The sequence below is a fragment of the Planifilum fulgidum genome, from assembly GCF_900113175.1.
Lineage (GTDB): Bacteria > Bacillota > Bacilli > Thermoactinomycetales > DSM-44946 > Planifilum > Planifilum fulgidum.
Genome location: NZ_FOOK01000029.1, coordinates 1 through 45,030, shown reverse-complemented (window position 1 = coordinate 45,030; position 45,030 = coordinate 1). Strand labels below are relative to the sequence as shown.

Annotated in this window: 37 protein-coding genes and 1 pseudogene; 11 read left to right on the top strand and 27 right to left on the bottom strand. The window is 60.1% G+C overall.

Annotated features, from left to right (window positions below; translation table 11 throughout):
* A pseudogene (locus tag BM063_RS17730) lies at positions 1–542 on the top strand (ISNCY family transposase); the annotation flags it as partial.
* 212 nt (positions 543–754) lie between these two features.
* Here the strand turns inward: BM063_RS17730 and BM063_RS13955 are convergent.
* A complete protein-coding gene (locus BM063_RS13955) occupies positions 755–1,345 on the bottom strand; it encodes a non-canonical purine NTP pyrophosphatase (protein WP_177199174.1) in 591 nt (196 codons plus the stop codon).
* Between the two features lie 470 nt (positions 1,346–1,815).
* Between BM063_RS13955 and BM063_RS13950 the strand changes: the two genes are divergently transcribed.
* Positions 1,816–2,898, top strand: coding sequence for a quinone-dependent dihydroorotate dehydrogenase (locus BM063_RS13950; RefSeq protein ID WP_092040270.1), 1,083 nt, complete (start codon positions 1,816–1,818; stop codon positions 2,896–2,898).
* Between the two features lie 88 nt (positions 2,899–2,986).
* Here the strand turns inward: BM063_RS13950 and BM063_RS13945 are convergent, their stop codons facing one another.
* Positions 2,987–6,535 carry an efflux RND transporter permease subunit gene (locus BM063_RS13945; protein WP_177199173.1) on the bottom strand — a complete coding sequence of 1,183 codons (3,549 nt, stop codon included), beginning with the start codon at positions 6,533–6,535 and terminating at the stop codon, positions 2,987–2,989.
* Between the two features lie 325 nt (positions 6,536–6,860).
* Entirely contained in the window at positions 6,861–7,343 is a 483-nt protein-coding gene (locus BM063_RS13935) for a GbsR/MarR family transcriptional regulator (RefSeq protein ID WP_092040259.1), read from the bottom strand.
* A 240-nt stretch (positions 7,344–7,583) separates the two neighbouring features.
* On the opposite strand from BM063_RS13935, the gene namA reads away from it, so the two are divergent.
* The 4 genes from namA to BM063_RS13915 all read left to right on the top strand — a co-directional run bounded on the left by namA (position 7,584) and on the right by BM063_RS13915 (position 11,186).
* Entirely contained in the window at positions 7,584–8,606 is a 1,023-nt protein-coding gene (gene namA / locus BM063_RS13930) for an NADPH dehydrogenase NamA (protein ID WP_092040255.1), read from the top strand.
* Positions 8,607–8,780: 174 nt separating this feature from the next.
* Complete coding sequence (locus tag BM063_RS13925) at positions 8,781–9,461, top strand: MBL fold metallo-hydrolase (RefSeq protein ID WP_245752284.1); 681 nt, start codon at positions 8,781–8,783, stop codon at positions 9,459–9,461.
* Positions 9,462–9,474: 13 nt separating this feature from the next.
* Positions 9,475–10,137, top strand: a complete 663-nt coding sequence (locus BM063_RS13920) for a TetR/AcrR family transcriptional regulator (protein ID WP_092040249.1) — start codon at positions 9,475–9,477, stop codon at positions 10,135–10,137.
* Positions 10,134–11,186 (top strand): DNA polymerase IV, encoded by a 1,053-nt coding sequence (locus BM063_RS13915; RefSeq protein ID WP_092040246.1) that lies wholly within the window; start codon positions 10,134–10,136, stop codon positions 11,184–11,186. Before BM063_RS13920 ends, BM063_RS13915 begins: the two co-directional genes overlap by 4 nt.
* 547 nt (positions 11,187–11,733) lie before the next feature.
* Here BM063_RS13915 and BM063_RS13905 read toward each other — a convergent pair.
* From BM063_RS13905 to BM063_RS13825, 15 genes are all read right to left on the bottom strand, one after another.
* On the bottom strand, positions 11,734–12,261 hold the full coding sequence (locus BM063_RS13905) for an acyltransferase (RefSeq protein ID WP_092040241.1): 528 nt from the start codon (positions 12,259–12,261) through the stop codon (positions 11,734–11,736).
* 2 nt (positions 12,262–12,263) lie between these two features.
* Positions 12,264–12,923, bottom strand: coding sequence for a pyrophosphatase PpaX (ppaX, locus tag BM063_RS17725; RefSeq protein ID WP_177199172.1), 660 nt, complete (start codon positions 12,921–12,923; stop codon positions 12,264–12,266).
* The gene (locus tag BM063_RS13895) at positions 12,920–13,867 is read right to left on the bottom strand and encodes a nucleoside recognition domain-containing protein (protein WP_092040238.1); all 948 of its coding nucleotides are present in this window, start codon (positions 13,865–13,867) and stop codon (positions 12,920–12,922) included. The genes ppaX and BM063_RS13895 overlap by 4 nt, the downstream gene beginning before the upstream one ends.
* Positions 13,864–14,769 (bottom strand): prolipoprotein diacylglyceryl transferase, encoded by a 906-nt coding sequence (lgt, locus tag BM063_RS13890; RefSeq protein ID WP_143085367.1) that lies wholly within the window; start codon positions 14,767–14,769, stop codon positions 13,864–13,866. The genes BM063_RS13895 and lgt overlap by 4 nt, the downstream gene beginning before the upstream one ends.
* 491 nt (positions 14,770–15,260) lie before the next feature.
* Positions 15,261–16,220, bottom strand: coding sequence for an HPr(Ser) kinase/phosphatase (gene hprK, locus BM063_RS13885; RefSeq protein WP_092040236.1), 960 nt, complete (start codon positions 16,218–16,220; stop codon positions 15,261–15,263).
* Between the two features lie 41 nt (positions 16,221–16,261).
* Positions 16,262–17,371 (bottom strand): ABC transporter ATP-binding protein, encoded by a 1,110-nt coding sequence (locus BM063_RS13880; RefSeq protein ID WP_092040233.1) that lies wholly within the window; start codon positions 17,369–17,371, stop codon positions 16,262–16,264.
* Positions 17,372–17,492: 121 nt separating this feature from the next.
* Complete coding sequence (locus BM063_RS13875) at positions 17,493–18,491, bottom strand: PucR family transcriptional regulator (RefSeq protein ID WP_092040229.1); 999 nt, start codon at positions 18,489–18,491, stop codon at positions 17,493–17,495.
* Between the two features lie 197 nt (positions 18,492–18,688).
* Positions 18,689–20,245: a gamma-glutamyltransferase family protein gene (locus BM063_RS13870; RefSeq protein WP_092040289.1), complete on the bottom strand. Its 1,557-nt coding sequence runs from the start codon at positions 20,243–20,245 to the stop codon at positions 18,689–18,691.
* A gap of 68 nt (positions 20,246–20,313) precedes the next feature.
* On the bottom strand, positions 20,314–20,661 hold the full coding sequence (locus BM063_RS13865) for a phage holin family protein (RefSeq protein WP_092040225.1): 348 nt from the start codon (positions 20,659–20,661) through the stop codon (positions 20,314–20,316).
* A gap of 20 nt (positions 20,662–20,681) precedes the next feature.
* A complete protein-coding gene (locus BM063_RS13860) occupies positions 20,682–21,077 on the bottom strand; it encodes a DUF302 domain-containing protein (protein WP_092040221.1) in 396 nt (131 codons plus the stop codon).
* A 723-nt stretch (positions 21,078–21,800) separates the two neighbouring features.
* Positions 21,801–24,680, bottom strand: coding sequence for an excinuclease ABC subunit UvrA (uvrA, locus tag BM063_RS13855; protein WP_092040217.1), 2,880 nt, complete (start codon positions 24,678–24,680; stop codon positions 21,801–21,803).
* A gap of 4 nt (positions 24,681–24,684) precedes the next feature.
* Complete coding sequence (gene uvrB, locus BM063_RS13850; protein WP_092040213.1) at positions 24,685–26,667, bottom strand: excinuclease ABC subunit UvrB; 1,983 nt, start codon at positions 26,665–26,667, stop codon at positions 24,685–24,687.
* 399 nt (positions 26,668–27,066) lie between these two features.
* Complete coding sequence (locus tag BM063_RS13840; RefSeq protein ID WP_245752283.1) at positions 27,067–27,483, bottom strand: VOC family protein; 417 nt, start codon at positions 27,481–27,483, stop codon at positions 27,067–27,069.
* 356 nt (positions 27,484–27,839) lie between these two features.
* Positions 27,840–28,763 (bottom strand): cation diffusion facilitator family transporter, encoded by a 924-nt coding sequence (locus BM063_RS13830; RefSeq protein WP_092040204.1) that lies wholly within the window; start codon positions 28,761–28,763, stop codon positions 27,840–27,842.
* Positions 28,764–28,857: 94 nt separating this feature from the next.
* Entirely contained in the window at positions 28,858–29,166 is a 309-nt protein-coding gene (locus tag BM063_RS13825; RefSeq protein ID WP_092040201.1) for an ArsR/SmtB family transcription factor, read from the bottom strand.
* A 362-nt stretch (positions 29,167–29,528) separates the two neighbouring features.
* On the opposite strand from BM063_RS13825, the gene BM063_RS13820 reads away from it, so the two are divergent.
* The 3 genes from BM063_RS13820 (at position 29,529) to BM063_RS13810 (ending at position 31,081) form a co-directional block, all read left to right on the top strand.
* The gene (locus tag BM063_RS13820) at positions 29,529–30,350 is read left to right on the top strand and encodes an undecaprenyl-diphosphate phosphatase (RefSeq protein ID WP_092040199.1); all 822 of its coding nucleotides are present in this window, start codon (positions 29,529–29,531) and stop codon (positions 30,348–30,350) included.
* A gap of 95 nt (positions 30,351–30,445) precedes the next feature.
* Complete coding sequence (locus tag BM063_RS13815) at positions 30,446–30,814, top strand: hypothetical protein (RefSeq protein ID WP_218154447.1); 369 nt, start codon at positions 30,446–30,448, stop codon at positions 30,812–30,814.
* Positions 30,815–30,826: 12 nt separating this feature from the next.
* On the top strand, positions 30,827–31,081 hold the full coding sequence (locus BM063_RS13810) for a hypothetical protein (protein ID WP_092040196.1): 255 nt from the start codon (positions 30,827–30,829) through the stop codon (positions 31,079–31,081).
* Between the two features lie 57 nt (positions 31,082–31,138).
* On the opposite strand, the gene BM063_RS13805 is transcribed toward BM063_RS13810, so the two are convergent.
* The 9 genes from BM063_RS13805 to BM063_RS13760 all read right to left on the bottom strand — a co-directional run bounded on the left by BM063_RS13805 (position 31,139) and on the right by BM063_RS13760 (position 41,673).
* Positions 31,139–32,596, bottom strand: a complete 1,458-nt coding sequence (locus BM063_RS13805) for a S41 family peptidase (RefSeq protein ID WP_177199171.1) — start codon at positions 32,594–32,596, stop codon at positions 31,139–31,141.
* 332 nt (positions 32,597–32,928) lie between these two features.
* Complete coding sequence (locus BM063_RS13800) at positions 32,929–34,014, bottom strand: murein hydrolase activator EnvC family protein (RefSeq protein ID WP_177199170.1); 1,086 nt, start codon at positions 34,012–34,014, stop codon at positions 32,929–32,931.
* An 82-nt stretch (positions 34,015–34,096) separates the two neighbouring features.
* Complete coding sequence (locus BM063_RS13795) at positions 34,097–35,152, bottom strand: murein hydrolase activator EnvC family protein (RefSeq protein ID WP_092040191.1); 1,056 nt, start codon at positions 35,150–35,152, stop codon at positions 34,097–34,099.
* A gap of 48 nt (positions 35,153–35,200) precedes the next feature.
* Positions 35,201–36,334: a murein hydrolase activator EnvC family protein gene (locus BM063_RS13790; RefSeq protein ID WP_092040189.1), complete on the bottom strand. Its 1,134-nt coding sequence runs from the start codon at positions 36,332–36,334 to the stop codon at positions 35,201–35,203.
* Between the two features lie 94 nt (positions 36,335–36,428).
* The gene (gene ftsX / locus BM063_RS13785) at positions 36,429–37,325 is read right to left on the bottom strand and encodes a permease-like cell division protein FtsX (RefSeq protein WP_092040186.1); all 897 of its coding nucleotides are present in this window, start codon (positions 37,323–37,325) and stop codon (positions 36,429–36,431) included.
* Positions 37,315–38,001: a cell division ATP-binding protein FtsE gene (gene ftsE, locus BM063_RS13780; protein WP_092040183.1), complete on the bottom strand. Its 687-nt coding sequence runs from the start codon at positions 37,999–38,001 to the stop codon at positions 37,315–37,317. The genes ftsX and ftsE overlap by 11 nt, the downstream gene beginning before the upstream one ends.
* Positions 38,002–38,275: 274 nt before the next feature.
* The gene (gene argH, locus BM063_RS13775; RefSeq protein WP_092040181.1) at positions 38,276–39,682 is read right to left on the bottom strand and encodes an argininosuccinate lyase; all 1,407 of its coding nucleotides are present in this window, start codon (positions 39,680–39,682) and stop codon (positions 38,276–38,278) included.
* Positions 39,642–40,889: an argininosuccinate synthase gene (locus BM063_RS13770; protein ID WP_092040178.1), complete on the bottom strand. Its 1,248-nt coding sequence runs from the start codon at positions 40,887–40,889 to the stop codon at positions 39,642–39,644. Before BM063_RS13770 ends, argH begins: the two co-directional genes overlap by 41 nt.
* Before the next feature lie 412 nt (positions 40,890–41,301).
* Positions 41,302–41,673, bottom strand: coding sequence for a hypothetical protein (locus BM063_RS13760; protein WP_092040172.1), 372 nt, complete (start codon positions 41,671–41,673; stop codon positions 41,302–41,304).
* Positions 41,674–41,974: 301 nt separating this feature from the next.
* Here BM063_RS13760 and BM063_RS13755 point away from each other — a divergent pair, with 301 nt between their 5' ends.
* Positions 41,975–42,931, top strand: coding sequence for an aldo/keto reductase family protein (locus BM063_RS13755; RefSeq protein ID WP_092040278.1), 957 nt, complete (start codon positions 41,975–41,977; stop codon positions 42,929–42,931).
* Between the two features lie 1,827 nt (positions 42,932–44,758).
* The coding region (locus BM063_RS13745) for a transposase (RefSeq protein ID WP_143085366.1) at positions 44,759–45,030 on the top strand (272 nt) is incomplete at its 3' end.

The following is a 45,030-nucleotide window of genomic DNA, read 5'->3' as shown; positions in this document are numbered from 1 at the left end:
AGCGATGCTTCCAGACGACACAGGACCGCTGGATCATTGAGCTCCGTTTACGAAAGGTCGGCTCCGTCGACGAAGGAAACGAGGTTCTGCCCGAGTTGATCGAAAAACACAATCGGCTGTTCGCCGTGGAACCGGCTGAAAAAGAATCTGCCTTCGTCCCTTACACCCACCCCCGCGCCCTGAAGCACATCCTTTGCTACCGGGGGGTATACCGGAAAGTGGGTTCGGGTCAAACGATCTCGTACCAAGGACACACGTACAAGATCGTATCCGACCGCATCCTTCCGCTCAAAACGGAGGTGGAGGTTCGCCAGACCCTGGACGGTTCGGTGTGCATCGAGCATAGCGGGGAGATCCTGTTCGTCAAGCGGGTGGAAAAACCGGTTCGAAAGCCTGCTTCGAAGCCGGAAAAAGAAAAGGCAGGCGTTACGAAACCTCGTAAGCCTGCTCCCAATCACCCATGGCGCAAAGCCTGGGTAACACCAAAATCCAACTCCATGATACCTCAAAATCAAGGTCATGGCCAGTCGTCATCGGGTTAGCAGGCTGAAGGCAGGAATCTTTGATCCCGGATTCATACCACCTCCTTCCCATCCTTGTCGGTCACTTTCACTCCCGCTCGGGATGGGAAGGGTTAAGGTGACAGAATCACGGACGTTTTATGGTGACATTTTCACTGACGCTTGACATCCCTTTTCCCGGCGAGGAGAAACCTGTCAGAAAATCGACGGAAATCCGAAGCGGCTCCGCCGTTCTAGTCCGCAGGCTCCCCGTCATTCCGACCCGTCCGTTCCTTCAGCCAGGCCGCCAGCTGCTCCAGCGCCTTTCTCCGGTAAGAGTGCTCAAGACGCTTTTCCGGCGACAGCTCCGACAAGACCCGCTCCTCCCCCTCGGGAACAAAGACCGGGTTGAAGGGGAAGCCCGGTTCCGGCCGGAGGCGTTCCGGGTCCGCCTCGATGATGCTGCCGTGGGTCCTGCCGGTGAAACAGCGAACCTTCCCGTCCCACAGGACGGCGACCGTTCCCTCCAGCCAGGCCTGGCGCGACTCGCCCGACAGCAGTTTCATAAAACCCCGGTATCCGATCTGATCGAAAATCCTTTTGGTCAACACGCCGGGAAAGCCCGGGTATGCCTTCAGAAAAAGCCCGGCATCGTCCACCATCACCCGGTTCAATCCCGTTCGCCTCACCTGGCGCAACTTTTCGAGACAAACGTCCTCAATCCCGCCCTCCACCGGTTCCACCAGTGCGAGGGAATGATGGACCACTTCGATGCCCAGGGGAGAGAGGACGGTCCTCGCTTCCTCCAACTTTCCGACATTTTCCGTGACAAAACGAAGTTTCACCGTTTTCCCTCCATTCTTCATCCATTATACTTAAAACTGAAGTATGGACCGCTTCCGGAGGAGAATGGATCATGGAAAACTGGAGCACATTCTTTTTTCTGGCGGGACTTTTTTTGGAATGTCTGGGAATCTGGTTGTTTCTGAGAAAAAAAGATGCGTTTTTTGAACCGATCATCCTGGGTTTCCTTTGCTTTCTGGTGGGATTTCTCGCATAAACCGGCCGGATGGCGGTCCACCGGCCGCCGATCCATTTCCCAATCACCATCGATGCCTTTTTTGACGGGTTTCCCGGATCCTCGTGAGAGCGTCAACCTTCCCGGGCGAACGCATCCCACGGCGGAGACGGGAAACATGTTATTATGGTAGAAGGTTGCCAAATCTCTTCTTGAAGTGATCCCGCATTTGCACCGGAATAAAACGGGAGGATTCTCATCATAAATAGAACGAATGAACAGAAGGGAAGAGACATCTTGTATTCCTTATGGCGACGTCTCCTGTTTCGATACGATCCCGAGCGGGCGCACGAATGGGCGGTCCGGGGGCTGGAGTCCCTTCAATCCTTCCCCGCGCTTCTGTCTCTGTCCCGCAAATTCTACGCGGTGGAAAACCCGGCCCTGGAAGTTTCTCTTTGGGGGCTGTCCTTTCCCAATCCGGTGGGACTGGCCGCCGGCTTCGACAAAAACGCCACGGTTTATCCGGCCCTTTCCGCCTTCGGCTTCGGACACATCGAGGTGGGGACGATCACCCCGCTGCCGCAGCCGGGCAACCGCAAGCCCCGCCTGTTCCGGCTGCCCCGGGAAGAAGCCCTCATCAACCGGATGGGTTTCAACAACCGCGGAGCCCGTCAGGCGATGGAGCATTTCACCCGTCTCCCCCGGCCCCGCCTGCCCATCGGCATCAACATCGGAAAAAACCGCAACACTCCCAACGAACAAGCTTTTCAGGACTATCGGTGCAGTCTCCGCGCCCTGTACCGCCACGGCGATTATTTCGTCATCAACATCAGTTCTCCCAACACGGAGGGGCTCCGGGACCTGCATCGGCCGGAGGCGCTGAAGCCGCTTCTGGAAGACATCCTCGGCGAGCGGGAAGTGCTGCGGGAGGAAACCGGGGAAATCCGCCCCCTCCTCCTCAAGATCTCGCCGGACCTGACCGATGAGGCCCTGGAGACGGCGGTGGATGTCTCCCTGGAGGCGGGGATCGACGGGTTTATCGCCACCAACACCACCCTTTCCCGGGAGGGGATCTCCTCCCCCCTCCGCGAAGAAGCGGGGGGACTCAGCGGCCGCCCCCTGGCGAAGCGATCCACCGAAGTGATTCGCCGCATCTTTCGGCACACCGACGGACGCGTCCCCATCATCGGAACGGGAGGCATCTTCACCGGAGAGGACGCCTACGAAAAAATCCGCGCGGGAGCCAGCCTCGTCCAGGTGTACACCGGGATGATCTACCGGGGACCTTCCATCGCCCGGAAAATCAACCGGGAACTGCTCCAGCTCCTGAAGCGGGACGGATTCAGTCACATCCGGCAGGCGGTGGGAAAGGACGCTTGAAACCTTTCGGGCCGGGCATGCCGCCGCCGGATACATCCTTCACACACAGGAAACGGCCGTTGACTTCGCGTCAACGGCCGTTTGTACGTCATGCCGACGAACCGGCGCGCTTTCCGATCACCCGCTCCTTCACTCCCGTAAGGATGCTGTACATGATCGGAACGATGAACAGGGTGAGGAACGTGGAGGACGTCAGCCCGCCGATCACCACCACCGCCAACCCCTGGGAGATCAGGCTTCCTTCACCGTAGCCCAGCCCCAGGGGAAGCAGGGCGAAAATGGTGGCGAAAGCGGTCATCAGGATCGGGCGCAGTCGGGTTCCTCCCGCCTCCAGCAGCGCGGAACGAACGTCCAGCCCCCGCGCCCGCTGCTGCTGCACCCGGTCAATCAACACGATGGCATTGGTGACCACGATCCCGATCAACATCAGCGCTCCGATCAGGGCGGAGACACTGATGGGCTGACCGGAGATCCACAATCCCACCAGTCCCCCGATCACCGCGTACGGCAGGGAGAACATGATGGTGAAGGGAGCGGTGGCTTCGCCGAAGGCGATGATCATCACCAGATAGACCGCCAGCACGGCCACCACCATGGCCACGCCCAGCTGGGCGAAGCTCTTGTCCATCTCCTCGGTCTCTCCGCTGAGGTTTACCGAGATGCCGGAGGGCAGGTCCATCTCGCCGATGATCTGCCGCACCTCCCGGGAGACGGCGCCGGAATCGGAGATGGTGATGTCCCCGGTGACGGTGGCGTAGGGCTGGCCGTTTTCCTTCTGGATCGTCACCGGCCCCTTCACCTTTTTCACCTCGGCCACGTCCCCGAGCCGGACCAGATCCCCGGTGGGGCCCATGATCCGGATATCCTTCAGCTTCTTCACGGAATCGAGATCCTTCCGCTCCAGCCCCAGCTTGATCTCCTGCACCTGGGAACCGTTTTCCAGCTCCGTCACGGTGTCCGCCTCAAACAGGCCCCGGATCGACATGGCCACCTGGGCGGCGGACAATCCTTCCTTGGCCGCCTTCTTCTGGTCGACTTCGATATTCACCAGTTCCTTCTGCTCGCTCAGGTTGTTGGTCACGTTGGCCAGGCTGTCCATCTTCTCCATCCGTTCCGTAAGCTCCTCGGCCACCTTGCGGATGTCCTTTATCCGGTCCCCCTTCACCACGGCGACAATTTCGCCGCTGGTGGGGATCATGCTGTTCACCTCATGCACGTTCAATTCCGCGTCTCCCCTGATCCGCTCCATGTCGTCGCGGACGCGCTTCACGAAGGCGTCCATCTTCGTATCGGGGTCCAGGCTGACAAACGTGTTGACGCGGTTGGTGCTGCCGATCGAACCGTCCCCCGCCAGCTGCCCGCGCAGGTTCCCCACGGTGGTGGACACGACGCGGACCTCGGGATAGGTCTTCAACTGGTCTTCAATCTCCTTCGCCTTCTCGTTGGTCACCTCCAGCGCCGTGCCGGAGGGCATCTTCACCTCGATCCGGATCGCCTTGTCCTTATCCGCCGGCAAAAAGCTGGTTCCCACCACCGGAATGAGGAGCAGGCTGGCCAACAGTATCACCGTGGAGAGCAACAGGACCGTTTTCCGGTGATCCAGCGCCCAGGACAAGGCCTGCCGGTAAACCCGGGCCAATCGGCTCTCCCGGTGTTCCGTCTTCAGCTTTTTTCCGTTCAAAAGGGTCAATTTGGCGAGCAGCGGCACCACCGTCACCGCCACCACCAGCGAGCTGAGCAGGGCGATCACGACGGTGACGGCGAAGGGAACGAAAACTTTTCCGACGATCCCGCTCACCATTCCCAGAGGAACGAACACGGCCACCGTCGTCATCGTCGAAGAGGCGATCGCCGAACCCACTTCCTTGGTGGCGTACTGGATCAGGGAGACCCCCCGCTCCCGGGTCTTGGAGAAGTGGCGGTAAATGTTCTCGATCACGACGATGCTGTCATCCACCACCCGGCCGATGGCCACGGCAAGGCCGCCCAGGGTCATGATGTTGAGGGTGATGTCCGCTTGATTTAGCAGCATCAACGTGGTGAGCACCGAAAGCGGAATGGACACGATGGCGATCAGGGTGGTGCGCAGATTGCGCAGGAACACCAGAATCACCAGGGAGGCGAACAGGGCGCCCAGCAACCCTTCCCGCACCATCGTCATGATGGAATCCTTCACGGCCCGGGACTGATCGTGCAGGAGGGTGGTCTCGATCTCCGGATGCTTCCTCTTCAGTTCGTCCAGTTTGGCTTTAACCCCGTCGACCGCTTCGACCACATTCCCGTCCGGCGCCTGGACTACCTCAATGTTGACCGAGGGCTTGCCGTTGGTCCGGGTGATCAGGGTGTTCCCTTCCGACGTCTCCTTGACCTCGGCAATATCGGACAGTTTGATCGTCCGGATCTTCTGCTCCCCGGCGGAGGACGGTTTCGTCATCTTCTGGCCGGTCGCCTTGGGCGGCTGAAGGCCGGAGGGGAGTTGGGCGTTCTTCCCGCCCGTTCCCTTCGGTTGGGGCATCTGCTTTTGAATCTGTCTGATCCGGTTGTCGATTTCCTTGAGCCCCTTTTCCTCCGCTTGAATCTTGGCCTTCAACATCGCCACTTCGCGGGCCGCTTCCCCGTCGGCGGGATTTTCCCGGAGCCGCTGTTCCGCATCGTTCAGGGCGATGCGATCCCCGAGAAGCTGGGCCTGCAACTGCTGTGCCGACTGCAGCAGCTGCACCTGGGCCTGCACCAGTCCCACTCCCTGGCCCACCTGGCCCAATCCCTGGCCGAGCTGACCCACCGCTTCACCGAGTCCGCCCACGGCCTGCCCCAAACCGCCGACGGCCTGCCCCAATCCTTCCATTCCCTGTCCGATCTGCTCAAAGGCTTGCTTCATCCCCGCCTGGGCGTCGGGGTAGACCGTCAGGCGCATGTTCCGCAGGTCCTCGACGGAGGTGATTTTCCGGTCGACGCGCACCGGCATATCCAGCCGGTCCACGCGCAAATCCCCCACCGGGATGGAAACGTTGTTCCCCTGGAGCGCCTGCTGCACCTGCTGGGAGGTCAGATTGTACTTTTTCAGTTTGTCCGGCTTGAGCCGAACCACCACGGCCTTGGGACCCTGCCCCTTGACGTCGACCCGTCCGACGCCGGCGACCGATTTCAAGGCCGGCTCCACTTCTTCCTTCACCCATTTTTCCAGTTCCTCCGGCTTCTTATCTTTGCTGTACAGGCTGACGATCATCATGGGGAAGGTGTCAAAGCCGAAGCGGTTGAAGGTGGTGTCCATCGCTTCGTCGGGAAGCTGGAGCCGGCTCACCGCCTCTTCCATCTCTCGCTGAATCTTGTCCAAATCGGCATCGAAATCAAATTCCACCACCACGACCGAGGTGCTGTCCGCCGAGATGGACTGGACCTTTTTCGCCCCCTTTGTGCCCATGAGCGCCTGCTCGATGGGCTGGGTCACCTTTTCGTCCACGTCCTCCGGCGACGCTCCGGGATAGGGAGTGATCGCGACGATCACCGGAAAAGAGATGTCCGGCATCGCCTCCATCTTCATCTGTCCCGCCGAATACACCCCGCCGAGGGTGACGAGGAGGATCAGGATGAGTACGGCGGCCACATTTTTCAGGGAAAAGCGGGTCAACCAGCTCAAAACGGAATTCCTCCTTGTCCGAAGATCATGTATCCGTGCACGGATCCGATGAAAGGTGCGTCCTTGCAATCCGAAGGCATAAGCCCGGGCTCGAGGTTTTCTGAAGGCGCCCGAATCCTCCGGCGTCCGATGCACCCGGAACTTTTACGGGGCCGATTCGGAAAACGTCACGGGGAGGCGCACCGGAAAAGGAAAGATCGGCTCCGGACGTCCGGCATGTCCGTATCGCCCGAAAGCGGCGGACACTCCCGGGGCGTCCATTCCGGCCGGCCGCCGCGGGTCCTTCGCCGAACTTTCCGTCGCATTCCGGAAATCCGCCTTGCCCTCAAAGGGATTTTTTCCTTTTCTCCCATTCTTCATCAAGTCCGTCCAGCCGCTCAAGGCAAAGATCATGCAGCGCCTTCATTTCCACCAGGCGCCGTTTGGCCGTCTCAAAAGCCGCCCTCTCTTCCTCGGGATAGTCGGTAGGAAAATCCGCGAGAAGGTCTTCCAAAAACGATGAGATATGGCGCAGCGCCGCCAGACTGATCCGGATCGAGACCAGGCCGGCATCCTCCGCCAACTGATAGAAGTCCCTCCGATCTCCCAGGCGGGAGACCTTTTCGCACAGGCCGAGCCTCTCCAAGGCGCGGATGCGCACGCTGACCGCCGCCTTGGTCACTCCCAGCTCGTCGGCCATTTCCTGCAAGCCGAGCGGCTTTTCGGAGAACAGGAGCAGAGAAAACAAATGCCCGTTCAGCGGACTGTTCCCGCTCCACTTGAAGGAGCGGGCGATCTCTTCGCCGAGCCGGTTCTTGATATCCTCCAAATCGCGGGAGATTGTCCTTCACCCTTTCAGAGTTATTAACGTTAACAAGGTTAAAAATATCATTAACGATGTTGATTATAAAAAACCGCCCTTTTCCGTGTCAACAGGCTTCCGGGCGAAAGGATGCCCTTGCGATTGATGGAGCGATCCGATTGGAGTACAATGCTTTTACAGAGGGAAAAATTCCCGGCAGCAGGATTTGCGCGCCGTCAACACGACACCGCAAACGGAGGTAGAACCATGTCCCTCATCTTCGAACCCTACACCCACAAAAACGTAACCCTTTCGAACCGAATCGTCATGTCCCCGATGTGCATGTATTCGGCGACCCGGGAAGGAGAGGTGACCGACTGGCACATCGTCCACTACGGAACGAGGGCCGTCGGCAGGGTCGGACTGATTATGCTGGAAGCCACCGCCGTGGAAAGCCGCGGGCGGATCAGCGACCGCGATCTCGGAATCTGGAATGACCGCCATGTGGACGGCCTGAAAAAAATCGTCGATTTCGCCCACGGTCAAGGGGTGAAAATCGGGATCCAGCTGGCCCACGCAGGGCGAAAGGCGGAGCTGGACGAGCCGATCATCGCCCCCAGCGCCATCCCCTTCGACGAGCGGAGCAAGATGCCGCAGGAGATGAGCAAAGCCCAGATCGAGGAAGTGATCCGGGCTTTCCGGGAAGGGGCGCGCCGGGCGGACGCGGCCGGCTTCGACGTGGTGGAAATTCACGCGGCCCACGGATACCTCCTCCACGAGTTTCTCTCCCCCATCGCCAACCGGAGGGAGGACGAGTACGGCGGCTCCCTCGCCAACCGCTTCCGGTTGCTGAAGGAGGTGGTCCGGGCGGTTCGGGAAGTGTGGACGGCGGATCGCCCCCTGTACGTGCGCATCTCCGCCGTCGATCATGACGAGAGAGGGCTCACCCTGGAAGACAGTGTGGAAATCGCCCGCCTGCTGAAGGAAGAGGGCGTCGACCTGATCGACGTCTCCTCCGGCGGCATGGTTCCGAAGCCCCCGGCCCGGGTGTACCCCGGCTATCAGGTTCGCTATTCGGAAACCATCCGGAAAGAGGTGGAGATTCCCACCGGCTGCGTCGGAATCATCACCACCCCGGAGCAGGCGGAGGAAATCCTCGGAAACGGGCGCGCCGACCTCGTCTTCCTGGGAAGGGAACTCCTCCGCAATCCCTACTGGGTGATCGACGCCGCCCGCCGGCGCGGCCTTTCCTTTGACGGGGCCCGGCAATACGAGCGGGCGTATCGATAAAGACACCCGATGGCCAAATCGCTTTCTTTCGACGGGTCGTCGCCGCAGGCGGCGGCCCTTTGATTTCACCAAACGAGGGGATGGGGGGAAAATGGTGTTTGCAAAAACTAATGATATTAGTTAATATAAAGCTAATATCATTAGTTAAAGGGGATATGCCCGTGCGAATCATCCGTGAAGTTCCTGCCCCGCGTCTTTCCCGTCAACTGTTACCTGGTGGAGGAAGAGGACGGTTTGACACTGGTTGACGCGGCGCTTTCCCGCAGCGCCAAGGGGATTTTGCGGGCGGCCGGCGCGATCGGGAAACCGATCGTCCGGATCGTTCTGACCCATGCCCATTCCGATCACACAGGCGCCCTTGACGCCCTCAAACAGGCGCTCCCCGATGTTCCCGTCTTCATCTCGAAACGGGATTCGCGTCTTTTAGCCGGAGATCTCTCCCCGGATCCGGGGGAACCGGCTTCCCCGATCCGCGGCAGCGTCCCCAAAAAGCTGAAGACGCGGGCGGACATTCTCCTCCGGGAGGAAGACCGGATCGGAACGCTCCTCGCCTTGTCCGCACCGGGCCATACGCCGGGTTCGATGGCCTTTCTCGACACGGGAAGCGGCGCCCTGATCGCCGGGGATGCCTTTCAGACGAAGGGCGGGATCGCGGTGGCCGGACAGCTGCGTCCGGGGTTTCCCTTTCCCGCCTTGGCCACCTGGCATCAGCGGACCGCGCTGGAAAGCGCGAAGAAACTTGGGAAACACCGCCCTTCTTTGCTCGCCCCAGGTCACGGACCCATGCTGAAACAACCGGGAGACAGCATCGAGCGCGCCCTTGCCGAGGCTGAACGCAAGCTTGAGCGGCAATGAAGGAGGTTCGGAAATGTCCCCTCGCATCGGCCTCGACTTGCCCGCCGTCCTGCGAGCGGCCGCCGAATTGGCCGACCAACGAGGCTTTGATTCGGTCACACTGGCTTCCCTTTCCAGAAAGCTGAGCATACGTCCCCCCTCCCTGTACAATCACGTGGACGGGCTCGGGGATCTTCGGAAAAAACTGGCCGTTTACGGACTCCGTCAGCTTCACGACGCCCTGTCCCGCGCGGCCTTGGGCTGGTCCGGTGACGACGCGGTGCGGGCGCTGGGGGAGGCTTACATAACCTTCGCCCGACGCCGTCCCGGTTTGTACGAAGCGACCCTTCGCGCCCCCGATCCGAAGGACCCGGAGGTCCAACGGGCCGGAAAGGAGATCACCGACCTGGTCGTGCGGGTGTTGAGCGCCTACGGTCTGGAAAAGGAAGCGGCCCTTCACACCGTGCGCGGTCTGCGCAGCCTGCTGCACGGCTTCGCTTCCCTGGAACAAAAGGGGGGGTTTGGCCTTCCCCTGAACCCCGACCAAAGTCTTCGCCTGATGATCGACACGTTCCTTGCGGGAATCCGCGGGATGAAACGGCACGGTCATCCGGCGGAACCGTCGGTTGCATCTCCCCCGTTTTCATCCCATAATCAGGGTGGGAAGGAAGGTTTGGGCGAAGGTGAATCGCGGTGAAGAAGATCATTCATCTGGATCTCGACGCCTTTTTCGCCAGCGTGGAACAGCTGGATAATCCAGCGTTGCGGGGAAAACCGGTGATCGTCGGCGGCACGGGAAAGCGCGGCGTGGTGTCCACCTGCAGTTACGAAGCCCGCGCCTTTGGCGTGCGGTCGGCCATGCCCATGGCGATGGCCCGCAAGTTGTGCCCCCACGGGATTTTTTTGCCGGTGCGGCATGAACGGTACCGGGAAAAATCCCGGGAAGTCCGCCGCATCTTCACCCGGTACAGCGACATCGTGGAAACCGTGGGGTTGGATGAAGCCTATCTGGACGTCTCCCATTATCCCGACGCCGTGCCGGTCGCCCGGGAACTGAAAGAAAGGGTCCGGGCCGAAACGGGACTCACCTGCAGCATCGGCCTTTCCTACAACAAATCGATGGCCAAGATTGCCAGCGATTTGAAAAAGCCGAATGCCTTCGTGATCATTCGGCCGGAGCAGGCTTTGCACATTTTGAAGGATCTGCCAATCGGGGCGCTGCACGGAATCGGAAAAAAATCCCAGGAACGACTGAAACAAATGGGCATCCACACGGTCCGCGATTTCTGGCGATTGCCCCTGGAAAAAGTGGTCCGGATGTTCGGCAAGTCCGGCTACGATCTGTACTACCGGGCCCGGGGAAAAGACGATCGGGAAATCGTTCCCAACCGCCCGCGCAAATCCCACTCCCGCGAGACCACCCTGCCCGAAAACCTGTATGACCGGGAATCGGTGGCCCGGGTCGCGAGGCGTTTGCTGGAGAAAGTGCGGAATCAGCTGTCGGATGAAGAGTCCCCGCGCACCCTGACGCTGAAAATCAAATACGCCGATTTCACCGTCCATTCCAAACAGCGGACGGTCCGCGAACCTTTCCCCGACTGGTCGAAGATCCTGGAGGAATTGCTGGACGCCTTCGACTACTCCCCCGGCATCCGCCTGGTCGGGGTGGGTTTTTCCAATTTTGCAAAGCGGTCGGAACCGGCGTATGAACAGCTCTCGCTCCCCCTGGGGGATGAATGGGTTTGACGGCCCGTCCCCCCCCGTTGCGGAAGCCCTCCCCGCAGCCCCTCTTATCCCGCCAACCGGCGGAGGAGACAAACTGCCGGTCCGCCTGGCGCCCTTCCCTCTGCAACCCCGCTTTCCAGAACCCGATCCCCCCTGCCATCAGCAAGTGGCCGAAAAAGAAAAAAGGGAGGGATGTCCTTCCACCCTGCCGCAGGCGCGCGATGGGCGCTTTCGGCGACAGCCGGGTCGTGCCGGGTTTTAAGCCGATATCCGCCGGCCCGCGCAGGCATGCCCGAGAGGAAGAAGGCAGAGCCGGTACCCCCATTGACCGCCTGATTCCCCGCAGTCCGTCGCTTCCCAAAAAAGCCCGTGGGAAAACCACGGAGCTTTCCCATCATAGAAAGTCCCCTCCGCAAATCGCCCTGGGGCGGAGCACTGAAGGGAAGAAGCATTAAACGGACTTCCGCCGATATCGCGCAGCGGGCCGCCCGACGGGCCCCTGCCGAGTACCGGGCCCGGCCCCCTGACGGAAAAGAGGCCTGATCCCCATAGCGACTACCGACAGGCCCTAGGCGTTTCGCTCCTTTTCCCCGCCGCCTTTCCCCCGCTTCTCCTCCCCCCGCCGGATCACCCGGATCGGGTTTCCGGCCACAAAGGCGCCGGGAGGGACGTCGCGGTTGACGACGGACCCGGCCCCGATCACCGCCCGGTCGCCGATCACCACCCCGGGAAGGACCGTGGTGTTGGCCCCGATCATCACCTGGTCGCCGATCACCACATCCCCCAGCCGGTATTCATCAATCAGATACTCGTGGGCCAGCAGGGTGGTGTTGTAGCCGATGATGCAATCGCGGCCGATGCGGATCCGCTCGGGAAACATCACATCGATCATGGCCATCATCCCGAAGGCGGTCTTCTCCCCGACCTTCATCCCCAAGAAGGTGCGGTACATCCAGTTCTTCAGGCCGAGGAAGGGCGTGTAGCGGGCGATGTGAATCACGAGGGCGTTTTTCAGCACCTTCCAAAAAGAGACGGTCCGGTACACCTGCCAGAGGGAATTGCTCCCCTCGACGGGAAAACGTTCCGTTCGCCGCATGGTCATCCGCCTCCGGATTCCGCACCGATTTCCACGATGTTTACAAGATCCTCCATCTTCTCCAACACATACTCGGGGGAAAGGGAGAGGAGCTCATCCCTGCCGTGCCAGCTCCAGGCCACCGCCGCCGCATCCACGCCGGCCCGGCGGGCCGCCAGCAGATCGAAACGGCTGTCTCCCACCATCAGGGTCCGGTCGGGATCGGCCCCCACCGCTTCCATCGCCCGGAGGATCGGGTCCGGATGGGGCTTGGGCCGCCCGGCCTCCCCGTAGCAGACGACGGTCTTCATCCATTTGTCCAGCCCGAACAGGGAAAGTCCCTTTTCCACCGTGATCCGCTGCTTGTTGGAAACCACCCCCAGGGCAACCCCCGCCCGGTGCAGTTTCTCCAGCACCTCGGGAACCCCCGGAAACAGCTTGACCCAGTCGTCATGACAGGCCAGGTTGTGTTCCCGGTAGGTTTGCACCATCTCCTCCCACTTTTCGGGATCCAACCTGCGCATCGTGTCATGCAAAGGCTCCCCCAGGCAGGAGAGGATCTCTTCCCGGCTGAATTTCCCCGGACAGTGCCTGCTCAGGGTGTACTCGTAGGAGGCAAGAATCAGGTCGTTGGTGTCGATCAGGGTCCCGTCCAGGTCGAAAAGAACGGTTTCGTATCTCACACGTGATCCCCCCGGACGGAAACGGCGGCCCCGCGGTCCTTCGGCCACAGCCAGGCCACCGTGACGGTGAGAAGAACCGCCGCCCCCAGCCGGATCAGCAGGAGGGCGAAGACGTTGACGCCGAGGGGAACGAACAGGAGGGTGTCCTCCACCACCGCGTGGCAGGCCGCGAGGAAGAGAATGATCAGCGTCATCTCCCGGCGGGTAAACCGCTGCTCCCTCGCCTGCTGGATGATGACGCCCGCCCCCATCGCCAGGCCGAACAGAAGACCGCCGGCCATGGTGACGGCTCCCCGGGGATCCATTCCCAGGGGACGCATCAGGGGCCGCATCCAGCCGGCGAAGCGGTCCAACACCTGAATGTCCTTGAGCACCTGGATACCGATCATGAGGGGGATCACCACCAGCGCCAGCTGAAGGGCGCCCGTCAGGGCCGTCTTGAGGGCGATCAGAACAGTTTCCACCCATCCCGCCGGCTCTTCCTCAGCGGCGCCCACCCATCCGAAGGACGCCCGTTCCCCGCCGCCGCTCCACAGGGTGTGAATCAACAGGGCCGAGATCACCGCCAGTCCGATACGGACCGAGGCCACCAGGAAGGGATTGAGCCCCACCCGGCGGCAGAGGGCGGTTTCCACCAGCAGGTTGTGGGAGAAGCTGAGCATCACCGCCAGGATCAGAACCTGTTTCACCGTCAGATCCATCGTCAAAATGGCCCCGATGGCGGCGTACAGGTTGAGCAGATTGCCCAGGGCGAGGGGAACCGCCGCCTCCCCCGGCAATCCGATCCACCCCATCAAGGGGGCAAGCCCCTTCACCATCCATTCGATCACGGGGGTGTACTTCAACACGCTGACCACCAGGGTGACGGGCAGGATCACCTTGGTCAGCTCCCAGGTTGTCTCCAGACCGGATCGCCAACCGGCGCGCCAATCGATCTTCCTCATCCCGACACCCTTTCTTCGGACTCCAGATAGGACTGGCGGGCGTATCCCAGGCCCCTGCGCAACAGGATCAGGAAGATTCCCGCCAAGGCCAGACAGAGGCTGACCAGCTGGGCGATCCGAACGTTACCGCCGGAAAGCGCCCCCGGTTCGAAGAGGAGACCCATCGGTGCCCAAAGGGCCTCCAGCAGCCCCGCCAGCCATTCCGGTCCCTGGAAGGTAAGGCTGTCCGTGCGCAGCCCCTCGATGAAAAAGCGCCCCAGGGAATACCAGATGAGATAAGTAAACAGGATCTCTCCCCGCTTCGGGTTGACCCGCCGCAGGAGCAGAAGCAGCAGGAACCCCGTCAGATTCCAAAGGGATTCGTACAGGAAAGTGGGATGATAATACACACCGTTTATGTACATTTGTTCAATGATCCAATCCGGCAAGTGAAGGCTTTTCAAAAATTCCAGGCTGACCGGTCCCCCGTGGGCCTCCTGGTTGATGAAATTGCCCCAGCGGCCGATCGCCTGCCCCAAAATGATGCTGGGCGCCACGATGTCCGCCGTGAGGAGAAAAGGCATCCCCCGCTTCCGGAGGAAAAAGTAGCCCGCGAGAAAGGCGCCGGTCAATCCGCCGTGGATGGCCAAACCGCCCTTCCATACGGCGATGATGTCCTCCGGGTTTTGGGAATAGTAATCCCACTCGAAAAGGACGTAGTACAGCCGCGCCCCGAGAATCGCCGCGGGGATCACCCAAACCACCATGTCGAGGAACAAATCGCTGTCCAGCCCGTGCCTTTTTCCCTCCCGAACGGCCAGGTACAGCCCGATCAACGCCGCCGACCCGAGAATGATTCCGTACCAGTGAATCTTTATCGGTCCCAGGGACAGGGCAACCGGATCGATCACCTGTGCAAACATCCGATGGCGCTCCCTTCAAAGATAGGTTCAACGACCCCTGTTCTTTTCCCATTGTAACCTAGATCATACCAAAAAAGAATGCGGACGTCCCCCATAAACCCCTTCAAGGCCCTCCCGCTTGCACTCTCCAAATGAAAAAGAATCCTTCCGACGCGGTTTCCACGTGCCGGCCCAATTCGCACCGGAGAAAGGGGAGAAGGAATCTTCCGAAAACATCACCGACTTTCCCGGCGGCATTGACAACAAAAGCCGCTGTCCCGCATCGCTCCCTGCCGGAGCGTGAAAACGGCCGCGCGCAGACACGGCAATGAGGCAAAGCTCCCGCAGGATGCCCCCCGTTCATTGCAGTTGATCCGGCGGACATCCGGGCGGGGGATCCGATTGATCGGAAGAAAGCCCGCGCCGCACCGGGGAGCGCGATCCGAAAAAAAGGGATCCACTAGAGGGGAAGGGGCCGGAAAAGCCGGTTCCGGGCGGGGGCGCCGGGCTCCTCAATCCAGTTCCTCGGCTTCGTCGATCGCCTCGTTCAGCCTCTGGGCGAAGCGCCGGGCGGCGTTGTAACCCATTTTTTTCAGCCGAAAGTTCATCGCCGCCACTTCGATGATTACCGCCAGGTTGCGGCCCGGCCGGACCGGAATGGTGAGCTGGGGCAGCTCGGTCCCGATGATGCGGATGCGCTCTTCGTCCAGACCGAGGCGGTCATACTGGCGGTCTTCCTGCCAGGCTTCCAGGCGGATGGCCAGGGAAATCTTCTTGTAGTCCCGGACCGCGCCGGCCCCGAACAGGGTCATCACGTCGATGATGCCCAACCCCCGGATCTCCAGGAGATGCCGAATCAGCTCCGGCGCGTGGCCGACCAGGGTCTCTTCTTCCGTCTGGATGATTTCCACGGCGTCATCGGCGACGAGCCGATGGCCCCGCTTGATCAGCTCCAGGGCGGTTTCGCTCTTTCCGATCCCGCTGGCCCCCATGAGGAGCACGCCGACTCCGTACACATCGACGAGCACGCCGTGCAAGGTGGTCTTGGGCGCCAAGCGCTTCTCCAAATAATTGGTCACCTTGCTGCCGAACTTGGTCGTCGACAGGGAAGTGCGCAAGACGGGAATCCCCTTTTCCTTCGCCGCATCGCTGAGCTCCTTCGGAACCTGCTGATTCCGGGTGATGCAGAAACAGGGGGTGCGGTCGTCGCAAAGGCGGCGGGCCCGTTCCCTGCGGATCGGCTCCGGCAACCCGTCGATGAAGGTGAGCTCCGTCCTCCCCAGCAATTGAAGCCGCTCGGCGGGATAATAGGTGAAAAAACCGGCCAGCTCCAGCCCCGGCCGATACAGATCGCTCGTCTGGACGGTTCGCCCGAGCCCTTCCCACCCGGTCAATATTTCCAAATCAAATTGCTGCACCAGCTCCTGTACGGTCACCTCATTTCCCACGCTTTCACCCCCTCTTCCGTTCATAAAGGCAAAAGGGCCGCCGGCTGCGCCGGCCGCCCCCCATTTTACAACACCGCTACTTCCGTTTCTTTGTCAAAAACATGGCATTTATTCATGTCCAGGGCCAATTTGACCTGGGCGCCGGGACCGTATTGGGTGCGGGTGTTCACCCGGGCGGTCAGCCATTTTTCACCGATGCCGCTGAGGTAGAGATACATCTCCGAACCCATGTGCTCCGCAACCTCCACTTTGGCCTCCACCGCGCTGTCCGGCGACGCTTCCAGGAAGACCGGCTCGTCGTGAATGTTTTCCGGACGGATCCCGAAGACCACCTCTTTGCCCACATAGCCCTTGTCCCGAAGGGTTTTCGCCTTGCCGTCGGGAATTTTCACTTTAAGTCCCTTCGTCTGGAAGTAGACGTTCCCCTCTTCTTCCGACAGGGAACCCTCGATGAAGTTCATGGCCGGGGAACCGATGAAACCGGCGACAAACATGTTGGCGGGATGTTCGTAGATTTCCGTCGGCGTGGCCGCCTGCTGGATCACCCCGTCCTTCATCACCACGATCCGGTCCCCCATGGTCATCGCTTCCGTCTGGTCGTGGGTCACGTAGATGACCGTCGTCTCCAACCGCTGATGCAGCTTGCTGATCTCCGTCCGCATCTGGACGCGCAGCTTGGCATCCAGGTTGGACAGGGGCTCGTCCATCAGGAACACCTGGGGCTCCCGAACGATCGCCCGGCCCAGGGCCACCCGCTGCCGCTGTCCTCCGGACAGGGCCTTCGGCTTGCGGTCCAGGAGGTGTTCAATGTCCAGGATCCGCGCCGCCTCCCGCACCCGTTTTTCGATTTCGTCTTTTTTGAATTTGCGCAATTTAAGCCCGAAGGCCATGTTGTCGTACACATTCATGTGCGGATACAGGGCGTAGCTCTGAAACACCATGGCGATGTCCCGATCCTTGGGCGGCACGTCGTTCACCAAGCGATCCCCGATGTAGATCTCTCCCTCGCTGATCTCCTCCAGCCCGGCGATCATCCGGAGCGTGGTGGATTTCCCGCAGCCGGAGGGGCCGACCAGGACGAGAAATTCCTTGTCTTCAATATCCAGGTGAAAATCCTTTACCGCAGTCACATCCCCGAACCGTTTGTACACATGATTCAACCGAACCCTTGCCAAGCGTTCTTCCCCCTTTGGTCAGCGTGTTCAGTTTCATTCTAGCGGAAATCTCCTGAAAAAAACCATGTGGGGATGCACAAAAAAAGAGGGGGACGGTTTGGGCAATCTGCACAAATCCCCTTTACCGTTCTCCCCTGGCGCTCAACAGCAGGGCCAGATACATCGCCACCGCGTCTTCAAACCGCCGGGCATCCAGCCCGGTTTCCTGCTTGAGCCGGTCCAGCCGGTAGACGAGGGTGTTGCGATGGACGTGCAGGCGGCGGGCGGCCTCGCTCACATTGCCGTCCAGGCGGAAAAAGATCTCCAGTGTCCGCCGCCATTCGCCCTCCTCCCAGAAGGGCGCCGGCGAAAGATCCCTCAAAAAGTTCTCCGCCTCTTCCCGGCCGATCTGATCGAGAAGGCGCTCCAGCCGGAACTGCCAGGTTCCGTGAACCGATCGCTCCGGATAAAAGGTCCTGCCCAACCGGACCGCTTCGCGAAGGGAGGAGAGTGCGCCGGGCAATTGGCGGGGGGAATCCACCGGAGGATGGACCACCACCCGGACCCGTTCCCCCGCTTCGCTGGTGACGACATCGGCCAGTCCCTCGGCGGCCCCGAGCAGCACCTCCTGCCACGGTTCTCCCCCGTCGGCCTCCACCATCGTCCAGGGAACGAGGAGCAGCAATGCCTCCGGATCCATCGGAAGAATCCATGTTTTCCCTTCAAAATACCGGACGAGGATGCGCCGGATCTCCCCCGAGCCCTGCCCCTGGACCGCCCCGCGGTGAACCACGAAAAAGGGAACGCGCCGGTCCCAGGGAAGCCGCTCGACATCGGGAGGCGGATCCGATGGACAGTCCCCCCCGGCGGAATCCTTCAACCAGCGGATGAGAGGGGTCATCTCTCCTGCGGCTTCCCCTTTTCGCCGCTCCCATTCGGCGAGCAGAAGCCGGACGAGGGAAACCTCCCGGGAGGAAAGGTTGCCCTCCACTTCCAACCAGACCGTCTCTTTCTCCCCCTCACCGCGGCGAAGGGGAAAACGCGCGCCCTTTCCCCGCCCGTTCCGCCCCTCCCGGAGGCGGGCGGGAAGGCCGAGGGCGCGGCTGAGTTTGCGGACAAGGCGTTGCAAATCCGGATCCATCGCTGTCCCGTCCTTTGCGGCCGATATGATGGAAACCCTGACGCGAAAAAACCGCGTGGAAGTCCCCGGCGGATCGCCGGAGAAAAAAACTCCGCCGGGAATGCGGCGGCCTTGGTCACTCCACTTCTCGCTTTGCCGCCAAAAAACGCTTCAACGTTTCTCCGCCCTTGGATGAAGGAGGGCGCCCCTTCCCGCCGCTAATAAGCCGCCAATCCGCCGTCGGCGCGGGGTTCCGTGCCGCCGACCAGCGCGTCTTTGATTCGCCAGATGATCTGCCCGCGGCCGAAGGAGGAGGAATCGGCGAGAACCCGAATCTCGTGCCCCCTTCGGACCAGGGCTTCGACGATGTGGACGGGAAAGAGCTGCTCCACCAGCACCTCCCGTCCCTTCACCCATTGCCAGCGCGGGGCGTCCAGGGCGGCCTGGGGATTCAGGCGGCGATCGACGGTGTTGACGATCACCTGGAGATGGCCCTGGGGCTGCATAAAGCCGCCCATGACGCCGAAGGGGCCGACGGCCCGCCCATCCCGGGTCAAAAAGCCGGGGATAATCGTGTGGTAGGGGCGTTTGCCCGGCTCCAAGCAATTGGGGTGATCGGGGTCCAGGGTGAAATTGCATCCCCGGTTGTGCAGGCTGATGCCCGTCCCCGGGACGACCAGACCGGAACCGAACCCCATGTAGTTGCTTTGGATGAAAGAGACCATGTTTCCCTCGCCGTCCGCCGCGGCCAGATAGACGGTGCCGCCCCGCGGCGGACTTCCCGGAAGGGGATCGGCGGCGCGCTTCCCGATCTGTTTCCTCCGTTCGTCGGCGTAGGCGTCGGAAAGCAGCTCCCGAACCGGCACCTCCCTGAAGCGGGGGTCGGCGATCCACCGCTTCCCGTCGGCAAAGGCCAGCTTGATCGCCTCGATCTGCCGGTGAACGGACTCCACGCCGAATTCGTCGGGATCAAATCCCTTCAGCAGGTTGAGGGCCATCAGGGTGATGAGCCCCTGGCCGTTGGGCGGAAGCTCCCACACCTCATATCCCCGGTAGTTCACCTTGATCGGCGTCACCCATTCCGGGGCGTAGGCGGCCAGGTCCTCCGCGCGCAAAAAACCGCCGTGCTTGCGGGAAAAATGGTCGATCCGCTCCGCCAGTTCCCCCCGGTAAAAGGCCTCGGCCCGGGTTTCGGCGATGGCCTGCAGCGTTTTCGCGTGATCCGGCGAACGCCACCGCTGTCCGATCTCCGGGGCGTCTCCCCCCGGGGCAAAGGTGTCAAACCAGGGGGCGAACAGATCCCCGTCGAGACCGCGATACACCTCCACCGCTTGTTTCCAGTGCTTACCCAACACCGGCGTGAGGGGAAAACCCTCCTCCGCGTAGCGGATCGCCGGTGCCAGCACCTCCGTCAGGGGAAGCCGCCCGAAGCGATCCGAACAGGCGGCCCAGGCGGCCGGAGCTCCGGGCACGGTCACCGGGAGCCAGCCGTATCGGGGCATCTCCGCGTGGCCCGCTCGTTTTACGGCATCGGCAGAGATTTTCTTCGGCGCCGGACCGCTGGCGTTCAGCCCGTACAATTTCCCTCGAGACCAGATGAGGGCGAAGGCATCCCCGCCGATCCCGTTGGAAGTGGGCTCCAAAACGGTCAGGCTGGCGGCGGTGGCGATGGCCGCGTCGACGGCGTTTCCGCCTTTTCTCAGCACCTCCAGTCCGGCCTGGGCGGCCAGGGGATGAGAGGTGGCCACCATTCCCCCGAAGGCGTAAACGGCCATCCGGCGGGACGGATGCGGATAATACAGGGGATCAAACGGCAACACCGGCTCCGCCCCTTGCGTTTTGGTCACTTCCGCACTCCCTCCCAGATTCCGTTCAGCACCCAGGAGATGATGCTGACGATGATCGCTCCAAAGAAGGCGCTGAGAAATCCGCTTATTTCAAATCCGGAGACGAGGGCGCCCACCAGCCAGAACAGCAGGGCGTTGATGACCAAAATGAACAGCCCCAGCGTCAGAAAGGAGATGGGCAGAGTGAAGAAAACCAGCACCGGACGGATAAAGGTGTTGACAATCCCCAGGATCAGCGCGGCCAACAGGGCGGTTCCGAATCCCTTCACCTCGATCCCGGGGACCAGCTGGGCGGCCAGGAAGACCGCCAGCCCGTTCAAGAGCAACTTGACAATCAGGCCCATCCTATCGCCCCCTTCAGCCCTCAGGCTCCCTTCAACCCATCCAGCACTTCCACGAGGGCAGCCTCCACCTCTTCGGCGATCCCCTTCAGTTGTTCATCGCCGGTAAGGCCGAAGAGAACGGTCAGGCGCGCCATGCCGATCCGGGTTTTCCCGGTTTCGCGGTCCTTGTACACGACCACCCTGCAGGGAAGGAAATAGCCCCCCTTCTGGTTCCGGGTCAACACCTTCTTGGGAATCTCTGGGTTGCACACCTCGAGGACGCGATACTCCTGGTCCAAGTGAATCCCCTTCTCCAGCAGCTTGACGGGAATGTCCAACTTCCACAGCACGCCGAATTTGCGCTGAGCCAATGCCTCTTCCAGCGAACGCACGGCCTCATCCACCGTCAGTCCGGTTTCTACGGTGTAGTCAAACATCCAGTGACCCTCCTCGATCGCTGTTGACATCTTTATTGTATATCAAAAAGCCGCGGGAGTCCTTCCCGCGGTGCCAAGCACTTCTGCAGGCGCAAAAAGGCGGAATTTCGCACCCGTTGACGCGGAAAAGGAGGGAAGTGGGCCCCACCGCTCAACCATGGCTTGTTAGCTGCAACGCGGCCGGTCATCCCGAACGCGTGCCCAACGCGAATTTGACCATAACCGGCGAATTTCCGCCTGCCGTCCGACCGTCAAGCCCGATCGAAAGGCGTCACCCTGCAGGAGTTCATCGCCTTCGGCACGTTCAAAGGAATCCGGCCATCCACCGCTTTCTCCAAGGCTTCATCGGTCAGGCCCGGCAAGGCTCCCGCTCGGGATCGTATCGAAACAGGAAACATCGCCACATACGCGGAACCAAACGCTCGAGCGATCCATGCTCCGGCATGAGATGCCCCATTTTTCCACTGTCTGATCGGTTGCCCCCTTTGAAGGAAAACCGCCGGGCCACAGGGCGGCGGATGAATCCTTCTTGATGGGACCCAACCGGGGATTCCGCGAAACGAGGCGCCTACGGGCGGCTCTAGGCCCCCGCAGGCTCCGTCGAAAAAGATCCGGCGGGCGACCGGAGGAAAAATCGGAAAAATCGCCGAGGTCCGCGGATGCCACAAGCCCGCCCTCACGGCAGGTGCGACAGCCGACAGCAAAAGAAAACCCCGCCGTCCGTCAGGACGACGAGGCCAATTGCTCCTCCAATTCGCGGATTTGCCGCTCCATCCGCTTCCGGTCGCGCTCCAGGATCGGGCCGAGGAAGCGCCCCGTGTGGGAGGCCTTCACCCCGGCGACTTCCTCCGGCGTTCCCTCCGCGACGATGGTGCCGCCGGCGTCTCCCCCCTCCGGTCCGAGATCGATGATGTAATCGGCGGTCTTGATCACATCCAGGTTGTGCTCGATCACCAGGACCGTGTCGCCGTTTTCCACCAGCTGCTGCAACACATCCAGCAGGCGGGCAATGTCATCGATGTGCAGGCCGGTGGTCGGTTCGTCCAGGATGTAGAGGGTGCGGCCGTTGCTCCGCTTGTAAAGCTCCGAGGCCAGTTTCACCCGCTGGGCCTCCCCGCCGGACAGGGTGGTGGCCGGTTGACCCAGCTGGATGTACCCGAGACCCACGTCGTACAGGGTTTGCAGTTTTCGCTTGATGCGGGGGATGTTCTTGAAAAAGTCGAGGGCCTCCTCCACCGTCATCTCCAAAATGTCGGAGATGTTTTTCCCCTTGTACTTGATTTCCAGGGTTTCCCGGTTGTACCGCTTGCCCTTGCACACTTCACAGGGCACGTAAACATCGGGGAGGAAATGCATCTCGATCTTGATGATCCCGTCGCCGCGGCAGGCCTCGCAGCGGCCGCCCTTTACGTTGAAGCTGAAGCGCCCCTTCTTGTAACCGCGCACCTTGGCTTCGGGAGTGGAAGCGAAAACCTCCCGGATATCGTCGAAGACGCCGGTGTAGGTGGCCGGGTTGGACCGGGGGGTGCGGCCGATGGGCGATTGATCGATGTTGATCACCTTGTCCAGGTGTTCGATCCCCGCAATGTCGTCGTGATCGCCGGGAATCGTCTTCGCCTTGTTCAACCGGCGCGCCAGCGCCTTGAGGAGCACTTCGTTGACCAGGGTGCTTTTCCCCGAACCGGAGACGCCGGTGACGCAGACGAACAATCCCAGCGGAATGCGCACGTCGATGTTCTTCAGGTTGTTTTCCCGGGCTCCGCGCACCTCCAGCCACTTGTGGTTCGGCCGGCGCCGCTCCTCCGGCAGGGGGATGAATTTTTTCCCGCTCAGATATTGGCCGGTGAGGGAATCCGGGTTGGCCATCACCTCTTCGGGGGTGCCCGCGGCCACCACCCGGCCGCCGTGGGCGCCGGCCCCCGGTCCGATATCGATGATGTAGTCGGCGGCCAGCATCGTATCCTCGTCGTGCTCCACCACGATCAGGGTGTTTCCCAGGTCCCGCATCTGCTTCAGGGTGCGGATCAGCCGGTTGTTGTCCCGCTGATGAAGCCCGATGCTCGGCTCGTCCAGAATGTACAACACCCCCATCAGGCTGGAGCCGATCTGGGTCGCCAGGCGGATGCGCTGCGCCTCGCCCCCCGACAGGGTGCCCGCCGCCCGGTGAAGGGTGAGGTAGTCCAGTCCCACGTTGACCAGGAAGCCGAGGCGGTTTTTGATCTCCTTCAGCACCTGCCGGGCGATGGCTTCCTCCTTCTCGGTCAGCTTCAACCCGTCGAAAAAGGCCAGCGCCTCCCGCACCGACAAGCGGGTAACGTAATCGATGTTTTTCCCGCCCACATACACGTGAAGGCTTTCCCGGCGCAGCCGGGCGCCGCGGCAGGTTTGACAGGGCTTCTCCGTCATGTAGGATTCGATCATCTCCCGCACATGATCGGAACTGGTCTCCCGGTATCGCCGCGTCAGATTGGGCACCACGCCCTCGTAGCGGATGACGGTCTTCCGCAGGCCGCCGAAATCGCTCTCGTACTCGAAGGGGATCCGCTCCGGCGATCCGTACAGGAGCAGCTGCCGGGTCTCTTCGGGCAATTGGGCGAAGGGCGTGTCCCGATCGATGCCGAAATGGTCGCAGACCGCCTCCAACAATTGCTCGTAGTAGCTGCCGGGGGAGCCGGACCAGGGTTCGATCGCCCCCTCCCGGAGGGTTTTTCCCTTGTCGGGAACCACCAGATCGGGATCCACCTCCATCCGGCTTCCCAAGCCGTCGCAGGCGGGGCAGGCGCCGTAGGGGCTGTTGAAGGAAAACATCCGCGGGGAAAGCTCGTCGAGGCTGTAGCCGCACTCGGGGCAGGCCAGGTTCTGGCTGAACAGGAGCTCCTCCCCGCCCACCACGTCGACCAGCACCTGGCCTCCGGTCAGGTTGACCGCCGTCTCCAGGGAGTCCGCCAGGCGGGTTTCGATGCCCGGCTTCACCACGATCCGGTCGACCACCACTTCGATGGTGTGCTTTTTGTTCTTCTCCAGGCGGATCTCCTCGGTGAGCTCCCGCATTTCCCCGTCGACCCGGACGCGGACAAAACCCTCCCGGGCGATCTCCTTGAGCAGTTTCACGTGTTCCCCCTTGCGGCCCTTCACCACCGGGGCGAGGATCTGAATCTTCGTCCGCTCGGGCAGCTCCATGACGCGGTCCACCATCTGCTGCAGGGTTTGCGCCCGGATCTCGATGCCGTGCTCCGGGCAAACCGGACGACCGATCCGCGCAAACAGCAGCCGGAGATAGTCGTAAATCTCCGTCACGGTCCCCACGGTGGAGCGGGGGTTGCGGGAGGTGGTTTTCTGATCGATGGAGATGGCCGGAGAGAGCCCTTCAATCGAATCCACATCCGGTTTGTCCATCTGGCCGAGGAACTGACGGGCGTAGGCGGAGAGGGACTCCACATAGCGCCTCTGCCCCTCGGCGTAGATGGTGTCGAAGGCCAGCGACGACTTGCCGGATCCGGACAACCCCGTCAAAACGACCAACTTGTCCCGGGGAATGGTGACGTCGATCCCCTTCAGATTGTGCACCCGCGCGCCGCGAATGACGATATTTTCCCGTGCCATCGGTTCAAGCTCCTTCCGCCTTCAGCTCGATGATCATGTCCCGGAGCTCGGCGGCCCGCTCGAACTCCAGTTTCCGCGCCGCTTCCTTCATTTCCTTTTCGAGTTGGCTGATCAGCTGGCGGCGCTCCTTTTTGCCCATGCTGCGCACATCCAGGACTTTTCCGTAGGGGGCCTTCTCCTCCGCCACCTTGGTGGCTTCGATCACCTCGCGCACCGCCTTGCGGACGGTCTGCGGCGTGATGCCGTGCTTCTCATTGTAGGCCTGCTGGATCCGGCGCCGCCGCTCCGTCTCGTCGATGGCCTTGCGCATCGAATCGGTGATCGTGTCCGCGTACATGATCACCTCGCCATTGGCGTTGCGGGCGGCCCGCCCGATGGTCTGGATGAGGGAGCGCTCGGCCCGGAGAAAGCCTTCCTTGTCCGCATCCAGGATGGCCACCAGGGAAACTTCCGGCAAGTCCAACCCTTCCCGGAGGAGGTTGATCCCGACGAGCACGTCAAATTCGCCCAGCCGGAGATCCCGCAGAATCTGCATCCGCTCGATGGTCTTGATGTCCGAATGGAGGTAGCGGACGCGGATGCCCATTTCCTTGAGGTAATCGGTCAGGTCTTCCGCCATCTTCTTGGTCAGGGTGGTGATCAACACCCGCTCGTCCCGCTCGACGCGCTTGCGGATTTCGCCGATCAGGTCGTCGATCTGACCCCGGGTCGGGCGGACGTGCACCTTGGGATCCAGAAGCCCCGTCGGACGAATGATCTGCTCCACCACATCCGGCGCCTTCTCCAGCTCATAGGGCCCGGGAGTGGCGGAAACAAAGATAACCTGGTTGATCCGTTCCTCAAACTCCTCGAAGCGCAGGGGACGGTTGTCCAGGGCCGAGGGCAGGCGGAAACCGTGCTCCACCAGCACTTCCTTCCGGGAGCGGTCCCCGTTGTACATGGCGTGCAGCTGCGGGATGGTCACGTGGGACTCGTCGATGATCATCAGGTAGTCATCGGGGAAATAATCCAGCAGGGTGTAGGGGGGTTCCCCCGGCTTTTTGCCCACCAGGTGGCGGGAGTAGTTCTCGATCCCGGAACAGAACCCCATCTCCCGCATCATCTCCATGTCGTAGCGGGTCCGCTGCTCCAGCCGCTGCGCCTCCAGCAGCTTGCCCTGATCGCGCAGTTCCTTCAGCCGCTCCTCCAGCTCCGCTTCAATGTCCCGGAGGGCGCGGGCCATCACGTCGGGGGCGGTGACATAGTGGGAGGCGGGAAAGATGGCGACATGCTCCCGATCCCCGATAATTTCCCCCGTCAGCACGTCGATTTCCCGAATCCGCTCGATTTCATCGCCGAAAAACTCCACCCGGACCGCCTGCTCGCTCCGGGCCACCGGAAAGATCTCCAAAACGTCCCCGCGGACCCGGAAGGTCCCCCGAGTAAAATTGATGTCGTTGCGGGTGTACTGGATATCCACCAGCTTGCGCAGGATCTCGTTCCGCTCCCGCTCCATTCCGACCCGGAGGGAAAGCACCTGATCCCGGTACTCCTCCGGCGAACCCAGGCCGTAAATGCAGGACACGCTGGCGACGATGATCACATCCCGCCGCTCGAACAGGGCACTGGTCGCCGAGTGGCGCAGCTTGTCGATCTCGTCGTTGATCGACGCGTCCTTCTCGATGTAAGTATCCGTCTGCGGGACATAGGCTTCCGGTTGATAATAGTCGTAGTAGCTGACGAAATACTCCACCGCGTTGTGGGGGAAAAACTCCTTCAGCTCTCCGCACAGTTGGGCCGCCAGCGTCTTGTTGTGGGCGATCACCAGGGTCGGCTTGTTGACCCGGGCGATCGTGTGCGCGATCGTGAAAGTCTTCCCGGTTCCGGTCGCACCCAGGAGCGTCTGGTACCGCTTCCCGCTGAGCACCCCTCGGGTGAGCTCCTCAATCGCTTTGGGCTGGTCTCCCCGGGGTTCGAATTCGGACACCAGGCGAAAGCGCTGCTCCATCCCCGATCACCTCGAACTCATCATCTTATTCATTATATCACAGTTGCGGGACGGGCTTTTCGGTTCCATAATTTGACGGATATTCTTCTCTTCATTATCCCCTTGAAAAAACGCCTTTCAACAGGGGAGGCCGATTCCCGCACAAGGAAAGACCGTCGGGACGTTCGGCCGCCGTTTCGCTTTGCAAAATCCCTGCATTCATCTTAACAGATTTTCCATCGGAAAAGAACGCATGTTCGTGATTTCTGAAGACGAGGCCCCCCCAAGGGGAAGGACCGGATCCGCGCAGCGGAACCGGCGCTCGCCGGGAAACCGCCGGGGAACCGACAAAAAGACCCGCCATCGGGCGGGTCCCGGACCCACATTTGTCCGTGGATGAACAAAGGATTTGATGACCGCCTATGATGACGGTTCAAATTGAATGGGTTCGTTGATTTCGATGAGATGGCCGTCCGGATCTCTGAAATGGGCGACCCGAATCCCCCAGTCTTTCCGGTCGTGCGGTTCGTCAATGAACTGCACTCCCTTTTCCTTAAGGGATTGATATTGTTCGTCCACGCTTTCGACGCGAAAAATCAGGCACAGCTTGTCCATCGAATCGGAATCGAGGGGCAAATTGTCGGTGCCGATCGCTTTCGCCATGTGGGTGCGGGCAAACAGGGCGATGACGGCCCCTTCGCCCGTTTTGAAATCGGCGTACATCGACTTCTCGTCTCCCCAACCCACTTCAAAACCGAGTACATCGCGATAAAACCGAAAACACTCCTCATAATTTTTCACCAGCAGGCGGACATGCGTAAATTTCAGACAAACCACTCCTTCTTTGTTGAATGAAGAAGAACATCGATCCGCACATATATTCGACAGTCGAACGCATGTTCCCTTCCCCGGGAACAAAAAACTCCGTTCCGTCCCCGGGACCCGCTGAAATGACCTGGTGAAGCTTCCCGGATTTCGGATGATCGCCCGGGAAGGAGTTGAAAAATCCACGGCTGCCCCCGGCGGAGAAAGCCCGCTGCCGGAAACCGGCTTCCACTCCCCTTATTTCTCCCTCGACGTCCGCCGGAACGAGAAAAAAGCCACCCCGGAGGGGTGGATCGGCGGAAACCTCTTTGATTAAGGCCCCGCACGAGAGAAATCCCGAGGCGGCTCCATTTTTTCAGGGGCTTCCTTCACACCTCCATCTCCGGATGCTGGAGCTGGGACTTCTCCACCTGGATCGTCGTGTGCCGGATCTGGAACTTCTCCTCGATGCGGCGGATCGCCTCCTGTAGGATCGTCTGGCAGTCGCAATCGTCTTCGATCAGCAGGTGGCAGCTCAGCGAATCCAGCCCGGAGGTGATTGTCCAAATGTGCAAATCGTGCACATCCCGCACCCCCGGAATCGATCGAAGCGTCCTTCCCACTTCTTCATGATCGATCGTCGCCGGAGTTCCTTCCATCAGGATGTGCGTGGCCTGGTTGAGGATGCCCCATGCGCTTTTCAGGATCAGCAGCGCCACCAGTACGCTGACGAGGGGATCCGCCCAATACCAGGAAAACAGGAGCATCGCAATTCCTCCGATGATCGCCCCCGCCGACCCCAGGGCATCTCCGATCACATGGAGGTATGCGCTCCGCAGATTCACATTCCCCTCTACGTCCCCCTTGTGCACGAGGAACCAGGCGCTGGCCAGATTGGCCAGAAGGCCGACGGCGGCGATGGCCACCATCGCTTCGCCGGCCACCCGGGGCGGTTCCAGAAACCGCTCGACGGCCTCCCACACGATGAATCCCGCAATGATGAACAGCGTCGCGCCGTTGAAGAGGGCGGCGAGTATCTCAAAACGGTAAAAGCCGTATGTTTTTCGGGGTGAAGGGGGTTTGAGGGCGAACCACATGGCCGCCAGGCTCAGGGCGAGGGACCCGGCGTCGCTCAGCATGTGTCCGGCATCCGACAGCAGCGCCAGGCTGTTGGTGATCAATCCCCCGAAAAACTCCAAAAGCATGATTCCGACGGTGATGCTCAGGGCGATGACCAGTCCCTTTTTGTTCTCCTCCCGCCGGTGGCGGGCCTCAAGGTGGCCGTGTCCGTGATGATGGTGGTGATGATGCATGATGGACCTCCTTTAAGTGAAGGTGTGTCGGATGCCGGTCGAGAAGGGACCGACGGCATCGGCGAAGGGCCGTCGCCACTGACCGCCGGCACGCCTAGTCGTGCTGGACGTGCCGGATGGTCTGGAGCAGCATATGGATGACATGATCATCATCGCAGGAGTAATAAAAGGTGTGCCCCTCCCGGCGGTATTTCACGAGCCGCAGGGTGCGCAGCAGGGACAATTGGTGGGAAACGGCGGACTGGGACAAATCCAGCATCTCCGCCACCCGGGTCACCGAGCATTCCCCCCGGGACAGCAGATAAAGAATCCGGATCCGCGTCGGATCGGCCAAGGCTTTGAACAGCCTTGAGACTTCCTCCACCGTTTCCGGGGACAGGACGCTCTGCTCTTGGGCCGCCACTTTCCTCGCCCCTTTCTTTTATATATGAACACATGCGCATATAAGTTATTAACATTCTACCACAACGGTGTTATGCTTGTAACATCCAAATCCGGCCGGCGGGGAATGAGGGGGCGCAAGGTTTTCCTTGCCGCGGAGAATCGAAACGTGTTTCTTTCGGCCCGCGACAACATTTTTTCACCGTGCCGTCGAATCTCTCCACCCCTGACATCCGTTATCTCATGAAGGCGGGGGCCGACGGCGGCATCCGGTGCCGCGCAGGATTGATGCGGAAGAGATTATGCTCCGATATCTTGGCGATCCCGGTCTGCGATGCGCAGCGGACACAGCATGCACAGCCATCAAACGTTGGAGGGGATATCGTGGAGTTTTGGACGGAGATCCTCAAGTTTTTGTTTCTCGGATTGTTGCAAGGTTTCACCGAACCCATCCCCGTCTCTTCGAGCGGACACCTGATGCTCGCCCAGCACTTTCTGGGCGTTTCCGTCGAGGGGCACAAGCAGTTGGCCTTCGCCGTGCTGGTCAATTTTGCTTCCCTTTTGGCCGTGCTGTTGATCTACCGGCAGGATTTGCACCGCCTCGCCACCCGAACCCTCCGCTACCTCAAGGAGCGGAACCCCGGCGATGAAGGGGAGGCCCGGTTTGTCCTGTACATCGTGGTGGGTACGATTCCCGCGGCGGTGCTCGGCCTTCTGTTCAACGATCTGATCGAATCCTGGCTGACCGGCGTGACCGTCGTCGGGATCACCCTGATTATCACGGGATGCGCCCTGTGGGTGATCCGCAACCTGAAGGGAAAGAAGATGGACGGCGATCTGCGATTGGGCGACGCCCTGATCGTCGGCTTTGCGCAGGCTCTCGCCCTGATCCCGGGAATCAGCCGTTCCGGAGCCACGATCGTGGCCGGCATGCTGCGGGGAATGAACCAGGAAACCGCCCTCCGCTACTCGTTCATGCTTTACATCCCCGTCAGTCTGGGAGGTATCGTGTTGGAGGGGGATGACATCCTCCACGCGGTCACCGACGGAAAAACGCTTCTGCTCTACATCGTCGCCTTCATCGCCACCTTTGCCACCAGTTATTTTGCGCTGAAGTGGTTCATGAATGTGATGAGGCACGGCAATCTCAAGGTATTCTATATTTACTGCTTCATCGTGGGTTCCCTCGTCGTTCTCTTCGGTTGAACGCGGATGGGAAAGGGCGGGATCCGGCGCCCTGCGGCGCCCCGCCTTTTTTCGCCCGGACACGTCATCATCATGAAGGGGGAGAGAGTCGGTTCATGAACGTCCGTCACCTTCGGTGGTTTGCACCCTTTCTCGCCCTGATCCTGCTGCTTGCCGCCTGCACCGCTCCGGCCGTCGACGAGAAACCCCAATTCGCCAGCGAAAAACATCTGGACGATCATTACGTCAAACACGTGATCCGTCAGAAGGAATTTGGAAATATATCCAAGGAAGAGTATTTGCGCCGGGCCCAGGAACTGGTCACCTCCGAACCGGGGGGCGACATCCTGGTGAAACGGCGTTCCAACGGCGACCGGCTCTTCTACAATCAAAGAACCAATGAGTTCGCCGTGTTGACCGAAGACGGCATCATCCGCACCTTTTTCAAACCGAGGGATGGCATCGATTATTTCCGCAGGCAATGAGGAGGCGACGCCATGGCTCACCTCTGTCCCGTATGCGGCTTTGACGGATTGGAGGAACCTCCCTACGACGCGATGGGCAATCCATCCCATGAGATCTGCAGCTGTTGCGGCTTTGAATTCGGATTTGACGACCAAAGCCAGGGGGACAGCTTTTCGGACTACCGGAAAAAGTGGCTGGCTGAAGGGGCCAACTGGTTCGACCCGGCGCGCAAGCCCGAAAACTGGTCCCTGAAGGAGCAATTGCGACGAATCGGAGTGGAGCGGTGAAAGTCCACAAACGAACCCCCACACCCTGCCGGGTGTGGGGGTTTTCGGTTCGCGGAATCACTTCATTTGTTTCTTCAACACATCGATGGCCACCTGGAGCTGAATGTCGCTCTCGGGGTCGCGCAGCAACTCCAGAAACTCTTCCTGCAGCTTCAGCGCGGTTTTTTGATCCAATTGCCCGGTCACCGGAAGTTTGTTGGTTTTCTGGAATGCCTTGACGGCCAGTTCCGTCTGTTCGCTGAAATATCCGTCGGTTCGGCCCGGGGGATAGCCCATGCCCTCCAGGATCAGTTGCAGATTCCGCACCTCGGCGGAGGCCATGTCCCGCTTCAGGGGTTTTTCCGGCATCGGCGGGGTGGCGCGGGCATAAGCCGGGGGTTTGGCGGTCACATCGGGTTTGAGTCCCTTGGTTCCCCCCTTCTGGTCGATCCAGTTCCCCTTGGGCGTGAGCCATTTGGCCATGGTCAGCTTCAGGTTGCTGCCGTCGTTGAAATCTTTCGCGGTCTGCACCGTCCCTTTCCCGAAGGTGGTTTGGCCGACGAGGGTGTATCCCCCCGACTCCTTCAGCGCGGCGGCCAGAATTTCCGAGGCGCTGGCGCTTCCCTTGTCGATCAGCACAACGATGGGATAGGGCTTCGGCTCCTTCCGCTTCGACTTGTACTCCACCCGATGGCCCCGTTTGTCCTCGGTGAACATGATCGGCTTCTCGCCGGGAATCAGATCTTCGGCGATTTCCAACACCGCCGGCAACAAACCGCCCGGATTGCCCCGCAGATCGATGATCAGACCCTTCATCCCCCGGCCTTCCAACTCCTCCAGGGCTTCGGCGAAGTCTTTGGCCGTATCCTCCGCAAACTGGCTGATCTCAATTTTTCCGATGCCGTCCTTCAGCATCTGCGCATCGACAGTTTCAATCGGGATCTCATCGCGGATCACCGTGATGTGCAGTATCTCCGAATGGCCCGGCCGGACCACTTCCAGCTTCGCCTTCGTTCCCTTGGGGCCGCGGATTTTCATCACCGCTTCATTGAGGCTCATCCCCTCCAGGCTGACGCCGTTCACCTTGATCACCTGGTCTTCCGGACGAAGGCCCGCCTTTTCGGCCGGAGATCCCTTGAAGGGGGCCACGATGGTGACCCGCCCGTTCTTCATCGTCACCTCCGCCCCGATCCCCTCAAAGGAAGATTCGAGGGTGGAGTGAAACTGCTTTGCCGTCTCGGGATCCATGTAGACGGAATAGGGATCATCCAGGGCTTCCACCATCCCGCTGATCGCCCCGTCGATCAATTTTTGGTCATCTACGTCCCGGATGTATTCCTGCTTGATCATCCTGTACGCCCGCTGCAACTTTTGCAGGCCATCCTCCAGACCGTCCCCCTGTTTGGAGGCCGGAATGCTTACGGGAAGGATCGATGCGATCGAATCGCTCGCGCCGAACGCCGCAGCCGTCAGCAAGCTGCTGCACAAAACGGAGAAGACGATGAGAAGCGCCACCGTGCGACCGCGGATATACATGAAAACACCACCCTTTAAACCGCCTGTTACGGTTGGAGATGAGGGAACATCCAAAACGGAGCGTTTCAATGGAAACAGGGTGCGGGCATCACTCCGGCTTTATTTCCTCGGAACGAAAGGCCCTCCGATTTTTGAAACACTTCTTCGAAAACGCCGCCGATCCCGATGTAATTCCAGTATACGTTCCCCCCGGGCAGACAAGAACCGGCAAGGTAAAAGGTCCCGTCCACCCGATTTGTTTCGTCCTTATAGCAACACTCTAGCAAAACAGCCTTTGGAACACAAGGGAACCAAAAAAGGAAAAGGCCGGAATCGGCCCTTAAAATCCCCTTTTACTTTTTGAGATACGACATCGGATTGACCGCTTGACCGTTTTTGCCGATCCGCACTTCAAAATGCAGGTGATTTCCCGTGGACATGCCGTAGCTTCCGATTCCCGAAATATGTTGTCCCCGCTTCACCTCGTCCCCAGGCTGGACGCGCACCTGGTGCGGATAGCTGTGGGCATACCAAGTATACAGGGGCGTTCCGTCCTTGTTTCCGTGATAGATGACGATGATCCAGCCGTAACCCACGCTCGAACGGCTTTCCACCACCACGCCGGAGGCGGCGGCGTAAATCGGGGTGTTGTAGCTCCCCCCGATATCGATGCCGGAGTGCATTCGGTATCCGCCTCTCACCGGATGGGATCTCATCCCGAAAGTGGAAGTCACCCGTTTGCTGGCAGACGGCCATGACAGCGGACCGCCCTCATAGGGGAAAGACAGCTGGTTATTTTGGATCAGCCTCAAGTTGATGCGCCGAATCTCCGCCTCCTTGATGGACTCCAGGCTTTCCAGTTCGGCGAGCTCTCCCTTTTTCTCCTTCACGGCTTGGAGCATCTCTTTATAGGCCTTTTCCGCATCGGCCGCGACTTTTTCCTGTTCCTTGCGAAGGGCCTGCAGCTGTTTCACCTGTTTTTCCTTTTTCTCGCGCAGACGCGCGTAACTGTCAAACAGGCTGTGGTCCCGTTTGGCGATCAGCCGGATCGATTCGAAACGGGCGAGAAACTCCCCGAAGGATTTGGATTCCAGCAAGGAAACCATGTAACCGACTTCGCCCTGCTGGTACAGCTTGCGGATCCGGTTTTTGAAAATTTTCTTGTACTTTTCCTCTTCCTTCTTTATCTCTTCCATGTTTTCTTCGATCACGGCGATTTCCTTGTCGATCCGGATCATTTCCTTTTCCGCTTTTCGAATCGCATCCCGGTTATTTTTGATGTCTTCGTCCAGCTTGTCCAGATCCTTCTTGATGGAGCTTTTGTCCTCCTGGATTTTTTCCAGCTCTTGTTTCACCCGATCCTTCTCGTTGGCGTGCACCAGACCCGCCGTCGTGATCGTGAGACAAACGGCGAGGATCACCGTGAATACCTGCTTCATGATACTCTCCCCACTGTCGGTTTGCCGTTTCATCGAGCCTTCACCCCTGCGCGGAACACCGGGACGCCCCGAACGCTTGGACTCAGTAGTAGTTCATCGGATTTTGCGGGCTGCCGTTTTTGCGCACTTCGAAATGCAGGTGGGGACCGGTGGATCGTCCGTTGTTTCCGATGGAGGCGATGCGCTGTCCCTTGCTGACGCGTTGGCCGGTCGACACCAGGACGGTGCTGCTGTACATGTGGCCGTAGACGGTGGTCAATCCGCTGCCGTGGTCGATGACGATCACCCAGCCATAGCCGCTGGCGGGGCGGCTTTCCTTGACGATTCCGGATGCGGCGGCGTAGATCGGGTCGCCCAGGTTTCCGTCGATGTCAATCCCGTAGTGATATCTGCCACCCCGAGGTCCGTAGGGGGAGTTGATCCTCCGGCTGTTGGCGGGCCATGCCAAGGGCCCCCCGCCATAGGCGAAGTTGCCCGTATTGGAGGTGAGGTAGGTGATGCGTTGGATCTCCGCTTCCTTCAGCTCTTCCTCGTGCTCCAGCTTGGCCAGCTCCTTCTCGTGTTTCTTCATCGTGCTGGCCAGTTTGTCGTATTTCTTCTTCACTTTATCGCGCTTCTCTTTCTGTTCCTCCTGCAGCGCCGTCAGCTTCCGCTTCTCGCTCTCGAATTTTTCCTTGGTTTTGAAGTAGCCCTCCAGCACCGAGTGATCCTGTTTCACCAAGAGGCGCAGGGCCTCGAACTTGTCGAGGAACTCCCGGAAGGAATCGGCCTCCAGAAGCGCCGTCATGTACCCCATTTCACCCCTCTGGTACATCCGGCGAATCCGGTTTTTGAAGAGCTCCTCCCGCTTCCCGAGCTGATCCTTCAGAAGGTCCAATTCCTTTTCGATCTTGTCGATCTTTTTCTCGGTGTCGTACAGGTCCTTCTCCAGCTCGTTCAATGTCTTTTTCTGCTTTTCGATGTCCTTTTTCACTTTTTCCAGTTTTTCTTGAACATCCTTTTTATCCTTCCGGATATTCTTCAATTCCTCTTTCGCCTTTTCCACCTTGTTGTCAGCCCATACCCAGCCGTCGGGCAGAGGGGTGGTGATCAGTGCCAGGCTGAAAACAAGCAGGATGGTCAACCACGTCCGCTTCATTCCATCCTCTCCCCGGTTTCACATTCTGTTCGCCAGACGAAGATTCGCTCAACGGAAATAGGGTTTCGGGTCCACGGTGCGGCCATCCTTGATGACCTCCAGGTGAAGATGGGGACCGGTCGACTGCCCGTTGTTCCCCACCGCCGCGATGATCTGCCCCCGTTTTACGGACTGGCCGACACGGACGGTCACGTCCTGCGGGTAAACATGGGCGTAGAGGGTGGACAGCCCTCCGTGATCGATGACCACAATGTAGCCGTAACCGCTGGCGGGGCGCGATTCAATCACCTTCCCCTCCGCCACGGCCCGGATCGGCGTTCCGAGCGGCGCGCCGATGTCGATCCCTTCGTGCAGCTTGTACGCGCCCGTCACGGGATTCCGCCGATAGCCGTATTCGGAGGTGAGGATTCCCCCCTTTACCGGCCAGAGAAATTTGCCGTCCTTTGCTTCGGAGTGCCCGCCCTTTTCCCTTTCGGCGGATTCCTTCGTTTTCCGGGCGATCAACCGATGGAGTTCCTGCCGTTCCCGCTCGTTGATCTCCTCCAGGTGCTCCTGCCGCCTTTCCAGGTCGGCCAGCTGCTTTTCATACTGCTTGTACTCTTTGACCAAACGCTTATGCAGCCGCCCGGCTTCCTCCGCCAGCCGCTTCCGTTCCTCCAGATCCCGTTCGATCGAAGCCTTTTCCGCTTCCACCCGCTTTTGATCCTCTCTGTGGGCATCCAGAAGCTTTTGATCCGCCCGGATCAGCTTCCGGACCAGATCGAGCCGGGTCAAAAAATCCCCGAAGGAATCGGAGTCCAAAAGGGTTTCCAGATAAAACATCTCCCCCCGCTGGTACAGGAAGCGGAGCCGGTTTTTCAACAGGACCTCCCGTTCCTCGATCCGCTTCTCCAACTCCCGCAGGCGCCGCTCGCTCTTCTTCAATTTCTGTTCGGTCCGGTACACCTGTTCATTCAGCGTCGTCAGGCGGCTCTTCATGTCATTCAACTGCTTCATCAATTCCTGCTTTTCCTCAAGGGTCAGCTTTTTTTCCCTTTCAATCTGGAGGATTTGTCTGTCCCGCTCCTTGATGGCCTCTTTTTTCTCCTCGATGTCCGCCTCCTTCGTTTCGGCGAACGCCGCGGGCAGCGCCGCAGAGAGGAAGAGCAGGGAGCACAGGACAACATGAAGAGCCCGCCTCACGCCAACCCCTCCTTGCAGGCAACGGCATTTCCAGGAATGGGAATGCTCCCGCCCCCTTCTTGTCTGAATTTTCCATCCTTTGAAGGGAGGTGGATCAAACCTTCAGGAAACGACGGATCGAGATCACGCTTCCCCAAACCCCGATCAACACGCCGAGGAAGGTGGTCAACAGCGCAACATACAGGGAAAGGGGCATCATGGGCAACATTTTGATAAAGCTGTACTGACTGCCGTCCGTCAGAACATTCAAGGCGGCTTTGTAGAAAGCGAGCACAATGATCACCGGAAAGACGGCTCCCAGCATTCCGATGAGCGCCCCCTCGATGAAGAAGGGCCAGCGAATGAACCAGTTGCTCGCTCCGACCAGGCGCATGATCTCGATTTCGCGGCGGCGGGCGAAAATGGTCAGCTTAATCGTGTTGGAGATGAGGAACGCCGCCAGCACCGCCAGCCCGAGACCGAAGACCAACACCACGTTGCGGACCAGGCTGGAGAAATCCAGCAACTTGTCCGTCACGCCGTCGCCGTGATCCTCATCCTCAATCATGTTGTGGGCCTTGATCTTCTTGGCCAGCTCCTCGATCCCCTGGGGATTCTGCGGAACAATCACCAGAGTGTCCGGCAGGGGGTTTTCCTCCCCTTCCAACCCCTCCAGGATCTTGCTGTCCTCTCCCAACTGGGCCTTCAATTGCTGCAGCCCTTGCTGTTTGGAGACGAAGGTCACCGATTTTACCGCCGGGTCCTGTTCGATCTGCTTTTGCAGCTGCTCGATGTCGTCGGCGGAAGCCCCCGGCACGATCGACGCGCGGATGGCCACCTGCTGGTCCAATTCCTTGGCGAGATAGTTGATGTTGAAGGCGAAAACGAGGAAAAAGCCGAAGATGAGCAGGGTGACGGCGACGGCGCTGACCGCCGCAAAGGTCATCCACGTGTTGCGCCGGAGACTTTTGAAGGCCTCCCGCGCATGCCGAAACATCGTGTCAATCTTCATAACCGTATTCCCCCTGCTCCTCGTCGCGGACGATCACGCCGTTCTCGATGGCGATGACCCGCTTGCGGATCGTGTTGACGATCTCCTTGTTGTGGGTCGCCATCACGACAGTGGTTCCCCGGGCGTTGATCTCCTCCAGCAGGTACATGATGTCCCAGGAGTTTTCCGGATCGAGGTTTCCGGTGGGCTCGTCCGCGATCAAAAAGCCCGGATTGTTGACGATCGCCCTGGCGATGGAGACCCGCTGCTGTTCTCCCCCCGACAGCTGGGAGGGAAGTGCATCCATCCGATCCGCCAATCCCACCAGCTCCAAGACCTCTTCGACCCGGCTGCGGATCTTGCGGCGCGGAGCTTCGATGGCTTCCATGGCGAAGGCGACGTTTTCGTAGGCTGTCAAGTGGGGAAGCAGTTTGAAGTCCTGGAAAACCACCCCGATCTTCCGGCGCAGATAGGGAATCTTCCAATCCCGCACCCGTTTGACATTCACCCCGTTGATCAGGATGACGCCGCTGGAAGGTTTTTCTTCGCGGTACATCAGCTTGATGAAGGTGCTTTTTCCGGCGCCGCTGGGACCGACCACATAACAGAACTCTCCCTGTTCAATCCGCACGTCGATTCCCCGAAGCGCCTCCACACCGTTGGGATATACCTTCCAGACATCGTGCATTTCGATCACGCTATCACCTTCCGCACAGAGTCTTCAAGCATTTATAGTGATCGATCCATGGACAGGCGAATATCGAAGATCGGGTCTGGCCCCCCACGATCGTCGGGCCGTCGGGGCTTCCGAGGATTCCCGCCCGTTTCCCCGAGCCCCGAAGTTCACATTCTATTATAGCATCTGATCTTCATTTTCCCAGAGTTTCATTTGAAAAAGATTGAATTGAAACGAAACAGAAAGAAACCCCATCATCGGAATGACAGGGATTTCTTCCTGGCCGATTTCATCATTATCTATTAACGGTGGAAGCCCAACGGAAAGTTTCAGCGACCATCCGCTTTTTTTCAGCGAGGGTTTCGAGGACGGCCTCCCGGGCCGTTCCTCCGGGGATGTTGCGGGACTCCACCACGTGCTCCGGAGACAGCACCCGGTGGATGTCCGCCTCAACGAGGGGGGTAAAGCGGCGGAACTCTTCGAGGGAGCATTGGCCGAGGGTCTTTCCGTTTTGGAGGCAGTACAGAACCATCCTCCCCACCACTTCGTGGGCCTCGCGGAAGGGAAGTCCCTTTTTTACCAGATAGTCCGCGAAATCGGTGGCATTGGCAAAGCCGGCCTCCGCGCTTTTCCTCATCTTCTCCCCGTTCACCTTCATCGACTCCAGCATCGGAGCCATCAGCCGGAGGGAGCCCGTGAGGGTGTTGACGGTGTCGAAGAGGCCCTCCTTGTCCTCCTGCATGTCCTTGTTGTAGGCGAGAGGCAGGGCCTTGAGGGTGGTGAGAAGGGCCATCAGGTGGCCGAACACCCGGCCGGCCTTGCCCCGGATCAGTTCGGGAACGTCCGGGTTTTTCTTCTGGGGCATCATGCTGCTTCCCGTGCAGAAGGCATCATCCAGTTCAATGTAACCGAACTCTTCGCTGGACCAGAGAATCAGTTCCTCCGACAGCCGGGAGAGGTGAACCATGATCAGGGAAGCGGCGGCGAGGAATTCCACGAGAAAATCCCGGTCGCTCACGGCATCCATGCTGTTGTCGTAGATGCGGTCGAAACCCAGCTCCTCGGCGACCATCCGTCGGTCGATGGGAAAGGTGGTGCCGGCAATGGCTCCGGCGCCCAAGGGAGAAGTGTTGACCCGCTTGTAGCTGTCCATCAGCCGCTCGGCATCCCGCTGAAACATGGACACATAGGCCAGCAGGTGGTGGGCGAGCCGCACCGGCTGCGCCCGCTGCAGGTGGGTGTATCCCGGAAGAAGGGTGTCCACGTGCCGTTCCGCCTGGTCCACCAGGACCTGTTGCAGCCGGGCCAGGAGCTCCACGATCTCCACGGTGCGCGCCCGGACGTACAGGTGCATGTCGAGGGCCACCTGGTCGTTGCGGCTTCGCCCCGTGTGCAGCTTGCCGCCGAGGGGGCCGATTTCCTCGATCAGCAGCTTTTCAATGTTCATGTGGATGTCTTCGTGCTCGACGGAAAAAACAATCTCGCCGGCCCGCACCCGGTCGCGGATTCTGGCGAGTCCCCCGATGATTTTCTCCGACTCCTCCGGAGTGAGAATGCCGCAGGCGCCCAGCATGCGGGCGTGGGCCATGCTGCCGCGGATGTCCTCCTCAAAAAGAAGGTGATCAAAGCCGATGGAGGCCGTAAACTCCTCCACCAGCCGGTCAGTTTTCTTGGTAAACCTTCCGCCCCACAGTTTCTTCACCGGCCTCCTCCTTTCCCCGGTTGACCTGGGCGTACACCTGCGTCGGCAGCCCCCAGAGCTTGATGAAGCCCACGGCCGCCTGGTGATCAAAGGTGTCCTCCGGCGTATAAGTGGCCAGCTTTTCATTGTACAGGGAATGGCTTGATTTGCGCCCGGTCACCGTGGCATGCCCCTTGAACAGGCGGACCCGCACGGTTCCGGTCACCGTTTTCTGGGATTCCTCGACAAAGGCATCCAGGGCCTTCTTCAGGGGGGAATACCAAAGCCCCTCGTACACCAGCCGCGCCCATTGCTGTTCCACCACCGGCTTGAAATGGGCCATCTCCCGGGGCTGCGTGAGGAATTCCAGTTCGCGGTGGGCGGCGAGCAGGGTCATCGCCGCGGGACATTCGTACACTTCCCGGGACTTGATGCCCACCAGCCGGTCCTCCACGTGATCGATCCGGCCGACGCCGTGTTCCCCGGCAATCCGGTTGAGACGGGAAATCAGCTCGTGCAGGGGCAGCCTTTCCCCGTCCAGGGCGACCGGCACCCCCTGCTCGAAATCGATCGTCACTTCCGCCGGCTCATCCGGCGTCTCCTGCAGGGACTTCGTCCACTCGTAGGCCTCCTCCGGAGGCGCGTTCCAGGGATCTTCCAGCACTCCGCACTCGATGCTTCTCCCCCACAGGTTTTGGTCGATGCTGAAAGGATTGTCCAGATCGACGGGGATGGGAATGCCGTGCCGCTTGGCGTAGGCGATCTCCTCTTCCCGGGACATGGCCCACTCGCGAACGGGAGCCAGCACCTTCAGGCCCGGATGGAGGGCGCTGACGGAAACATCGAAACGTACCTGGTCGTTCCCTTTCCCGGTGCAGCCGTGGGCCACGGCCACGGCCCCCTCTTCCCGGGCCACTTCCACCAGCACGCGGGCGATGAGGGGGCGCGACAGGGCCGACACCAGCGGATATTTCCCCTCATACAGGGCGTTCGCCCGAAGGGCGGGGAGCAGGTATTCCCGGGCAAACCGCTCCCGCACGTCCAGAACCACCGACTTGACGGCCCCCACCTTCAGCGCCTTCTGCCGGATGAACTCCAAATCCTTGCCTTCCCCCACGTCCATGGAAACGGCGATCACATCCATGTCGTAATGTTCCTGCAACCACTTGATGGCCACCGATGTATCCAATCCGCCCGAATAGGCGAGCACCACTTTCCCTTTGCTCACAACCGGCTCTCCCCTTTATAAAAATTCATTTATACGCATCATTATACGTACCCGCCGCGAAAAAGTCCACCCTTTTTTCGCGCGATTCAAGCAGAAACAAACGGAAAAAAGCGCCATTTTCAGGCCCCTCCGCGCCGGCCGACGCCCTTTTCGGCAACGAAACGCATCGTAAGAGATGCACGGATTTCCTTTGCGGGCGCGCGGAAAGGCCGCAATCCCCCTGTAAGGCCATGACGAAAAATCGGGGATTTGAATGGATGCGTCGGTTTCCTCAGGCGGAAATTTCACGCCATCTGCCGCTTCACGGCCGTATTCCGCCGGGAAACATGAACGGGCGCGGATGCAGCGCCAGCCGGGCCCCCAAACCGCGCGGACAGCCTCCCTTCAACTCGCTGCACCCGGCCGGAAAGGCCTATCCGCCCTGAATGCGCCTGTCTCTGATCATCTGCTTTCCGCCCCTGCCTGGTGGATTCCCTGCTTCTTCGGCAAGCGGCGGACCGAATGAAGCGGCACCGGGGATTGTTCGGCCAGGCCCCGCCTTCCCGCCGGAAATGAACGGAATCGCCCGAACACGACGCACCGCTTTTCCCATCTTCCTTGAATCGATCCCCGCGGGAAGCCGGATCCTGCCCGCCCGTTCCATCACCTGGGGCAATCCGGCGATGGCGCCGATCAAAAGCGCTCCCACAGACACCCCGACGCGGGCCAGCACCAGGCGCCGATCCCGCTCATCGTAGCGGTGCTTGGCCGGGGTTTCCCCCGTCTCCGTTGCGGCCGTCGACATAAAAGTCACTCTCCTTTTACATAAATCATTCCCTGCATGAGATGGCGGAACCGCAATACTCGTGGCAAAGAACCAGATACTTCCCGGGTTTGTCAAAGGCGCAGGTTTGCTCGGTGATGAGTCTTGGCTCCACCATCATGTTCACCGTCGTTCAGCCTGCGACTGATGATTTCCTCGCCAAAAGCCCGCGGCGCTTTAAAGATTCCCCCTTTGGAGACGTCCCGAATTTAAAGCAACCTTATTATTATGTATACTAAAATTGCGGGAACCGAAATTGAAAGAAAGGTGGGGGATGATTCGCATGAAATACCGCCGTCTGGGAAAAAGCGGTGTGAAGGTTTCGGAGATCGCGCTCGGCAGCTGGCTGACCTACGGGACGGTGACCGAGAAGGAGCAGGCGATCGCCTGCGTCAAACAGGCGTATGATCTGGGCATCAACCATTTTGACTGCGCCAATGTGTACGGAAGCGTTCCCCACGCCGCGGAGGAAGTGCTGGGGGAAGCCCTCGCCCCGTATCCCCGGGAGAGCTACATCCTGACGACCAAGGCCTTCTGGCCCGTGGGCGACGGGGTAAACGACCGCGGACTGAGCCGCAAACACATCATTTCCGAAGTGGAAAAAAGCCTGCGCGCCCTGGGCGTCGACTATGTGGACATCTTCTACTGCCACCGGTACGACCCGGAAACGGATCTGGAGGAGACACTGCGCGCCATCGATGATCTGATCACCCAGGGCAAGATTTTGTACGCCGGGTTCAGCGAGTGGCCCGCCCACAAAATCGCCGAAGGCGTCCGGCTGCAGAAGGAGCTGGGACTTCACAAATTCGTCGCCAGCCAGCCCGTCTACAACATGTTCAACCGCTACATCGAACGGGAAGTGATTCCCCTCTGCGATGAGGCGGGCATCGGACAAGTCGTCTTCTCGCCGTTGGCCCAGGGGGTGCTGACCGGGAAGTACAAAAGGGGGCAGCAGCCGCCCGCCGGATCCCGGGCAGCGACGGACCAGGTCAAAAAGTTTGTGGAGCGCTATTTGACCGACGAAAATCTGGCCCGGGTGGAACAACTGGAGGGCGTGGCCAAGGAACTGGGAATCACCCTTCCCCAGCTGGCCCTCGCCTGGGTGCTCCGTCTCCCGTCGATCAGCAGCGCTCTGATCGGCGCCAGCCGTCCGGAGCAGATCGTGGAAAACGTCAAGGCAATCGATGTAAAGCTGGACGAGTCGGTTCTGGAGAAAATCGAGGAAATCCTGAAATCGTAACGATTCGGCGCCGCCGCGGGGATGATCCTTTGATCATCCCCCTTTTTTTGGCAAGGCGATGAGACGAGGCGATCTTCGGCCATGAAACGGCGACTTGCCCATCATCCCGGCGGCGATCCGGTCCCGGTCCGACCAACGCCGGCACTTCCCGTCATCCGGCGATGGTATCCGCCGGAGGGATCACCGCGGCGGGACCGCAACGAAACGGACCATCGGCCGTCTTTGCGAACAGTATGCGCCCGGATAAAGGGGTGAGAAGGAACAATCCTCCCCTGCCGACAATCCCGTTCCTTTGATGTGATCAAACGGAATCGCAGGCTTTATCCCGCCTCCCTTCCATATCCGCGATTGCGGGCCCACCGCCGGCTCCGTTCGCCACCTCCCCGCCCGCCAACTTTCCGGGGGCCCCACTCTATCCTATGCCCGATTGTTCCCCGCAAGGATCGTCGCCGGCCATTCCGGCTCCATCCTGCCCGCGCAAATGCGATGATCCGTTTTTACCCGATGAATATTGCGAGGCTCGGCTGTACAAGAAAATCGCCCGGTTCAATGTGTGAGGACGGGGGATTGCTGTTTCCGAACCGACGGGGAACCGGGATGGGATTGGGATGAGAAAGAGGAAATGCATGCCGCCGAGATTCTAAATGGCGGGGGATCCCGGACCGGAAGGGGGTTGCCCATGCAGCACCCGTGTTTGAAGAGGAGCTTCAAAAAACTTTTTGTGGTTCCCATGCCGTCTGGCGCTAACAAATCTCATGCCCGAAACATCGTTTTTGAACTGGAGAGCGTGACCTCCTTTTTTGCCTCCGTTTCCGTCCCGATTCGTTGGACCATGAATGTGATGAAGACCTCCTCGCCGGCTCCTTCTCCGAACACCGGATCCACGGAATGTGACGGTATCCCGGGTCAAGCGCACCACAGGGGACAACATGGGGACTTCGCGGCATCCGGGAAAGAGTTTGCCTGTTTGACCATCGACGGCCGTGTGCTTTACTTTGTTTCGGGGACGGGGACGCAGCTTTGGGGAACAACCGGTGGACGGGAAAGAATCTATGCCACCGGCCCGCCTCCGGACGGGGACAAGCGTCGGTGGGGACGGACGGGGAGCTTGAGGTGATCGAGTAAGAATGCAAGGAGGAACTTCCCGGCTTGTTGCAAGGAGGGCTGAAAAGCCGCATTGCAGGGCATCGATCCGAAGCGACAAACGGAGGACATCCCCTTCCCGCGCCTCGCCGTCTGCCCGGTTGACGGCGGAATGGTTGCCGTCTCGGCCGGCGGCCGGTGCGTGGTTTTTTCGGTGTGGGTCCTGTAGGCCGACGCACCGGACCTACAGCGATGAGTGAAATCCGGTCGCGGGTTGCCGCTGGATGCGTGGGGGCCCTCTTTCCTTCGGACGGCGGGGGTTCTCCCGCTGCAGGGGATATCCCGGGGACGATGGCCATGCCGGCCGTGCCGGCACTGACAACCACGTGCGAGGGGGGAATCGCCCCTGCGGGGGCCGCCCGGGGCATCCGGCAAAGACCGGTGCCGGATGCGCCCCTCGGACGGGCTTGCGGGTACGCCGCCTGATCGGACTGCCGTGTGCCCGGACGAAAATCGACGCGGAACGGGCGGGCACTCCGGCGGCTATCCGGGGAGAGCGCTTTTGAACCTCTTTCTGTTTCATTTCTCCGCTTCAGGGATCTCCGAAAATCCTGCGCGGTTTCGTAGCCCGAAAAGGGAGGGCCCCGCGGCAGCAAAAAATCCACCCCTTGGTATTTGAAGTGCACCCCTTAAAGTAGACACAGGAAAACACCCCTGTGAAAATTACTTTAAGGGGTGATTTTCGTGGCAAGAAAAGGACAGAAATTCAAGACATATAGCTTTGAACTGAAAAAGAAGGCAGTGGAAATGAGGCTTCAGGGCATTCCCAAGGCAAAGATTGCTGAAGAGCTGGGGATTCAAGATGTGGGGCGATTAAAGATCTGGATGCGGAAATACCGGGAACAGGGCAATTTTGGGCTAATGGAGCACAGAGGGAGGCGGAAAGAGTACAAGGACCTGGAACGGGAAGTCAAAAGGCTGCGACTGGAGAATGATGTCCTAAAAAAGTGGCTGGA

Bases quoted from the DNA above. Each gene is read 5' to 3' on its own strand.
- BM063_RS13905 (WP_092040241.1), bottom strand. From the start codon at position 12,261: ATGCGGCGAACGGAACGTTTTCCCGTCGAGGGGAGCAATTCCCTCTGG.
- BM063_RS13860 (WP_092040221.1), bottom strand. From the start codon at position 21,077: ATGTTTGACTACACCGTAGAAACCGGACTGACGGTGGATGAGGCCGTG.
- BM063_RS13920 (WP_092040249.1), top strand. From the start codon at position 9,475: ATGTCCCCTCGCATCGGCCTCGACTTGCCCGCCGTCCTGCGAGCGGCC.
- BM063_RS13895 (WP_092040238.1), bottom strand. From the start codon at position 13,867: ATGAGGAAGATCGATTGGCGCGCCGGTTGGCGATCCGGTCTGGAGACA.
- BM063_RS13870 (WP_092040289.1), bottom strand. From the start codon at position 20,245: ATGGCCGTTTACGCCTTCGGGGGAATGGTGGCCACCTCTCATCCCCTG.
- BM063_RS13805 (WP_177199171.1), bottom strand. From the start codon at position 32,596: ATGTATATCCGCGGTCGCACGGTGGCGCTTCTCATCGTCTTCTCCGTT.
- BM063_RS13815 (WP_218154447.1), top strand. From the start codon at position 30,446: ATGAACGTCCGTCACCTTCGGTGGTTTGCACCCTTTCTCGCCCTGATC.
- BM063_RS13875 (WP_092040229.1), bottom strand. From the start codon at position 18,491: ATGGATCCGGATTTGCAACGCCTTGTCCGCAAACTCAGCCGCGCCCTC.
- namA (WP_092040255.1), top strand. From the start codon at position 7,584: ATGTCCCTCATCTTCGAACCCTACACCCACAAAAACGTAACCCTTTCG.
- BM063_RS13830 (WP_092040204.1), bottom strand. From the start codon at position 28,763: ATGCATCATCACCACCATCATCACGGACACGGCCACCTTGAGGCCCGC.
- hprK (WP_092040236.1), bottom strand. From the start codon at position 16,220: ATGAACGGAAGAGGGGGTGAAAGCGTGGGAAATGAGGTGACCGTACAG.
- ftsX (WP_092040186.1), bottom strand. From the start codon at position 37,325: ATGAAGATTGACACGATGTTTCGGCATGCGCGGGAGGCCTTCAAAAGT.
- BM063_RS13760 (WP_092040172.1), bottom strand. From the start codon at position 41,673: ATGTCGACGGCCGCAACGGAGACGGGGGAAACCCCGGCCAAGCACCGC.
- BM063_RS13800 (WP_177199170.1), bottom strand. From the start codon at position 34,014: ATGAAGCAGGTATTCACGGTGATCCTCGCCGTTTGTCTCACGATCACG.
- BM063_RS13755 (WP_092040278.1), top strand. From the start codon at position 41,975: ATGAAATACCGCCGTCTGGGAAAAAGCGGTGTGAAGGTTTCGGAGATC.
- lgt (WP_143085367.1), bottom strand. From the start codon at position 14,769: ATGTTTGCACAGGTGATCGATCCGGTTGCCCTGTCCCTGGGACCGATA.
- uvrB (WP_092040213.1), bottom strand. From the start codon at position 26,667: ATGGAGCAGCGCTTTCGCCTGGTGTCCGAATTCGAACCCCGGGGAGAC.
- BM063_RS13810 (WP_092040196.1), top strand. From the start codon at position 30,827: ATGGCTCACCTCTGTCCCGTATGCGGCTTTGACGGATTGGAGGAACCT.
- BM063_RS13865 (WP_092040225.1), bottom strand. From the start codon at position 20,661: ATGGGCCTGATTGTCAAGTTGCTCTTGAACGGGCTGGCGGTCTTCCTG.
- BM063_RS13795 (WP_092040191.1), bottom strand. From the start codon at position 35,152: ATGAAGCGGACGTGGTTGACCATCCTGCTTGTTTTCAGCCTGGCACTG.
- uvrA (WP_092040217.1), bottom strand. From the start codon at position 24,680: ATGGCACGGGAAAATATCGTCATTCGCGGCGCGCGGGTGCACAATCTG.